The sequence below is a fragment of the Flavobacteriales bacterium genome (genome assembly GCA_016779995.1).
Lineage (GTDB): Bacteria > Bacteroidota > Bacteroidia > Flavobacteriales > UBA7312 > UBA8444.
The window spans coordinates 1-57,671 of the sequence record JADHMO010000009.1 but is presented as its reverse complement, the minus strand read 5'-3'; the positions used below and the strand labels follow the sequence as shown (position 1 = coordinate 57,671).

General features: G+C 33.7%; 48 protein-coding genes and 2 tRNA genes. 18 read left to right on the top strand and 32 right to left on the bottom strand.

The window, feature by feature from the left end:
- Positions 1 to 3: 3 nt before the first annotated feature.
- From ISP71_06710 to ISP71_06675, 8 genes are all read right to left on the bottom strand, one after another.
- Positions 4 to 543, bottom strand: a complete 540-nt coding sequence (locus ISP71_06710; protein MBL6663777.1) for a histidine phosphatase family protein — start codon at positions 541 to 543, stop codon at positions 4 to 6.
- Between the two features lie 152 nt (positions 544 to 695).
- Entirely contained in the window at positions 696 to 2,114 is a 1,419-nt protein-coding gene (locus ISP71_06705) for a hypothetical protein (GenBank protein MBL6663776.1), read from the bottom strand.
- 3 nt (positions 2,115 to 2,117) lie between these two features.
- Positions 2,118 to 2,687 carry a hypothetical protein gene (locus ISP71_06700; GenBank protein ID MBL6663775.1) on the bottom strand — a complete coding sequence of 190 codons (570 nt, stop codon included), beginning with the start codon at positions 2,685 to 2,687 and terminating at the stop codon, positions 2,118 to 2,120.
- Positions 2,687 to 4,192: a hypothetical protein gene (locus ISP71_06695; GenBank protein ID MBL6663774.1), complete on the bottom strand. Its 1,506-nt coding sequence runs from the start codon at positions 4,190 to 4,192 to the stop codon at positions 2,687 to 2,689. The genes ISP71_06700 and ISP71_06695 overlap by 1 nt, the downstream gene beginning before the upstream one ends.
- 151 nt (positions 4,193 to 4,343) lie before the next feature.
- Positions 4,344 to 5,372: a tRNA (adenosine(37)-N6)-threonylcarbamoyltransferase complex transferase subunit TsaD gene (tsaD, locus tag ISP71_06690; GenBank protein MBL6663773.1), complete on the bottom strand. Its 1,029-nt coding sequence runs from the start codon at positions 5,370 to 5,372 to the stop codon at positions 4,344 to 4,346.
- Positions 5,362 to 6,573, bottom strand: a complete 1,212-nt coding sequence (locus tag ISP71_06685) for a bifunctional 3,4-dihydroxy-2-butanone-4-phosphate synthase/GTP cyclohydrolase II (GenBank protein MBL6663772.1) — start codon at positions 6,571 to 6,573, stop codon at positions 5,362 to 5,364. Before ISP71_06685 ends, tsaD begins: the two co-directional genes overlap by 11 nt.
- A 55-nt stretch (positions 6,574 to 6,628) precedes the next feature.
- Positions 6,629 to 7,063 (bottom strand): DUF2147 domain-containing protein, encoded by a 435-nt coding sequence (locus ISP71_06680; GenBank protein MBL6663771.1) that lies wholly within the window; start codon positions 7,061 to 7,063, stop codon positions 6,629 to 6,631.
- A gap of 182 nt (positions 7,064 to 7,245) precedes the next feature.
- Positions 7,246 to 7,749, bottom strand: coding sequence for a YiiD C-terminal domain-containing protein (locus tag ISP71_06675; protein MBL6663770.1), 504 nt, complete (start codon positions 7,747 to 7,749; stop codon positions 7,246 to 7,248).
- A gap of 63 nt (positions 7,750 to 7,812) precedes the next feature.
- Between ISP71_06675 and surE the strand changes: the two genes are divergently transcribed.
- Genes surE through ISP71_06655 form a run of 4 tightly spaced genes read left to right on the top strand, consistent with a single transcriptional unit; the run spans position 7,813 to position 12,047 of the window.
- Positions 7,813 to 8,580 carry a 5'/3'-nucleotidase SurE gene (gene surE, locus ISP71_06670; GenBank protein MBL6663769.1) on the top strand — a complete coding sequence of 256 codons (768 nt, stop codon included), beginning with the start codon at positions 7,813 to 7,815 and terminating at the stop codon, positions 8,578 to 8,580.
- Positions 8,568 to 8,864, top strand: a complete 297-nt coding sequence (locus ISP71_06665; protein MBL6663768.1) for a hypothetical protein — start codon at positions 8,568 to 8,570, stop codon at positions 8,862 to 8,864. The genes surE and ISP71_06665 overlap by 13 nt, the downstream gene beginning before the upstream one ends.
- The gene (gene lpxB / locus ISP71_06660; GenBank protein ID MBL6663767.1) at positions 8,861 to 9,946 is read left to right on the top strand and encodes a lipid-A-disaccharide synthase; all 1,086 of its coding nucleotides are present in this window, start codon (positions 8,861 to 8,863) and stop codon (positions 9,944 to 9,946) included. Before ISP71_06665 ends, lpxB begins: the two co-directional genes overlap by 4 nt.
- A gap of 31 nt (positions 9,947 to 9,977) precedes the next feature.
- Positions 9,978 to 12,047, top strand: coding sequence for a ComEC family competence protein (locus tag ISP71_06655; protein ID MBL6663766.1), 2,070 nt, complete (start codon positions 9,978 to 9,980; stop codon positions 12,045 to 12,047).
- Here the strand turns inward: ISP71_06655 and ftcD are convergent.
- Entirely contained in the window at positions 12,044 to 13,738 is a 1,695-nt protein-coding gene (ftcD, locus tag ISP71_06650; GenBank protein ID MBL6663765.1) for a glutamate formimidoyltransferase, read from the bottom strand. The two genes, ISP71_06655 and ftcD, sit on opposite strands and share 4 nt — an antisense overlap.
- 7 nt (positions 13,739 to 13,745) lie before the next feature.
- Positions 13,746 to 14,993: an imidazolonepropionase gene (locus ISP71_06645; protein MBL6663764.1), complete on the bottom strand. Its 1,248-nt coding sequence runs from the start codon at positions 14,991 to 14,993 to the stop codon at positions 13,746 to 13,748.
- A gap of 78 nt (positions 14,994 to 15,071) precedes the next feature.
- Here ISP71_06645 and aroC point away from each other — a divergent pair, with 78 nt between their 5' ends.
- The 3 genes from aroC to ISP71_06630 are packed head-to-tail and all read left to right on the top strand — an operon-like array spanning position 15,072 to position 19,347.
- Positions 15,072 to 16,130: a chorismate synthase gene (gene aroC, locus ISP71_06640; protein ID MBL6663763.1), complete on the top strand. Its 1,059-nt coding sequence runs from the start codon at positions 15,072 to 15,074 to the stop codon at positions 16,128 to 16,130.
- A 2-nt stretch (positions 16,131 to 16,132) separates the two neighbouring features.
- Complete coding sequence (locus ISP71_06635) at positions 16,133 to 17,425, top strand: dicarboxylate/amino acid:cation symporter (GenBank protein ID MBL6663762.1); 1,293 nt, start codon at positions 16,133 to 16,135, stop codon at positions 17,423 to 17,425.
- Entirely contained in the window at positions 17,425 to 19,347 is a 1,923-nt protein-coding gene (locus ISP71_06630; protein MBL6663761.1) for a PD40 domain-containing protein, read from the top strand. The genes ISP71_06635 and ISP71_06630 overlap by 1 nt, the downstream gene beginning before the upstream one ends.
- A gap of 53 nt (positions 19,348 to 19,400) precedes the next feature.
- Here ISP71_06630 and rplS read toward each other — a convergent pair whose 3' ends face one another.
- Positions 19,401 to 19,748 carry a 50S ribosomal protein L19 gene (gene rplS, locus ISP71_06625; protein ID MBL6663760.1) on the bottom strand — a complete coding sequence of 116 codons (348 nt, stop codon included), beginning with the start codon at positions 19,746 to 19,748 and terminating at the stop codon, positions 19,401 to 19,403.
- A gap of 89 nt (positions 19,749 to 19,837) precedes the next feature.
- Positions 19,838 to 20,515, bottom strand: coding sequence for a tRNA (guanosine(37)-N1)-methyltransferase TrmD (gene trmD / locus ISP71_06620; protein ID MBL6663759.1), 678 nt, complete (start codon positions 20,513 to 20,515; stop codon positions 19,838 to 19,840).
- A 259-nt stretch (positions 20,516 to 20,774) separates the two neighbouring features.
- Here trmD and ISP71_06615 point away from each other — a divergent pair, with 259 nt between their 5' ends.
- A complete protein-coding gene (locus ISP71_06615) occupies positions 20,775 to 21,776 on the top strand; it encodes a T9SS type A sorting domain-containing protein (GenBank protein MBL6663758.1) in 1,002 nt (333 codons plus the stop codon).
- Positions 21,777 to 21,898: 122 nt separating this feature from the next.
- Here the strand turns inward: ISP71_06615 and ISP71_06610 are convergent.
- The 3 genes from ISP71_06610 to ISP71_06600 form a co-directional block, all read right to left on the bottom strand.
- Positions 21,899 to 21,982, bottom strand: a tRNA-Leu gene (locus ISP71_06610).
- Between the two features lie 32 nt (positions 21,983 to 22,014).
- Positions 22,015 to 22,087: transfer RNA gene (locus ISP71_06605), tRNA-Lys, on the bottom strand.
- 77 nt (positions 22,088 to 22,164) lie between these two features.
- Entirely contained in the window at positions 22,165 to 23,328 is a 1,164-nt protein-coding gene (locus ISP71_06600) for a hypothetical protein (GenBank protein ID MBL6663757.1), read from the bottom strand.
- 44 nt (positions 23,329 to 23,372) lie between these two features.
- Here ISP71_06600 and ISP71_06595 point away from each other — a divergent pair, with 44 nt between their 5' ends.
- From ISP71_06595 to hutH, 3 genes are read left to right on the top strand one after another with little or no spacing between them, the layout of a single operon-like run.
- Positions 23,373 to 24,176, top strand: a complete 804-nt coding sequence (locus ISP71_06595; GenBank protein MBL6663756.1) for an SDR family oxidoreductase — start codon at positions 23,373 to 23,375, stop codon at positions 24,174 to 24,176.
- Positions 24,177 to 24,204: 28 nt separating this feature from the next.
- Entirely contained in the window at positions 24,205 to 24,708 is a 504-nt protein-coding gene (locus ISP71_06590) for a shikimate kinase (GenBank protein ID MBL6663755.1), read from the top strand.
- A 15-nt stretch (positions 24,709 to 24,723) separates the two neighbouring features.
- Positions 24,724 to 26,217 carry a histidine ammonia-lyase gene (hutH, locus tag ISP71_06585; protein ID MBL6663754.1) on the top strand — a complete coding sequence of 498 codons (1,494 nt, stop codon included), beginning with the start codon at positions 24,724 to 24,726 and terminating at the stop codon, positions 26,215 to 26,217.
- On the opposite strand, the gene ISP71_06580 is transcribed toward hutH, so the two are convergent.
- The 4 genes from ISP71_06580 to ISP71_06565 are packed head-to-tail and all read right to left on the bottom strand — an operon-like array spanning position 26,214 to position 29,862.
- Complete coding sequence (locus tag ISP71_06580) at positions 26,214 to 27,413, bottom strand: SAM-dependent methyltransferase (GenBank protein MBL6663753.1); 1,200 nt, start codon at positions 27,411 to 27,413, stop codon at positions 26,214 to 26,216. The genes hutH and ISP71_06580 overlap by 4 nt on opposite strands.
- Positions 27,413 to 28,495, bottom strand: coding sequence for an AI-2E family transporter (locus tag ISP71_06575; protein ID MBL6663752.1), 1,083 nt, complete (start codon positions 28,493 to 28,495; stop codon positions 27,413 to 27,415). The genes ISP71_06580 and ISP71_06575 overlap by 1 nt, the downstream gene beginning before the upstream one ends.
- A 12-nt stretch (positions 28,496 to 28,507) precedes the next feature.
- Positions 28,508 to 29,161 carry a DUF4159 domain-containing protein gene (locus tag ISP71_06570; GenBank protein MBL6663751.1) on the bottom strand — a complete coding sequence of 218 codons (654 nt, stop codon included), beginning with the start codon at positions 29,159 to 29,161 and terminating at the stop codon, positions 28,508 to 28,510.
- Positions 29,158 to 29,862, bottom strand: coding sequence for a 16S rRNA (uracil(1498)-N(3))-methyltransferase (locus ISP71_06565; GenBank protein ID MBL6663750.1), 705 nt, complete (start codon positions 29,860 to 29,862; stop codon positions 29,158 to 29,160). The genes ISP71_06570 and ISP71_06565 overlap by 4 nt, the downstream gene beginning before the upstream one ends.
- Positions 29,863 to 29,948: 86 nt before the next feature.
- Here ISP71_06565 and ISP71_06560 point away from each other — a divergent pair, with 86 nt between their 5' ends.
- Positions 29,949 to 30,749, top strand: coding sequence for an aminotransferase class IV family protein (locus tag ISP71_06560; protein MBL6663749.1), 801 nt, complete (start codon positions 29,949 to 29,951; stop codon positions 30,747 to 30,749).
- Here ISP71_06560 and ISP71_06555 read toward each other — a convergent pair.
- Entirely contained in the window at positions 30,741 to 31,298 is a 558-nt protein-coding gene (locus tag ISP71_06555; GenBank protein ID MBL6663748.1) for a YqgE/AlgH family protein, read from the bottom strand. The genes ISP71_06560 and ISP71_06555 overlap by 9 nt on opposite strands.
- Before the next feature lie 49 nt (positions 31,299 to 31,347).
- On the bottom strand, positions 31,348 to 32,187 hold the full coding sequence (locus ISP71_06550; protein ID MBL6663747.1) for an MBL fold metallo-hydrolase: 840 nt from the start codon (positions 32,185 to 32,187) through the stop codon (positions 31,348 to 31,350).
- Positions 32,188 to 32,261: 74 nt separating this feature from the next.
- Between ISP71_06550 and ISP71_06545 the strand changes: the two genes are divergently transcribed.
- Positions 32,262 to 33,614 carry a peptidoglycan synthetase gene (locus tag ISP71_06545; GenBank protein MBL6663746.1) on the top strand — a complete coding sequence of 451 codons (1,353 nt, stop codon included), beginning with the start codon at positions 32,262 to 32,264 and terminating at the stop codon, positions 33,612 to 33,614.
- 34 nt (positions 33,615 to 33,648) lie between these two features.
- On the opposite strand, the gene rho is transcribed toward ISP71_06545, so the two are convergent.
- The gene (rho, locus tag ISP71_06540; GenBank protein ID MBL6663745.1) at positions 33,649 to 35,079 is read right to left on the bottom strand and encodes a transcription termination factor Rho; all 1,431 of its coding nucleotides are present in this window, start codon (positions 35,077 to 35,079) and stop codon (positions 33,649 to 33,651) included.
- 176 nt (positions 35,080 to 35,255) lie between these two features.
- On the opposite strand from rho, the gene ISP71_06535 reads away from it, so the two are divergent.
- Positions 35,256 to 35,645 carry a DUF4293 family protein gene (locus tag ISP71_06535; protein ID MBL6663744.1) on the top strand — a complete coding sequence of 130 codons (390 nt, stop codon included), beginning with the start codon at positions 35,256 to 35,258 and terminating at the stop codon, positions 35,643 to 35,645.
- Here ISP71_06535 and ISP71_06530 read toward each other — a convergent pair.
- From ISP71_06530 to ISP71_06485, 10 genes are read right to left on the bottom strand one after another with little or no spacing between them, the layout of a single operon-like run.
- A complete protein-coding gene (locus ISP71_06530; GenBank protein MBL6663743.1) occupies positions 35,642 to 36,133 on the bottom strand; it encodes a metallophosphoesterase family protein in 492 nt (163 codons plus the stop codon). The genes ISP71_06535 and ISP71_06530 overlap by 4 nt on opposite strands.
- Positions 36,134 to 37,924: a gliding motility-associated C-terminal domain-containing protein gene (locus tag ISP71_06525; GenBank protein ID MBL6663742.1), complete on the bottom strand. Its 1,791-nt coding sequence runs from the start codon at positions 37,922 to 37,924 to the stop codon at positions 36,134 to 36,136.
- A 42-nt stretch (positions 37,925 to 37,966) separates the two neighbouring features.
- Complete coding sequence (locus tag ISP71_06520; GenBank protein MBL6663741.1) at positions 37,967 to 38,698, bottom strand: tetratricopeptide repeat protein; 732 nt, start codon at positions 38,696 to 38,698, stop codon at positions 37,967 to 37,969.
- Positions 38,698 to 40,470 (bottom strand): protein BatD, encoded by a 1,773-nt coding sequence (locus tag ISP71_06515; GenBank protein ID MBL6663740.1) that lies wholly within the window; start codon positions 40,468 to 40,470, stop codon positions 38,698 to 38,700. Before ISP71_06515 ends, ISP71_06520 begins: the two co-directional genes overlap by 1 nt.
- Positions 40,471 to 41,184, bottom strand: a complete 714-nt coding sequence (locus tag ISP71_06510; protein MBL6663739.1) for a tetratricopeptide repeat protein — start codon at positions 41,182 to 41,184, stop codon at positions 40,471 to 40,473.
- Positions 41,174 to 42,217, bottom strand: a complete 1,044-nt coding sequence (locus ISP71_06505) for a VWA domain-containing protein (GenBank protein ID MBL6663738.1) — start codon at positions 42,215 to 42,217, stop codon at positions 41,174 to 41,176. The genes ISP71_06510 and ISP71_06505 overlap by 11 nt, the downstream gene beginning before the upstream one ends.
- Positions 42,217 to 43,209 carry a VWA domain-containing protein gene (locus ISP71_06500; GenBank protein ID MBL6663737.1) on the bottom strand — a complete coding sequence of 331 codons (993 nt, stop codon included), beginning with the start codon at positions 43,207 to 43,209 and terminating at the stop codon, positions 42,217 to 42,219. Before ISP71_06500 ends, ISP71_06505 begins: the two co-directional genes overlap by 1 nt.
- The gene (locus ISP71_06495) at positions 43,199 to 44,068 is read right to left on the bottom strand and encodes a hypothetical protein (protein MBL6663736.1); all 870 of its coding nucleotides are present in this window, start codon (positions 44,066 to 44,068) and stop codon (positions 43,199 to 43,201) included. Before ISP71_06495 ends, ISP71_06500 begins: the two co-directional genes overlap by 11 nt.
- A complete protein-coding gene (locus ISP71_06490) occupies positions 44,065 to 44,934 on the bottom strand; it encodes a DUF58 domain-containing protein (protein ID MBL6663735.1) in 870 nt (289 codons plus the stop codon). Before ISP71_06490 ends, ISP71_06495 begins: the two co-directional genes overlap by 4 nt.
- Positions 44,934 to 45,938: a MoxR family ATPase gene (locus ISP71_06485; GenBank protein ID MBL6663734.1), complete on the bottom strand. Its 1,005-nt coding sequence runs from the start codon at positions 45,936 to 45,938 to the stop codon at positions 44,934 to 44,936. The genes ISP71_06490 and ISP71_06485 overlap by 1 nt, the downstream gene beginning before the upstream one ends.
- 198 nt (positions 45,939 to 46,136) lie before the next feature.
- On the opposite strand from ISP71_06485, the gene truA reads away from it, so the two are divergent.
- The 4 genes from truA to ISP71_06465 all read left to right on the top strand — a co-directional run.
- A complete protein-coding gene (gene truA / locus ISP71_06480; GenBank protein ID MBL6663733.1) occupies positions 46,137 to 46,883 on the top strand; it encodes a tRNA pseudouridine(38-40) synthase TruA in 747 nt (248 codons plus the stop codon).
- Positions 46,874 to 48,628, top strand: coding sequence for an ABC transporter ATP-binding protein (locus tag ISP71_06475; protein ID MBL6663732.1), 1,755 nt, complete (start codon positions 46,874 to 46,876; stop codon positions 48,626 to 48,628). The genes truA and ISP71_06475 overlap by 10 nt, the downstream gene beginning before the upstream one ends.
- A gap of 69 nt (positions 48,629 to 48,697) precedes the next feature.
- Positions 48,698 to 53,620 (top strand): choice-of-anchor L domain-containing protein, encoded by a 4,923-nt coding sequence (locus ISP71_06470; protein MBL6663731.1) that lies wholly within the window; start codon positions 48,698 to 48,700, stop codon positions 53,618 to 53,620.
- A 117-nt stretch (positions 53,621 to 53,737) separates the two neighbouring features.
- Positions 53,738 to 57,671: SprB repeat-containing protein (locus tag ISP71_06465; GenBank protein MBL6663730.1), on the top strand; the 3,934-nt coding region annotated here is incomplete at its 3' end.

Sequence of the window (57,671 nt, the reverse complement as noted above, 5' to 3'; positions counted from 1 at the left end):
GTTTTATTCAATGCATTCAAAAGATGAGTTAAATAAATTAAGTTTCCGTGACTCGCCACAAATTACAACCTGATAAATTCGATTATAAATATCTAAATCAATATCACCAATATTTTGATTGGTGAGTAGTCCTGCTAAAACACCTGTTGAGTAAGTATGTCCTACAACTAGGGCATCTTGTTTATTTGTCAAAAGATGGTTAGAAAATGAATTTAGATTTTGAGTGTCATATAATGTGATATCAATATCTTTTGCAGTAGCAGTTGGCAAAGCTGTATTTCTTGTTCTAGTGTAGTCAGTGCAGTAAACGGCATCTAGGTGAATGTCATTCAAAAAATTACTTAGATCTTGTGATCTTTGTTCACCGCATGCTGAAAGTGGTAAGTCTGATGTATTATTAGAGGTATAATCCTTTTCAGAATGTCTGACTAGATAGATTGTAAAAACATCATCAGTTTGTGCAAACACATTAGACTTGTATGTTTGAAACAAAATACAAACTAAAAAAACACTATTTAATGATATTTTAAATTGTTTGAACATCTTGTGTTTAAGATTCGACAATTTACGGTTAATATTTGATAATTAACAATCTTAAAACAAGTTCTAAAAAACTCAATAGAAATTTACTTATTACTTCAATCAAAATTTATAACATTGATTTATTAAAGGTTGAAAATAGTAGACAAATTCTTTTATATTTTGCTGACCCACTCAGAATAGTCTATGATATCTTCTTCATGACTATTTTCAAAAAAACTAATTAGAGTTTTTTTATCTAAATTCTGGCCTTCTGCAAGTTGTTGAATACAAGCTAAAGCTTTATTGTCCCTAGATAATTTTTTATTTGAAATAAGGGATTCATAATTAGATTTTAAATTCTCAATTTTCTCCAGTATAAGTTCATATTGATCCAATTTTAATCTCATAATTAATTCAACAATTAAGATTTTAAATTGAAAAACCACATCTAATGAAAGAAAGTCTTCTTGTTGGATAAGCCTAGAAATATTTGTTTTTGCAGAATTATATTTTTCTTGGTAATAATAAATTAAGCTAGTGTTTAAGTAAATAAAAGAAGTGTAGCCTGGAAGTTTTTTTATGGTTTCATTATTCTTGGCTAGTTGTAAAGTCTCTAGAGCTTTTTCTTTATCTTCTTTAGCATAATTTAGCACTAGAGCATTGTAGTAATAGAAGATATACTTATCATATAAAAAGCTTTCGTATTCTTTCATCGCATGGTGTAATTGTTCAGCGACTTCCAATGATTTTTTAAATTGATTTGTTTTATGCAAACAGTTTGCTAAATAAGTAAGTAGAGTTAGTTTATCATTATGATTATGTCTGCCAAATAAATCATTTTTGGTGAAGTCATCGTATGATTCCGATAAGTATAACTCTAAGGTGTTGTAATCTTTTTTTTGTAGCAATAAGCGACTATACATTTTAAATAGTCTAAGCTTAAATCTTGGTGAATTTAAAACCTTTTTATTTTCAGCATTCTTTTGGTAATGAGCGTTTAAAAGTTGAGTTAGAGCCGAATCAGATTTAGAAAAATTTTGTTTGGTTTTTATGTCATACATCAACTTAGCTAGATGCGTGTCTATATCTTCTATTTCGGCTCTTGCTTTAGAGTTTTCTTTTTTTAATTTAAAGTATTTATCCAAATCGATGGATATAAGCTCGTGAGATAGTTCAATGATTTCAGAGTAAACAATGGCTAATATTTCAAAGAGTTCTAGCTTAATAGCTTCTTTTTCAGCAATCTTTAAGTAATGATATGCTAAATCTAGTTCGCCTTTATTTTTATAAACTCTTGAAAGTAAAATGAAACTAAAAGATTTGGATTGCTGATCTTTTGAGATGTGTTGCCACACCATAGAATTATTCAGGTCGTTGTAAATTCTATTTTTTAATTGGTAAAAATTATTTGATGTAACATTTAAGCTGTTAATCGCTTTTTTAGAATAATCTTGGTTTAAATTTTTTTTAATTAAATCAAAAAGTTTGAGGTCTTTTCTTTCTTTAGATTGATTTGTTCTTCCAACAAACAGCTTATAAAAGCGTATTTCTTCTTTAGAAAGGGACTGTATAACTGTATCTAGTATTTTCATGAATTACCTTAGACTTTTGATGTGTTTCTTTCCCTTTTTGATATATATAGTTCCTCTAGGAATAGCATGTATAGAGTCATATTCTCTTCCTAATAAGTCCACTGCTTTTGCATTGTTTTCTTTTGAAATAAAGTAATCTTTTATGTTGCTAGTGGTTTCCTTAATAAAAACAGGTGTAATGCTTGTGTCGGTTGTAAGTGGTGCGACTGATGAGGGCCAAATAACGACTAAATTATCACCTGATTGTTGATACATGTCTTGAGGCTCTATTAACTCAATGCTGAAAGATAAACTTTCTCCTACATCTATTCCTTGGTATTGATTAATTCCAAGTATGATATGTTCTTCAATAAAGCTGGTGTCGTTTGGTAAGGCAAAACTTAAATTAATTTTTACAATTTCATTGAATGTAACAGTATCATTGTTAGTAAGTTCAAAGTCGATATAAAAAGGAACATTGGCATCTAGTGTGTCAGAGTGAATTACACTATGAACACTTAGGTTGACCTGTGAATAGACCTTTTGGGCGAATAAAAGTCCTAGTATAATGTAGAGTATAAATTGTCTATTCATTATTTTATAAAATAAGTTTTGTTAACGCTCCCATCTTCATAAATGTAGAAAAGTAAGTTGTTCTTTTCTTCTTTAACTTCTCTTCCAAAAACGTCAGTTATTTTCACTAACTTCTTGTTTTGCAATTCATTATGGTATGAGTCAATAGAAGTTGGTAGTTGGTTCATTTGAATGCTCAAAGGTTGCCACATGTAGTTGTTTGGATTCCAATTTATTAGAAATGGGTATTGACAGAGAATCGTTGAATTTTCACCATTTTCATCATATAAAATTTCTAACATGAAATAATAATCATCTTCACTATTTGGTGCGTAAAATGTAATAATTGATGAGGATTCTGATACTAAATCGTTACCCCATGATTGCCAGTTAAAAGAAATTTCATCTAATAGATTGTTTGAGTTTAAATAGTCTAGAAAAAATAAGTTTGTTGAAAGTATTACCCACTCTTCAGTTGAAACTTCAGATATTACTTCTAAGGTGTCACAAATTGTGTACAAATAATCCGTTACATCATAGATATCATTTGTATCCATAGACCAATTTTCTCCAGACCAATATATGGTTTCACATACATCGCAGTTTTCATCATATTCATCAACAATTGAAATACATACATTTAAGGAGTCATAAAACATGTTTTGGTCTAGAACGATAGATGAGCTAGAGGAAATAATGTTGTTGAAAAAATCATAGACTATCCAGTAATATCCTAATACGCCTTCTGTATCATCTGCATTGGAGTTCATAACAATTTGATAATCATTAGAAGAAGAAATATTGAGTTCTATATCTTCACAATCTAAATCAATTGCTTGATTTTCAGTATTTATGCTTATCCATTCATAAATAGGTCCATTATAAAAAAGTGTATCACATACTTCGCAAACATCACCATTGGCAGCAGTCAATCCAAAGCAAACATCAATTGAATCAGTGAGTGAAATGTTATTGCCTAAGTAGGTGTTCAAATCTTCTTCAGAAGACCATACAATAAAATCACCATCGGTGCTGTATGCTGACCACGAGTAAGTAAATGGCCCCAAACTCTGATCCATGCAAAACTCAGCGTTAGAAGTCATATTAATAGTTGATTCCGATGATGACGTTACCATAATTTCTAGATTTTCACAATTCATTTCAGTATCTGAAATTATTGACCATACATTGCCGTCCCAGTATTGAGTAATGCAACATTCCAATGTGTCCACATTATAGAATGAGTCTGTTAAAGTATAAGATATGCATGTCGTGATTGAATCTTCATTATACTCGTTGTATACAATATGTGTACAAGGGCCACCAAAACAACTGTCTTCCCAAGTGTCTAATAGGGTAGTGGTGTAAGCATATAATGGTGCCATGTTAGGCAATCCATTTCCTGTTGTTGGAATAGCTACTTCAAACACATAATAGTTGCCTGTTGTGTAGGTTTGTTCGCATAATGTTTGAGCTTGTGAGTTTAAGCTGATTAAAGTGACCAATAGAAATAATAATTGCTTCATAATAAACCTGTTTAGTAAAAGTTAACTAATACAAATGTAAAACAGATATGCCTACTACGGAAGCAATCTACTTCAAATATTAGATATTCAACGTCTAATATAACGATTTTTTAATCTAGTATGAAGCTTATTTGTCCAAAATTCAATTTGGCTAGATGCTGAGTCTTGCTTTGGCAGTAATCTCTTGACTACAAAACTCTTTATTGAGGTACTTGTAATAGCCCGTAATAGCTATCATAGCTGCGTTATCTGTGCAGTACGAAAATGGTGGAATGTATGTTTTCCATTGGTGTGATTGCTCCATTTCTGTTAGTCGTATTCTTAAGCCAGAGTTGGCTGATACTCCTCCAGCAATTGCTATATCGTTTATTTGCGTTTCTTTTGCGGCTTTTTCTACTTTCTTCATCAAAATATTGATGATACTGTGCTGAATAGAGGCGCAAATATCTGCTAAGTTTTGTTCAATGAATTGAGGATTCTCTTTGGTCTTCTTTTGAATAAAATAGAGTATGCTTGTTTTCAACCCACTAAAGCTAAAGTTAAGCCTATCGACTTTGGGTATGCCAAAAGTGAAAGCATTAGGGTTGCCTTCTTTAGCGTATTTATCAATTAGTGGTCCGCCAGGGTAGGGCAGTCCTAAAAGTTTTGCAGATTTGTCGAAAGCTTCGCCGGCAGCATCGTCTATGGTTTCTCCTATTAGTTCAAAATTAAGGTAATTCTTAACTCTTACTATTTGAGTATGTCCACCAGATACAGTAAGACATAAAAACGGAAAGTTCGGCGGCTTGCCACTGCCATCTTTTTCTTTAATAAAATGAGCCAAAATATGCCCTTGCATATGGTTAACGTCAATAATCGGAATGCCCAAAGCTAGGGCAAAGGATTTAGCAAAAGATACGCCGACCAAAAGTGAGCCTAGCAACCCAGGTCCTCTAGTAAATGCTACTGCCGATATTTGATTTTTGTGGATTCCTGCTTCTTTGATAGCTTGATGAACGACAGGAATTATGTTTTGCTGATGGGCTCTAGATGCTAATTCTGGTACTACACCACCATATTGCTGGTGAATTTTTTGACTACCTATGATATTAGATAAAATTTTTCCATCTTGAATGATAGCAGCACTGGTATCATCACAAGAAGATTCTATACCGAGTATAATAATGGGTTTACTCATCATCTAATTTGGACAGTCGATGTCCTAATTTATCTCGCTTAGTTTTGAGGTAAAACTCGTTATGTTCATTGGAATCTATTTCAATAGCAATATTTTCTACTATTTCGAGGCCATACCCAATAAGTCCAGACCTTTTCTTAGGATTATTACTCATTAGCTTTATTTTGTGAACATCTAATGAGCGTAGGATTTGAGCACCAACACCATAATCTCTGTAATCGGCTTTAAATCCTAAATCTTCATTGGCTTCTACGGTATCTCTGCCTTGTTCTTGTAGCTTGTAAGCTTTTAGTTTATTTAACAAGCCAATACCTCTTCCTTCTTGATTCATGTATACAATTACTCCTTTGCCTTCTTTTTCCACCATTTGCATAGCTGCCTCTAGCTGAGGGCCACAGTCACAACGGCAGGAACCAAAAATGTCGCCTGTAATACAAGATGAGTGAACCCTGACGAGAATAGGCTCATCTTTTTCCCATTTTCCTTTTACTAAAGCTAAATGAGTTTGGTCATTAGTAATTTGACGAAAGGCATGTAGTTTGAAATTACCTATTTCTGTAGGCAAGTCAACATCTATTTGTTTTTCAATAAGACTTTCATTTTTTATTCTAAAAGCAATTAAATCCTTAATGGTAACTATTTTAAGTTGATGTTTTTTAGCAATGACTTTAAGTTCAGGCATTCTTGCCATTGAACCGTCTTCATTCATTATTTCAACAATAACACCAGCTGGATAGAGTCCAGCTAATCGAGCTAAATCTATTGCAGCTTCGGTATGTCCAGCTCTTCTAAGGACACCACCTTTTCTAGCTTTTAATGGAAAAATATGTCCGGGTTTACCTAATTCACTGGCTCTAGTGTTAGGGTTTACTAAAGCTTTAATAGTCTTTGCTCTGTCACTAGCAGAAATACCTGTGGTACAGCCGTGACCGATAAGGTCTACTGATATGGTGAAAGGGGTTTCGTATTCGGCTGTATTTTTGCCCACCATTAATTCAAGTTCCAATTCTTCACATCGGTCTTCAATTAATGGTGCGCAAATAAGACCACGACCATGCGTAGCCATAAAGTTTATCATTTCAGGAGTAACTTTATCAGCAGCAGCTAAAAAGTCACCTTCATTCTCTCTATCTTCATCATCAACAACAATAACAATTTTACCTGCTTTGATGTCTTCAATAGCTTCTTCTATTGTGTTTAGCATCCAGTTTTATTTTGGTGCAAAGATAAGTTATTAGAGAGTAAGAAACGGACTGAAATTAGTCTGTTTTTCTTGTCCAAGTAGAGGTCTTACCTATAAAAGGTAAACTGATTAGATAACCTTCAAGTTCAAGAGTATTTTCGTCTACTAGTGTGGCAGTTCCTCCGTATGTTTTACCATTAGAAGGTTTATATATTACTCCATCTTCCCAAACATTATCTCCTGTAAACACAAAACCTTGCATTATTTTCAAACCCAATCGTTTTCTACTTCTTAATTTTTCTTCAGGATTTTCTTTATCTAACTTTGGCTTTCCGTTACTATCATTGGGTTCTTTCATCCATGTAGTTTTTCCCGCAAAAGTTTTTCCATCTAAAAATATAGTTACAACGGCTTCTTTGTCAGATGTATACCATTCACCTAGAATAGCATCTGATTGAGCAAAAGTTGTGATACTAAATAATAGTCCAAATAATAAAGTTATTGTTTTCATAGTGTACTTGTTTTTTGAGCAAGGTAATCATTTTTTGAAACCTATAGGCATAAAAAAAAGCTACCCGAGTATTTCTACTCGGGTAGCCCCTTAAAGCCATGAAAAAACTTACTTCCCTCTCCCTAATGGGAACAACAAAGATAAATAAACTTTTTAAGTTTTATGACTTCATTTACTTTTTTTTAAAAAATATTTAAGTTGTGTTTTTTTGTATTTCTAATATGTACTAATACTCTAGCCTCAGTGCATACTTCTTGATTTTCATCAATAGCGTTTACATCGTGCCATACCTCGTATTTGTCTTCGGTCTTCAAGCCAGTAATAGCATTTTTAACATCATTTTCTGTAAGACAAAATGCAATTTCAAGATTTGATGTAGCAGCTTTACGATATCTAATTTCCACTTTTTTTATCCAAACTTCCATTGGTATGCCTTTTGTGCTAAATATTTGCCAGTACATAACGGCATAATAAGGATCAATGGCGCTAAATATAGTGCCACCGAAAATGGCTTTTTGTAGATTTTTATTCAGCCAAGAATAGTTGACCTTAACTTTTAGGTTCATAAAGTCCGAATCATTTTCGACTATTTTAATACGGTTAACTAATAGAGGTGGAAAAAAATTCATCACCTTTCTGAGTAATTTTGAACTGTATTTTCGGTTACCTATCTTTACTTTTGACATAGAGTTGCAAAAGTATAAGTTCTTCACTTTCTTTTGGTAAATTTGTGGTATAAACTTTCAACAATGGATAGACCTTTAATTTTAGTATCAAATGATGATGGTATTTCAGCTCCCGGTATAAGAGCATTGATAGATGTGGTGCGTGAAATTGGAGATGTTGTCGTTGTTGCTCCTGACGGCCCTCAATCAGGTATGGGGCATGCTATTACATTAAATTCTACTTTAAGATGTGATCAGATTCATTTCGATGATGGTCCACAAATTGAATACGAGTGCTCGGGTACTCCTGTTGATTGTGTCAAATTAGCTGTAAGTGCCATTTTAGAACGAAAACCAGATTTGTGTGTTTCAGGAATAAATCATGGCTCCAATTCTTCAATAAACGTCATTTATTCTGGTACGATGTCTGCTGCAGTAGAAGGAGCTTTGGAGGGTATACCTTCAATTGGTTTTTCATTGTTAGATTATTCTCATGATGCCGACTTTAGTGCGTCTAAAAGAGTTGTTAAGACTGTAGTTGAAAAGGTCTTGAAAGAAGGATTACCCAAGGGGAGATGTTTAAATGTCAATATTCCTAAATTACCGTATTCTGATATCAAGGGCTATAAAATATGCAGACAAGCTGACGCCAATTGGGTTGAAGATTTTGATAAAAGAAAAGATCCTACAGGTAGAACTTACTATTGGTTAACTGGAAGTTTTCAAAATTTTGATAAAGGCAATGACACAGACGAGTGGGCGTTAGCCAACGGCTATGTTTCTATAGTGCCGGTACAATACGATATAACTGCTTATGATTGTATTTCTGAACTAAAATCATGGGATTTATGATAAATGATTCTTTATTTATAAAAGGTGCTGTATTAGGTTTAATACTTCCTACTCTTGCTTTTTTAGTTTATTCTAATATAGTTATGGAGGGCGATATGTTAGCCTTATATTATCAGTTAAAAGCTATGGACGTACATACTCATGTATTGAGTTTGTGTGCATTCCTAAACCTCATACCTTTTCTTATTTTTATGAGAGCCGACAGAGAAAAACCGGCTAAAGGGATTCTAATGGTTACTATCCTTTTAGCCTTATTTGTGATGATTAATAAGTTCTTATTTTGAAACGTTACTACTTCATAGTAGGAGAGGCTTCTGGCGATTTACATGCGGCAAATCTTATTAAAGAACTATCTCGATTAGATACAGATGCTACATTTCAAGGGTTTGGTGGCGAACGAATGCAAAAAGAAGGACTTGAATTAACAAAGCATTACCAAGAGATGGCATTTATGGGATTTTGGGAGGTGTTGATGAACTTATCTGCTATTAGAAAGAATTTTAAACAGGCTAAAAAAGAACTCCTTGAATTTAAGCCTGACGTTTTGGTTTTGGTGGATTATCCAGGCTTTAATATGCGAATGGCGACATTTGCAAAGAAGCACAACATTAAGGTAGTCTATTACATTACACCTCAGGTCTGGGCGTGGAAAGAAAATAGAGTTAATAAGTTAAAAAGAGATGTAGATTTACTATTACCTATTTTACCCTTTGAACGTTCATTTTTTGCTAGACATGGTATAGATGTCAATTATGTTGGTCACCCTTTACTTGATGCTTTCAAGGATTTGGATAGCAGAAATATAGAATCAGAAAAGCCCATCATAGCTATTTTGCCGGGTAGTAGAAAACAAGAAATAGCTACTTCACTTCCCATTATGATGGAGGTTGCCAAGTCTTTTGAAAATTATCAATTTATTATTGCTGGAGCACCATCCATTTCTCAAGATTATTACCGTTCTATAACACAGGATTCGTATATGCCAGTTTTGTCTAATCAGACTCACGCCCTGTTGAAAGAATGTAAAGCCGCTATCGTTACATCTGGAACAGCTACTTTAGAGGCTGCAATTCTTAAAGTTCCTCAAGTTGTATGTTATAAGACTTCCTCAATTTCTTACTTCCTTGCTAAGTTAGTTGTCAAGGTAAAATACATTGCATTGGTCAATCTTATTTGTGATAAAGAAGTGGTAAAGGAATTGATACAAGATGATTTCAATGCTGATAACTTAGTCAATGAGTTGAATCGTATTTTGAATAAGAAGAACAAAACTCAAATTTTGTCTGATTATGATAGTATGATACGTCTTCTTGGCGATGTAGGTGCTTCTAAAAGAGCTGCCGAAGCTATTAACTCTTTGCATTAGTTTTATTACTTTAGGCTGACAAATTTAAGCCATGCAATCCTGGAATTCTCTACCTCTGTTTCGTTTAATTTTTCCATTAATTCTAGGAATATTACTTGCCGATTATCTTTATTTTAATCAATTACTAATTGTCAATCTTTCACTACTGGTATTACTGCTTATCATTCAAAGTAAAAGAATGAGCTACAGATTAAGATGGGTATTTGGTGCTTTGGCTTATCTATTTGTTTTTGGAGTTGGTGTATGGTTGAAAACCATCTCTTTAGATAAAAATCAAGATAACTTTTTTGCTAATCATCTTGACGATGACAGTTACCTATTTATTGAATTGTTGGAAGACCCCTCAGAAAAACCTAACTCCTATAAAACAGTTGCTGAAGTTTTATCGGTAAACGAACAGCCCAGTTGTGGAAAGATACTTCTGTACTTGCATAAAGAACTTGATAGCTTAAGCTATGGTAGTCAATTCATTACAATTAAAAAGCCTCAACATATAAAATCACCTTCAAATCCTTATCAGTTTAATTATGCTGAATTTTTAAGTCATAGAAATATATCGCATCAACTTTATCTTACAAAAGAAGATATAGTATTGGTCGATGATGCAGCAGGTCATGTCATTCTGAGGTGGGTTATTTCAATTCGAAAGCAATTACTCTCAAAGTTGAATAATAGCGATTTATCGGAAGATGGAAAAGCCATCTCTTCGGCCTTATTACTAGGTTATAAAAACGATATGAATTCATCTTTAAAGGATTCTTTTAGTCGTTCTGGTGTAATACATATATTAGCTGTTTCAGGATTGCATGTCGGTATCATATATATATTGTTAGCTGCTCTTTTGTCTTTTATGGACAAAACTATTTTTCTAAGATGGCTTAAACTGTTTCTTGTGCTATTGTCTTTGTGGCTCTATGCTTTTATAACCAACCTCAGTCCATCAGTAATGCGTGCTGCAACATTATTTTCTTTTGTGGCTTTTGGTGCTACAATAAATAGAAATTCAAACATTTATAACACTTTAGCGGCTTCTGCTTTTATTTTATTATTTATAAACCCTAACTATATTTATGAGCTTGGTTTTCAGTTATCATATCTAGCAGTATTAGGTATAGTTAGTATTTATCCAAAAATATATTCTGTCCTTTCTTTTAAGTTTTTTCTTTGGGATAAAATATGGCAATTGATAGGAGTTTCTATAGCGGCTCAAATAGCAACATTTCCATTGGTTGTCTATTATTTTCATCAATTTCCCAATTACTTTTTGTTAGGAAATTTACTGGTTCTTCCTTTAGTTCCTTTAATTATTTATTGTGGCTTGTCTTATTTACTTTTTGCTCGATTTGAAATACTTAGTGAGCCCATTTTATATGCTTTAAATTACCTAATTGAATTGTTGGTGTTAATAGTTAGAAAGATAGAGAGTCTTCCTTATTCTTTTACTGACTTTTTATGGCTGAGTACTTTTGAAATGGCTTTGGTTTACCTCTTGATTGGCATAGTGTTATGGAGTATTTACTTTAGAAGTTTTTCGGTTTTTACACTTTCGTTTGTTATAGTCATTGCTTTGCAAATTAGCGATTGGTATGAAGATGAAAAAAGGTTGAACGCCAGTGAATTGGTTTTTTATGCTATTGATAAACAAACTGCCTTTGGAATAGTACACCAAAAAGAAGCCTTTATTTTTATGGATAAGGATTTGCTAAAGAATACGGCCAGTCAAAAATTCAATTTGCATAACCATTGGTCCTATCTTGGTTTGACTACCTTAGAGAAGATGCCCTTAGATACGAATCTAGAAAATGCTCTAGTTTGGAAAAAGGAAAATCACATTCAATTGGGTCATTTACGACTGTTATGGATTAACGATGATTTCAAAATAAAGACTAACCAAACCCCTATAGATGTGGATTACTGCTTAATTTCTGATTATTTTCCTGTTGAGAAACTCTTACAAACGTACCAACCTAAACGGATTGTTTTAGATGCTGCTTTGTCCTACTATGAGGTGCAAAAACTAAATAAAGAATGTCAGCATTTGAATGTGAATAGCTACTCCCTTAAAAAAGATAAAGCCTTGATTGTTAATCTCAAGAATTAAATTTTACTTTCAGTAATAGTCATTATTTCTTTTTCTAAGTCAGTCGCTTTATCCACTAGACTTTGTCCTTTAGTAAGAATATCGTTTACAAAGTCTTTGTCTTGACAATCTCCACAGTTAATTTTTACATTTAGAAATGCACCTCTAACGGCAGTTCTGGCACACAAAGCGCCAACGGCTGCGTCTGTCACTGAGTTGGGGTTTCCAAATTCAGCCATAGCTTTCATCACTTGCATAGAATCGTAGGCTGTTTGCATAACTTTATAAGGAGTAGTTATAGCAAATTTAGTAGCCTGTTGAATAGCATCATTTCTAAGAGCCTTTTCTTCTTCACTATCTTTTGGTAAACGAAAAGCTTCCATTATTTTGTTGAAGGCGTTGGTGTCTTCATCTACTAATCTCAATAGTTCGTTTTGAAAAGCAATTCCTTTTTCTGCCCAATTCGAAAATTCTTCCCATTTATCGTCCCAACCTCTTTTATGAGCGGAAAGGTTGGCAACCATAGTTCCTAGAGCAGCACCCATAGCTCCACAATAAGCAGAAATAGAGCCTCCACCCGGTGCAGGGCTTTCACTAGAAGTTTCGTTAGCAAATTCAATAAGGTTCATATCAATCAAACGCTTAGTATTGTTATCATCGAGCATATATTCTATAACCCTTTCTTGTAGAATAAAGGGCGATAACTCATCAAGTCCAAGGGTTTTGACAGCAATTTTCATGATTTCTTGCTCTGAAATCCCGATAGAACGTTCTTGTTTTTTTAAAAAATGAACTCCAGCGTCAATAAGTACTTTTTTAGGAACTAGCCCAACCAATTCTGAACCAGTAACACGAAGTCCACGAGCTTGAGCACGTTCACATGTTTTATCAAAAACTTCATGAAGTGGAGATACATTAATGTTGGTTAGGTTGTAGGAAATCTGTGCTACGCCGTATTCTTCAATGAACCAACCGATGCCTTTAACGTGCTTAAACAATCCAGGCTCTCGCAAAGGTTCGCCATTTTCATCTTTTAATATTTTTCCTGTAACAGAATCGCCTTCTCTTTTTAATCTTCCAGCTTCTCTAATGTCAAAAGCTACAGCATTTGCACGTCTAGTAGAGGTGGTGTTGAGGTTGATGTTATAAGCGACTAAGAAGTCCCTTGCTGAAATGGCAGTTGCTCCAGATTTAGAAACAGATTTGTTAAACTCGGCAGGTCCATAGTCAGGTTTCCAGTTAGGGTCAACTAATTTTTGCTTTAAGCCTTCGTATTCTCCTGAACGACAATTGGCTAAATTTTTTCTTTTTTCTTCTTTAGCGGCACTTTCATAACAGTAAATTGGTATGTTCAGTTCATTGCCAACTCTTTCAGCGAGTTTATGAGCCCACTGTGCAGTTTCTTGCATAGAAATATCAGCTATTGGGACTAAAGGGCAAACATCAGTAGCACCCATTCTAGGGTGTTCTCCACTATGTTTACTCATGTCAATGAGGTTTTGTGCTTTTTGTATCAATAAAAATGCAGCGTCAATGACCTGTTGAGGTTCTCCTACAAAGGTTATTACGGTTCTGTTGGTGGCTTTTCCAGGGTCTACATTTAGTAGTTTTACACCATCAACAGTTTCTACTACATTAGCGATTTCTTGTATTTTTTTGGCATCTCTACCTTCCGAGATGTTTGGGACGCATTCTATGAGTTGTCTTTTCATTATTTTTTTAAGATTGTATTTTTCCGTTAATGATTATTTTATCAATATACTTATGTCCAAAAGAATAGGGGATAAAAGCATAAGATGATATAGGTTTTGTAATGAATAAATTGGCTTTCTTGCCAACAGCAATACTTCCTAGTTCTTGACTTAGCCCCATTGCGTAAGCTGTATTTATTGTTGTAGCGTTAATGACTTCTTCTGGTGTCATGCCCATTCTAATACAGCCTAGTGAAGCTACAAAATTCATATTTCCACTTGGGCTAGAGCCGGGGTTATAGTCAGTAGCTAGAGCCACAGGCAAATCATTTTCCATTAATTTTTTGGCAGGTCCGTAGGGTATGCCTAGAAAGAATGAACACGATGGTAATAAAGTTGGCATACACTCGCTACCTTTTAAAACTTCTATATCTTCATCGCTCATTATTTCTAAGTGGTCAACAGATAAGGCCTTGTATTTGACACTTGCTTTAACGCCACCTTGAATTGTGAATTGATTGACGTGAGTTTTTGGTATTAAACCAAAGGACTGGGCAGCCTCAAGAAGTCTTTCTGTATCTTCTACAGAAAAGTAACCTTCCTCACAAAAAATATCTATGTATTCTGCTAGTTGTTCTTGTGCAATTTGAGGTAGCATTTCATCAATGATGAGGTCTAAGTAGGCCGATTTATTGGTTTTGTATTCTTGGGGGATAGCGTGTGCCCCTAAGAAAGTGGCTTTGATAGTTAAAGGAGATAACTTTTTTAATCTCTTTATCACTCTAAGCATTTTGAGTTCAGCTTCTGTTGTTAGTCCATAACCACTTTTAATTTCGATAGCACCAGTACCCATTCTCATAACTTCATTAGCACGTTGTAACGCTTTTTCTAGTAGTTCGTCTTCAGAAGTTTCTTGTAGCTTTTTGGCGGAGTTCAAGATACCGCCACCATTTTTAGCAATATCTTCATAACTAGCACCTTTTATTCGCTGCTCCCATTCGTTTTCTCTATTTCCAGCAAAAACTAAATGCGTATGGCTATCACAATAGGAAGGGAATACCATTCCTCCGTTAGCATCAATTATTTCGGTATTGTTCCAGTCGTCAATACCTGTCCATTGGTCCATACTGCCAAAAGCAGTAATAATTCCGTCTTGAATCTCTATGAACCCGTCTTTTATGGTGTCAATTTCACTCATTTCAGAGCCGCTGACCCACTTTCTGATTTGGTATTCAACTTGAACGAGCTCAGAAATGTTTTTTATTACTGTTTTCATTAGAATGATTAAATCTTAGCGAAAATAGAAAAAATAGCCCATAAATTGCTCCTTGATATTTGCTTATATTTGTGGGGTATGAATTCTATAGGAAAGCTATTTCGTTTAACTACATTTGGAGAATCTCATGGTGCTGCCATAGGTGGAATAATTGACGGTTGTCCTGCTGGATTATCATTAGATTTAGAACGTATCCAATCTGAATTGGATAGAAGAAAACCTGGTCAATCTTCCATTACTACTCAGAGAAAAGAAAGTGATATTGTTCAGTTTCACTCTGGAATTTTTGAAGGCAAAACTACAGGAGCACCTATAGGATTTACTATTCCAAATAAAGACTCTAAATCTCAAGACTACAGTCATTTGAAAGACACTTTTAGACCGTCCCATTCCGACTTTAGTTATACCAAGAAATACGGTTTTAGAGATTATAGAGGTGGCGGTCGTTCTTCGGCTAGAGAAACTGCCAATTGGGTGGTTGCTGGTGCAATTGCTAAGCAATTACTGTCAGATGTAAAAATTAATGCTTTTGTTTCATCAGTAGGAGCAATTTCTATTGATAAACCTTATCAAGAATTGGATTTCTCACACATTGAAAGTAATAGTGTGCGTTGCCCTGATTCAGCTACGGCACATAAAATGATGGCCTTGATAGAGGAAGTTAAAAACGATGGTGATACCATTGGAGGTATCATTACTGGAGTAGTTCAAAATGTCCCACAAGGATTGGGCGAACCAATTTTTGATAAGCTACACGCTAGTTTAGGAAAAGCACTTTTATCCATAAACGCTGTCAAAGGAATAGAGTTTGGTAGTGGTTTTTGTTCTACTGAAATGAGAGGTAGTCAGCACAATGATATTTTTAATCCTGATGGAACAACTCAAAGTAACCTTTCTGGAGGAATACAAGGAGGTATAAGTAATGGTATGGACATCTATTTTAGAGTGGCCTTTAAACCAGTTTCTACTTTGATGAAAGAGCAAAAAAGTATTGATGCAAGTGGACAAGAAGTTATGTTAGAGGGAAAAGGTCGTCATGACGCCTGTGTATTGCCAAGAGCAGTTCCTGTTGTTGAGGCTATGACAGCATTGGTTCTTGCCGACATGTATTTACTCAATAAAAATTCAAAACTTTAAAGATGAGAAAGCTCGCTTTGCATTGGAAGATAATTATAGGAATGGTTCTGGGAGTGTTCTACGGACTTGTAGCTAGTAAAATGGGTTGGGTAGATTTCACCAACGACTGGATAAAACCATGGGGTAAAATCTTCATCAATTTATTAAAACTAATAGCTGTTCCATTAGTATTTGCTTCGCTTATAAAAGGGGTTAGTAGCTTGAGTGATATTTCTAAACTTTCTAGAATTGGAGGCAAAACTATTGGTATGTATCTTTTTACAACTGTAGTGGCGGTGACTTTTGGTTTATTATTGGTCAATATTATTCAACCTGGAACATCCTTTTCTGAAGAAAAAAGAATGGAGTTGAAAGAACAATATGCTTCAAATGCTGCTAGCAAAATAGCATCTGCTAAAAATGTTAAAGAAGATGGTCCTCTGCAATTCATTGTTGATATGGTGCCCAGCAATTTTATTCAAGCAACAGGCAACAATAAGAATATGTTACAAGTCATTTTCTTTGCTATTCTTTTTGGTATTGCTATGGTTATGCTTCCTTCAGAAAAGACTTCTGTTGTCAAAGCTTTCTTTGACGGTGTTAATGATATTATTTTACAAATAGTGGATTTAATAATGCTAACCGCTCCCTATGGTGTATTTGCATTACTAGGGGGCTTAGTCGTTGATTTTGGAGGATCTGCCGAGCTTTTCCAAGCTCTAGGTATTTATTCTTTAAGCGTTGTTATTGGACTGCTTCTTATGATAATGGTCGTTTATCCTCTTATTTTAAAAACCTTTACTAAGCTTAATTATTTTGATTTTTTCAAGGGTATTGCTCCTGCACAGATGTTAGCATTTTCTACCAGCTCAAGTGCAGCAACATTACCTGTTACTATGGAAAGATGTGAAGACCATCTCGGTGTTTCCGAAGAAGTTTCATCTTTTGTTTTGCCATTAGGGGCTACTATAAATATGGACGGAACTTCTTTGTATCAGGCCGTAGCGGCTGTATTTATTGCTCAAGCCTTTGGGTATGATTTAGATTTAAGCCAACAACTGACTATTGTTTTAACCTCTACTTTAGCCTCTATTGGTGCAGCAGCAGTTCCTGGTGCAGGAATGGTCATGCTAGTTATAGTGTTAAGCTCTATTGGTATTGATCCTGAAGGAATAGCACTTATTTTTGCTGTAGACAGGTTATTAGATATGCTAAGAACGGTAGTAAATGTTACTGGCGATGCTACTGTAGCAACAGTAGTTGCAGCTACTGAGGATCAATTAAAAGATGTAACAGATAAAGAATTAATGAGCTAATGAGAGTACTACTTTATATATTTCTGTGTTTCAATTTTACACTTTTAGCTCAAGATAATTGTAATCTTGATGTTGATGCGACTGCAAAAAAGCATTTTAACAAGGCCAAACGACTAGCTGATGGTCTTCGTTATTCAGAATCCATTCATAATATTAAAAAAGCTCTTGAGATTCAATCCAATTACCCTAATGCCTATTTTTTAATGGGGAGGATATATGAGCTTAAAAAGGATATGGATAATGCCAAGCTCTACTATGAAAAAACTATTGAGGTATGTCCTATGCATTCACCTTTAGTGTATTGGTTTTTGGCTAGTGCGGCTATGGAAGATAAATCATTCAAACAAGCCAAAAAATATTTAAATAGCTATTTAGAGTTTCTTTCTTTGCCTGAAGAAAATAAGGCTATGGCTAGACAGAAAATTAAAACCGCCGAGTTTTACGACGATATGTATTCGAACCCTGTTCCTTTTGCTCCAAAAGCTGTCAAAGGTGTCAGTACAGCAAATGATGAATACCTCTCAGCACTATCGCCGGACAATGAGTTTGCTTATTACACTCGAAGAAGTACCAAACAAAAAATAGGTATGCTACGACCTGAAACAGTAGAGGAGTTTACAGTCTCAGCAAAGAAAGATGGTAAATTCGATAAAGGAAAAAAGATGCCATACCCCTTCAATATGCGACCAAATGAGGGAGGGCCTAGTTTGTCAATAGATAATAGAGAGTTATTTTTTACTATTTGTACCAATGAAAATGGCTACAAAAATTGTGACATTTATTATACAAAGAAAAAGTACGAAGATTGGTCGGAGTTAAAGCGATTAAAATACCCGATTAATAAAGGCGATAGTTGGGAATCCCAACCTACTATTTCTTCCGATGGAAATACGCTTATTTTTAGCAGTATTAGAGAAGGAGGGCTAGGTGGTTCGGACTTGTATAGTGTTAATAGAGATGAAAATGGTAATTGGGGCAACTTAAAATCCCTTAATGTTAATACAGAAGGTAATGAGAAATCACCATTTTTACACCCAGATAGTGAAACCTTGTATTTTTCTTCTGACACGCATTTAGGATTGGGAGGGTTGGATATATTCTACTGTAAAAAAGATTCTACAGGTAATTGGGCAAATCCAGTAAATATTGGCTATCCCATAAATAGTGAAAATGACGATTTAGCATTTTTTGTAAGTACCGATGGTAAAACAGCTTATTTCTCGTCAAATAAGCTATCTGGAGTCGGTGGTTGGGATTTGTATGAATTTCCATTACACAGAGCCGCAAGACCCGAAAAAGTACTTTTTATAAAAGGAGATGTTAAAGCTGAACAAGGAGAAATATTATTTGATGCTGTTGTTGAGGTTAAGTCAATGAATTCAAAGAAAGTTAGTCGTATTGAAGTTAACCAAGAGAGTGGTCAGTACGTAGGTGTTGTCAATATCCAAGAAGATGAAGATGTAATGGTTACAGTTAAGAGTAAAGACTACGCTTTTAATTCTCAGTATATATCTTCTGACGATAGTTATTTTCATAAGCCAGCAGACTTAGATTTTGAAATGCAGGCTATTGAGGAAGGTAAATCCTTTCGCATAAATAACATCTATTTTAATACAGATGCTTTCGAATTGAATCAACAAGCCAAAAATGTACTTAGCAGTTTTACGGAGTTCATGGACTTGAATCCAAGCGTTAGTGTCGCAATTCATGGCCATACTGATGATGTCGGAGATAACACTTCTAACCTAGAGCTTTCTACAAAAAGAGCTCAAGAAGTTCATGATTATCTCATATCAATAGGTGTTGACGCCAACCGCCTATCTTTTAAAGGCTTTGGAGAGTCAAAACCTTTGGTTGCAAATGATACGCAAGAAGGCAAGGCAACTAATCGAAGAACAGAATTCTTTATTACTAAAAAATAGACATAAAAAAACCTGCACCAATGTGCAGGTTTAATATCTTGAGCGTCGAAAAATTATCTTCTCTTCTCCTTAATTCTAGCTTTTTTACCTGTTAATCCTCTTAGGTAATAAATACGAGCTCTTCTTACAGAACCTTCTTTATTAACTTCAACTTTCTCAACTGCAGGTGATAATACCGGGAATATTCTTTCTACACCAACACCACTTGAAATTTTACGAACCGTAAATGTTTCTGTTGTGCTTTTTCCTTTTCTCTGTATTACTACACCTTTAAAAAGCTGTGTTCTCTCTTTACCACCTTCTTTAATTTTGTAGTGTACAGTTACTGTATCACCAGCACTGAAAGAAGGAAAGTCATTACCTTTTAATAATTCGTTTTCTACGTAGTTAATCTGTTCCATTGTAGTAATGTTATGTTTTAGCCTTGAAAAAGGTTTGCAATATTACGATATAATTTTAAATAAAGCTCAAGAATCAAAAGAAAAAATACTTAAGAATCTAATAAGTCAGGTCTTCTTTTTTTAGTTCTTTCTATGGCTTGTTCGTGTCTCCATTCTTCTATCTTAGGAAAGTTGCCTGATAGTAATATTTCTGGAACTTTCCAATTGTTGTATTCTGCAGGTCGTGTATAGACAGGTGGGGCTAGTAAATTGTCTTGAAAAGAGTCTGTTAGTGCGGATGTTTCGTCAGAAATTACACCAGGAATCAGTCTGATAATGCTGTCGCAAAATAGAGCGGCAGCTAATTCGCCACCAGTTAGTACAAAATCACCTATGGATAATTCGTGTGTTATGTAATGGTCTCTGATACGTTGGTCAACACCCTTGTAATGTCCGCAGAGTATTATGATGTTTTCAAAAGTAGAGTAGTGGTTGGCTATGGATTGGTCTAGTCGCTCACCGTCAGGTGTCATATACACAACCGCATCGTAGTTGCGTTCTGATTTTAGTTGGTCAATGCAATCAGCTATGGGTTGTATGCACATAACCATTCCCGCACCTCCTCCAAATTGATAATCATCTACTTTTTTGTGTTTATCGGTGGAGTAGGAGCGTATGTCATGAAGCCTTATTTCGACTATTTTTTTATCAATAGCTCGTTGCAAAATTGAGTGCTCGAAGGGGCTCTTTAACAGTTCGGGATGTATCGTTAGTATATCAATTCTCATAAATCAAAGTTACAAAATTCTTTATTAGCCAAGTGCTTGAAATGGTCTTATAATTTGATTAAATCTATACTGACAAAATGTCAAAAGTATATTATAAAATATTTAAAATCAATAATATATAATTATTATATAAAGTATAAGTTTTTTCATTAAAACTTTGTTGAATTTATTTAAAGGCGTAATAAGTTAACATTGATTTAAAGGATGTTTAAAAAATAAAAACTAAATTTGTGCCATAATCTTAAGCCTAAAAATCGTCATGAAAAAAATATTCTACCTTATAATTTTTATGTTCCCTTTTATCGCTTTTTCACAATCTCAAGATTATTTGGGAAAGTGGCGAAATAGCGACACCACTGAACTGGTTGAAATAATTTCTGATACTATTTATTATTATGAAATAGTTGATAGTTGTTATAATCTTGATAAAATTCCTTTTACCGATTCTGGAAATAATACATTAACGTTGTCTGTTGCAGGTCAATCTTACCCTGTAAATTATACTCTACAAGATGGCAATTCAGTATTAAATATGACGAGTGCATTTGATAATGCCACCTATTATTCTTATGATTTTACAATAGACGATTATGAACCATGTTCAGATTCTTCAAATACAAATTCTAATTACCAAGGAAAGTGGAAAACAACCTCTCCTGTTTTAATGTATCTTGAGTTTACTACAGATTCTGTCTTTGTTTATCGTTTTGATTCAGTTGGCTGTTACACTCTTAACTATTTAACATGTTCGGACCAAGGAAATAGTCAGTTGTTAATTTCAGGAGTGATTACTACTAATTATACGTTAAGTGATAATGGGGAAGAAATGGCTATTGATATTGTTGGTTTAGGAGATTTAGAATTAGAAAGATATGATTTCAATCCTGATCAATGGGTTGAGTGTACCTATAATTGGAAGTGTAATACTACAACGGGCTGCGAAGAGGTTGGTTTATTAGAAGGAAATTTTAATAATCAACAAGATTGCCAAGCTGCTTGTCAAATAGATACGACTACTATTCAAGAATATATTTTGGATATAGATATTTACCCCAATCCATTTAGTGATTATGCTACCTTGGATTTTAAGGATAAGGTAAATTCTTATCAATTGTATGATGTGTATGGTAGGCTATTATTAAGTAAATCAGTCAGTAATTCTGTTGAATACCTTCACAAAGGTTCTTTGAGTCAGGGGGTTTATTTTTTACAATTTATTGGAGATAAAAAAGCAAGTAGGGTTCGAGTAGTTATGGAGTAATTTTTTGGTTAATATGTAAAATAGCCGAGCAGACGCTCGGCTATTTTTTTGTACGGTTGTCTATCGGTTGTCTAAAACGTAAAAAAACTTCTAATCTACTAGAAAAGAAGTCTTTTTTTTAGTGCCCAGAATGGGACTTGAACCCATACGCTCATAAGAGCACAGCCCCCTCAAGACTGCGTGTCTACCAATTTCACCACCTGGGCGGGACAAAAAAAACCCGAATGAACGGGTTTTGTGACCTGGCTGGGGCTCGAACCCAGGACCCTCTCCTTAAAAGGGAGATGCTCTACCTACTGAGCTACCAGGTCAGGTTTAATTTTGAGTGTGCAAATATAATTGCATTATTTCAATCAGCAAGAAAATAAAATTAAATTTTTAAGACTTTTTAAATTGTCTTACAACGTTCAAAATCAGCGTTCTCGTCGAATAGTTTTCGATAGGTTCTTAGAGTCATATATTTTTCTGTACCCAAATTATGAACAATCTTTATCATTTTGGGGTTAAAATCACCAATCCATGTGATGATGAGCTGTTTGTACTGCTTACTTTCATTCTCAAACTGATTTTTAACAGCCATAATAATAGCGCCTTCTAAACCTTTCTTCTGAAAGTCAGGTGCTACACCAAATGCAATACCAAATACATTGTTACAACTTCCTTTCCATTTATGGTATAAAAATTTCAGTTTGCCTAGCCAGTTTAAGTTACCATTGATGTGCTGAAAAATTTGATTTATCTCAGGTAATGCAATGAAAAAAGCTATTGGCTCATTGTTATAATAGGCAAACCAAATGAGTTTTTCATCCATTATAGGTTTCATCTTACGCATTATAGAACGGGCTTGAGAAGCAGGCATTCCTTTAAAGTTGCTATGTGTTGTCCAAGCTTTATTATAGACGGTTCTAAAATCTTCGGCATAGTCGAACATCTTTTTGGTTTCTAGATGTCTGAAGGTATATCCTTTATCTTGTAAAATTCGAGCAGATCGTTCTTTGTATTTAGTTGAAATATCATCACTGATGTTTCGACAATACATGAATTGTTCGAAGTAAGTTAAAAAGCCGTAATCTTCAAATAACTTTTGATAATAGGGTGGCTGATAAGGGTTGGCATAGATAGGTCTATTTTCAAAGCCTTCAACTAATAGTCCCCAATATCTATCTCTTTCCCCAAAATTTATGGGTCCATCCATGGCTTCCATTTCTCTATCCTCAAGCCACTTTTTGGCGGTATCAAACATTAGAGATGAGGCTTTAGGGTCATCTATACATTCAAAAAAACCTACTCCTCCTGTGGGTTGTTTTTCCGAAAATGCTTTTTTTCTATTGATAAAAGCCGCAATACGACCTATGTAAACATTATCGTCATTCTTCAAAATCCACCTAATGGCCTCACCATGTCTAAAAAATTTGTTTTCCTTTTTAGTGAACACCTTTTCTATATCTTGTTTGATGTGAGGTATCCAGTTGGAATCGTTTTTATAAATCTCAAAAGGAATTTTATGAAAAGCTTTTATATGAGCAGACGTTTTTACTTCTATGATTATCATTTAAATTCCGTTTATTTGTAAAAGCAAATTAAGCTGAAATTTAAATGAAAAACAAAGTTGTTGTCATTACTGGTGCATCTTCAGGAATTGGAAAGGCTTGTGCTTGGCATTTTGCCAAGAATGGTAGTAAGGTCGTTTTAGCTGCTAGAAATAATGACAAACTAAAAGTTGTTGGCGAGGAAATGATGTCAGCTGGTTATGAAGTCCTTACAGTTCAAGCAGATGTAAGTATCGAAGAAGATTGCCAACATCTGATTTCAGAAACCATTAGTAAGTTTAAAGGAATTGATGTTCTTATTAATAATGCTGGGATATCCATGCGAGCAACTCTTGAGGAAATGGATTTATCAGTTATGAAAAAAGTTATGGATATCAACTTTTATGGGACTGTATTTTGCACTAAATATGCCTTACCTCATATTTTAAAATCAAAAGGTTCTGTTGTTGGAGTTTCTTCAATAGCAGGTTACAAAGGTTTGCCCGCTAGAACTGCCTATTCAGCTTCTAAGTTTGCTATGCAAGGGTTCTTAGAATCTTTACGAATAGAAAATTTGAAGAAAGGCTTACATGTCCTTATTGCTTGTCCTGGTTTTACGGCTTCAAATATTCGCAACACAGCTTTGTCTAAAGATGGAGAGATTCAGAAAGAAAGCCCTAGAGATGAAAGTAAAATGATGACCGCTGAAAAAGTTGCAGAATACATTTATAAAGCTGTTGTTAATAGACAAAATTCATTAGTTTTAACGATTAATGGAAAACTTACCGTACTTTTGAACAAACTATTACCAAGTTTAGTTGATAGCTTAGTGTACAATCATTTAAAGAAAGAACCTAATTCACCTTTTTAATCCTTTTTAATCCTAAATTAAATTTACAATGACCATTTTTTTAGTCGGCTATATGGGTTGCGGAAAAAGCACCCTAGGAAAAAAACTTGCCCATAACCTTAAACACGATTTTATTGACCTAGACAATTATATTGAAGAACAGGAGGGTAGAACCATCAAAGAAATTTTTGCTGATGATGGAGAAGACTATTTTAGAAAGCTAGAAAGAGTTTATCTTCACCGAGTAATTGATACTGAAAATGTAGTTATTTCAGTAGGTGGAGGTACGCCTTGCTTCTTTGATAATATGGAACAAATGAATGAGTATGGTCTAACGGTATATATCAATATGCACCCTAAGGCTCTTATTCCTAGATTACAATTGTCAGATTCTTTTAGACCTTTAATTGCTGGTATGGAAGGCGAGGTTTTACTTGACTATGTATATAAAACACTCAGAGAAAGAGAAGGCTTTTACCATAAAGCACATAAAGTAGTTACTGGATATAACCTATCTGCCAAAAAACTCCAAGAATACTGCTTAGAAGAGTAAGAAAGACTGTTTGCTATGCATCAGATTGATAACACATATTTGACCTTAGAAAAATTGCATGAAATTGTTCATGAACAACAGGTTATAAAATTGTCTAAAGATGCTAGTAAGCGAATTTTAGATTGTCGTTCTTTCCTAGATGAACAATCTGATAATAGCACACCAATTTATGGTATCAATACTGGTTTTGGCTCCTTATGTAACGAATCCATTTCTCAAGAAAATTTGGAAGAATTACAAGTGAATTTAGTCATTTCTCATGCTTGTGGTTTTGGTGAAGAAGTTCCTAGTTCTATTGTAAAACTTATGCTTCTTTTAAAAGTTCAGTCTTTATCGTATGGTTATTCGGGCGTTCAGCTACAAACCGTCAATAGACTTATTGATTTCTACAACGAAGACATTTTACCTGTTGTTTATCAGCAAGGTTCTCTAGGTGCTTCTGGTGATTTAGCCCCTTTAGCTCATCTTTCTTTACCATTGCTTGGTTTGGGTCAAGTATATTATAAAGGTCAGAAAGTCAAATCAGAGCAAGTTTTAAAAGAAATGGATTGGAAGCCTATTAGTTTAAAGTCTAAAGAAGGGTTAGCCTTATTGAATGGCACCCAATTTATGAGTGCATACGCACTTCATACACTTTTCAAGGCTTACAAACTATCTTATTTAGCCGATTTAATTGGCTCTGTTTCTTTAGAAGCCTTTGATGGTAGAATAGAACCATTTAATGAATTAGTACACCTTATACGCCCTCATAGTGGGCAGTTAAAGACGGCTAAAAATATTTCAGAATTTTTAGAGGGTAGCGATTTAATCAAACAGGAAAAAGTTAATGTTCAAGACCCATATTCTTTCCGTTGCATACCGCAAGTACATGGAGCAACCAAAGATGCTTTAGATTATGCTAAAAACACTATTATTACTGAAATCAATTCAGTTACTGATAACCCTAATGTCTTTGCTAAAGAGGGTAAAGTAATATCAGCAGGTAATTTTCATGGTCAGCCATTAGCATTAGTTATGGATCATATGGCAATAGCATTATCCGAGTTGGGAAGTATTTCTGAAAGAAGAATTTATCTTTTGGTATCAGGGCAAAGAGGTTTGCCTCCTTACTTGACGCCAAATGTTGGTTTGAATTCTGGTTTTATGATACCACAATATACGGCTGCAAGTATTGCTAGTCAAAACAAACAATTGTGTACTCCAGCATCTGTAGATAGTATTGTATCATCGAATGGTCAAGAAGATCACGTTAGTATGGGAGCAAATGCTGCTACAAAACTTTATAAAGTCGCTGAAAATATCGAAAGAATATTAAGTATTGAGTTGATGACTTCCTCTCAAGCCTTATCTTTCAGAACTAAAAAGTCTTCTGATTTTATAGAAAGTTTTGTGAATAGTTTTAGACAAGAAGTAGCTGTTTTATCTAAAGATGTAGTGCTTCATGATGAAATGATGAAGTCGCAGCAATTTATTCAGAATTTATCTTTAGAGGAAAGTTTAATATACTAACACTTACTACAGATTAAAAGTCTCTTTTCTTCATTCATTAAAGTAGTGGCAAAAATATAATCATTACCACCTTCATTTAGACCTAATTTTTTACGAATCTCATTTACTGAATTAGGGAAGTTTCTCTTAGAAATATTTGCTTTTTTAGACTTTATAGCCGTTTGAATTTCTTTTTTACTCAATCGACATATCGTATTCAGTTCAAAACATCTTCCAGGAAAATCTTTTACATAATTTTCTGAAGTATAAAGATGACTGTTAGAATGAAGTTTACTTAGTTTAAAAGCTAGGGCAATAGACTTAAAAGCACCAGCTTTTAAAATACTTGCATTGGGTTCGTAAATGTACTTTAGTGGCAATGATAAGTTTATTGTAGTATTAAGTTCTTGCTCATTGTCAAATTTAAAAGTGAAGTCTTTTACTAAATCTTTACAAATTATAGATGTTTGCTTTTTACTTGAATTAGCGTCAATGAGAAACAACAATTCTTTACATTCATTATTGACTGCTATGACGTGTATTTCTTTGAGCTGAGGCAATTGCTCCATAGCTAGTTTGATATCAAGCAAAGGCGAGGTTTTAACTAAGATTTGCTTTCCCTTTTCTAAAAGTAGGTTTAAGTGCAGTATGATATTTGGGGTGTATTCCTCTAGTCTTACGACTTTGGTATTGTTTTCATTTCTCCTTGAAGGGTCAATATAAATCAAGTCAAAGCTCTGATTAGTTTGCTTTAAATATTCAATGCCATCAGTAAAATGAGATTCAACTTTTGCTTGCAAACACTTCAAGTTATGTTGTGCAATAAATTGTAGTTCCAAATCCTTTTCGCAATGAATAGTATTTTTAAAAGATTTACTGATAAAAAAACTGTCTATTCCAAAGCCACCAGTTAAGTCAATACAGGATTCGCCTTTACAAATTTTGGATTTATATAAAGCAGTATGCTCAGATGAGCATTGTTCCATGCTAAGTTGTTTAGGAAAGATGAGATTTTTATGATTTTTCCATGAGGGTATTTTCGTTTCAATTATTTGCCTAGCCTTGAGTTGATTGGCTAAAATTCCACTATCTACTTCTAGTTTTTGATTTAATGAAAACAGAAGTTTGTCAATAGGATTCTTATAATTTTTTGCTATAAAATCTTGCCAAAACTCATCGTTCAGAAAGTTGTATTTATTCTTAAAGTCAGTAGACATTAAATGTTTTTAGTCAATTCTTGAACCAGTTTGAATTCAGATAAAAACTCTTTGGCAATAACTCTAAAAAGAGTGTAAAAAGGTATGGCTATAATCATTCCTAAAACACCCCATAAAGTACCTGCCGAAATAACAATTATGAAAATTTCTAAGGGGTGTGCCTTTACTGAATTAGAAAATATGAGTGGTTGTAGAACGAAATTGTCAATTAATTGCATAATGGCAAATACAACACATATTTTTAAACTTAATGGAATAACTTGTGTATAAAAGTCCAAATCTAAATTAGTTGAAATACCAATAATTACACCAATTATAGCTCCAATCATAGGTCCTATGTATGGGATAACATTTATAATCCCAGCTAAAAATCCAATTAGAATAGCATTCTTAATTCCTAGAATAGAAAGTCCAGTGCTAACTATAATAGTAATAATGATTATTTGTAATATTATTCCAATAAAGTATCTACTTAAAAGTCGCTTTGTGTTTTTCAACACGTTCAGAATCTGATTTGTTTTGCTTTCAGGAGTTAGGGCTAACAAAAAATCACTGTACAGCTTTTTTTCTTTTAAAAAGAAGAAAGTGATGAATATAATAGAAAATAAAGCAATTATGCTGTTCCCTAAAATTCCTATGGCCGAATTGAAAATAGATTTTACATCGGTAAGGCTGAATAATTGAACTATCTCATTATCAATAGACGATTTTTCATCCAATAAATGTTTGTCTTTTAGCCAATTTTCTAAATCATTTATGGGTTCCTCCAGTTCTAATGATACTGCTTCAAAATTAATTTTAGATATGATTCTAGCTTCTTCCATCACTAAAGGAGTAAAAAGAGCAAAAAAACCTGTAAAGAATGTCAAAAGAACCAGTAGCGTAATAACACTTTTTAGGGCGTTGGGTAAATTTCTTTTTTTGATTTGGATTCTACTGAGCAATTTCATTATTGGCCTACCGATAAGTGCCAACACTAGTGATACTATTAAGTATACAACAATTGTTTTGAGATAAAAAACTAGCACTATTCCAATAATTGATGCTATGAGTATAATGCTGTTTTTGAGGGTGCGGTTCATTTATCTAATGTATTAGTTTTGGTTTGAAAAAACAAAATCGATAATATTAGCTCCCATTTTTAGGGCTTTTAGCCTAATTTCAGGACTATCGTTGTGTACTTCAGCATCTTCCCAGCCGTCACCTAAATCACTTTCGTAAGAATAAAATACGACCATTCTGCCTTCGTGAAAAAGTCCAAACCCTTGTGACGGTTTAGCGTCGTGTTCGTGTACTTTTGGCAAACCATTATCGAAATCATAAGTCTGATGATATATAGGGTGAGAATAGGGTAATTCTACAAATTCACTTTCAGGAAAAATTTTCTTCATCTCTGGTCTTACAAACTTATCCATACCGTAATTATCGTCTATATGAAGAAATCCACCACCAATCAAATATTTTCTTAGATTTTCGCTTTCTTCTGTTGAAAATATAACATTTCCGTGACCGGTCATGTGTACGAAAGGATAATTGAAAATATCTGTGCTTCCTACATCAACAATATCGTATTTTCTGTCAATATTAGTTCCTAAATTTTCATTGCAAAAAACAATTAGATTGTTTAATGCCGTAGGATTAGAATACCAATCGCCACCACCATAATATTTTAACACAGCAATTTTGTATGATGGAGAAGAAAAACCAAATGCTATTATGACAATACTTAGGAAGATTAGCTTTTTCATTGATTTAATAAATTTATTGTGTGACAACTTACTATTGCAGCAGTTTCTGTTCTAAGTCTATTTTTACCTAGTAAAACTGCAGAAAAACCATGTTTCAGAGCATGGTCTATTTCTTTTTGGCTAAAATCGCCTTCTGGACCAATCAATACTAGGGTGTCAGCACCTTTTTTAATGACTTCCTTAAGTTGTTTTTTTTCGTCATTTTCAACACAATGAGCAATGTATCGTTCTTCTACAGTATTGTTACTAACGAAACTATCAAATGAAACAGCCGCATTAAGTTTTGGAAGGTAGGCTTGTTTTGATTGCTTCATAGCAGCTACTAATATTTTATTCATTCGCTCAAGTTTCAAGACTTTTCTTTCTGAATGTTCACATAGAATTGGTGTAATTTCATTAATCCCTATTTCTGTAGACTTTTCCAAAAACCATTCGAAACGTTCATTCATTTTTGTAGGTGCAATAGCTATATGAATATGTATGGTGCTTTTACCATAATTACGTTCTACTTGATCTATTTTTAATTGACAGGATTTTGGATTGTCACCAATCAATGTTGCTTTGTAAAACCCACCTTTACCATCAACAAGATGAATTATATCACCAATTTCTTTGCGTAATACTTGAATACAATGTCTACTCTCTTCCTTTGAAAGAGTGTATTCATCTGAATTTACGTCTGGCGTGTAAAACAATTGCATATTATTTTCAAAAGTATAAAAAACTAAATTTACTCATCTAATTTTATTTTCTTTGTTCATTATGGTTGACCTTTATCAATTGGTGTATGTTTTATAATCAGAATGGTGAAATTGTAAGTGCTGTTCGGCTAGAGATGAATAACCGTTCTTTCTTGTACGGAGACGGTTTGTTTGAACGTCTTAGACTGTTTAACGGTCAAGTTTTCAATAGAAAAAATCATTACAACAGATTATCTTTTTCATTGAAAGAGTTACAACTTAATATTTCAGTTTCTATAGATGAGCTTTTTGAACAAGTAGAGTATTTAGCTCATCATAATGGGCTAACTTCTTGTAGTGCTAGAATTTCGATATATAGAAACTCAGGAGGCTTATATACTCCAGAGACACTTCAAGCTAGTTATGTAATAGAAACTATGGGCCAGGCATCTGATTGTTTTTCATTAGGTGATGGTCTGCAGATAGGAGTTTATGACAAGCATCTTAAATCCAAAAGTTTACTATCTACAATAAAGTCTTCTAGCGCAAATTTATATGTATTGGCTTCATTAGAAAAGAAAAGCAAAAGCTTAGATGAATTATTATTACTTAATTCTGATAAACGACCTGTTGAGGGTACGAACTCTAATTTATTTATTGTAAGAGATGATAAGATTTTTACACCACCACTTTCTGAAGGGCCTCTGATGGGTTGTATGCGTTCATTAGTGTTAGACCATTTCGCAGTTGAGGAGGTAGCTTTAGATTTAAAAGATATTCAAATAGCTGAAGAGATTTTTTTTACCAACTGCAATGGCGTTCGCTATGTCAAGAAGTTTGGGCAATTTGAGGGCTATACCAATACAATATCAAAGAAAGTCGCCACAAAATTAAATTCACTAATTTAATTCGGGGTCTTCGGGCATATTTGACCAAATAGCGTACTCTTTATCCATTTTTTTAATGAAATCACGCCACATGTGTTTATCGTTATTATCAAGAAGATGTTTTACATCTTCATTGCATACTATCCAAGATTTTTCACTGAGCTCGTGTTCTAGTTGTCCTGGACTCCAACCCGAATAGCCCACAAAAAAGCGTATTTCTTTAGCGTTTACCTCTTTGTTTATTATCAGTTTTTTTAGAGTGTCAAAATTTCCACTCCAATACAAATTATCACTAATTGGTATTGAATTATCAATTTTATCTCCTAGGCTGTGAATGTAGTGAAGCGTATTTTTTTCAACTGGACCTCCAACATGCACATTAGCATCAAAAGAGGGAAAGTCTTCAAACAAGTCGTGAATTTTAATTTTGGTAGGCTGATTAAGTATAAAGGCGATACTTTCATTATCGTTATGTTCTGTAAGAAGTAATACGGAACGCTTGAAATTTGAGTCCAACATACTTGGCTCTGAAATTAATAATCTTCCTTTTTTGGGTTTAATGTTTTTCATACATCTATAACGAACAGTTTAATTGAATTGTTACATACTTTAGATTAAATTACAGTTCATTAAGTTTAAACGTATCTTTTAGCCTAACTCCTTTTTCGGTATGCTGAACAGTACAACATTCGTTGTAATTGTCGTGCTGTAAAAAAATGACATATTCTTTGTCAGCTGCTTCGTTTAAAAATTTTTCTTTTTCGGTCAAAGTGACTAATGGCTTTGTGTCGTAGCCCATAACATAGGGTAGTGGTATATGTCCTGTGCTAGGTAGTAAATCGGCGGCAAACACTAGAGTTTTACCTTTATATTGTATATGAGGTATCATTTGTGCTTCTGTGTGTCCATTTACAAAAAGAGTAGAAAAGTCTTTAAAAAGCTCACCTTCTTGTTCAACAAAATTTAAATGCCCACTTTCTTGAATAGGGATTATATTTTCCTTTAAAAATGAAGCTTTTTCTCTATTGTTGGGTTGTGTTGCCCATTGCCAATGGTCTTTATTGCTCCAATATTTAGCATTCTTAAAAGCCATTTCAAAACCACTTCTATCCTTATTCCATTTGACGCTACCTCCACAATGGTCAAAGTGTAGGTGTGTCAAAAAAACATCTGTAATGTCAGAAGGCGAATAGCCTAAGTTTTCAAGTGAGCTATTTAAGGAAACATCACCATGCAAATAATAATGTTTTAAAAATTTATCGTCTTGTTTGTCGCCAATACCATTGTCTATTAGAATGAGTTTGTTGCCATCTTCTACAAGTAAAGAACGCATGGCCCAAGGACATAAATTATTTTCATCTGCTGGATTAGTTCTGCTCCACAAAACTTTAGGAACAACTCCAAACATAGCCCCACCATCTAGCTTAAAATAACCCGTGTCAATTGTATACACCTTCATGTTGAAAAGTTTAATTTTTTCAAATGTATAAAATGTCAATTATCTATAATTTACAATTTAAATAAATTTTATCAATGAAAGTACATTTAATAGCAATCGGTGGTAGTGCAATGCATAATTTAGCTTTAGCATTACACCATAAAGGCTTCGAAGTATCGGGTTCTGACGATGCTATTTTTGAACCATCTAAAAGTCGCCTTGACGCTTTTGGCTTATTGCCACAAAAGATGGGTTGGTTTCCTGAAAAGATTCATAAAGACCTTGACGCTATAATATTGGGCATGCATGCTAGAATTGATAATCCTGAGTTAATTAAAGCTCAAGAGTTGAAAATTCCAATTTTTTCTTACCCAGAGTATATTTATAATCAAAGTACTGACAAGAAAAGAGTTGTGATAGGGGGGAGTCATGGAAAAACTTCTATTACGGCTATGATATTACACGTTTTACATCATTACAATATGGATTGTGATTATATGGTAGGAGCTAAGTTAGATGGCTTTGATACTATGGTTAGGTTAACTGCTGAAGCTCCAGTAATCGTTTTGGAGGGTGATGAATATCTTTCCTCGCCAATTGATAGACGGCCTAAATTCCATTGGTATAAGCCTCATATAGCTATTCTTAGTGGTATAGCTTGGGACCACATTAATGTGTTTCCAACATTTGAAAATTATGTCAATCAGTTTAGGATTTTTAAAAATGATGTTGAAGATGTACTTTTTTATTGTGATGACGATAAGGTTTTATCTGATTTATGCCAAGAAGATTCTACTTGCCGATTAGAGTCGTATAGCGTTCCAAATCATTGTGTTGAAGATGGTATCACTTACCTAATAGATGGAGAGTCTAAACATAGACTTGAAATATTCGGAGAGCATAATTTACAGAATTTGAATGCTGCTTTATTAGTTTGTCAAGAATTAGGTATTCAAAAGAGTGATTTTTACAAAGCTATTTCCTTATTTAAAGGAGCATCTAAACGATTGGAGTTAGTAAAAAGAGGGGAGAGCTCAGTTGTTTATAAAGACTTTGCTCACTCTCCATCAAAACTAAAGGCAACTTCATCGGCTATGAAAAAGCAATACACCCATAGAGCATTAGTCGCTTGTATGGAATTGCATACTTTTTCTAGTCTGAATAAGGATTTTTTAAAAGAGTATTTGGGTGCTATGGACACACCTGATATAGCTGTAGTGTATTTTAGTAAAGCGGCTATAGCTCACAAAAAGTTAGAAGATATTTCTGTGGAGCAAGTCCATAAAGCTTTTGGTCGACTAGATTTAAAAGTATTTACGGACTCTAAAGATTTGCAACTTTTCTTAAAGTCATTAGAATGGAAGAATCGAAATCTTTTAATGATGAGTTCCGGCAATTTTGATGGTATTGATTTTAACCGCCTAGCAGAAGACCTGTTGGAAAGTTAAATGCAAAAAAAAGCCCTCAGATGAGGGCTTTTTCTTAGCTATTCATAGTCACAATGAATTCTTCATTTGTCTCCGTTCTTAGCAGCCTATCTCTCATAAATTCAATAGACTCTACAGGAGTCATATCTGCAAGATGGTTTCTAAGCACCCAAATCTTCTGAGTTAAATCTTTACCAAGTAGTAGGTCTTCTCTACGAGTACTAGATGATGTAACGTCAATAGCAGGGTATATTCTACGGTTAGATATTTTTCTATCCAATTGAAGTTCCATATTACCTGTACCTTTAAATTCTTCGAAGATAACTTCATCCATTTTACTACCTGTTTCAGTCAATGCAGTAGCTAGAATGGTTAGTGAACCACCATTTTCAATTTTTCTGGCAGCACCAAAGAATCGTTTTGGTTTTTGTAATGCATTGGCATCAACACCACCAGTAAGAATTTTACCAGATGCTGGTTGTACAGTGTTGTAAGCTCTTGCTAAACGTGTAATAGAATCTAAAAGGATAACTACATCATGCCCACATTCGACTAGTCTTTTTGCTTTTTCAAGAACAATATTTGCAATTCTAACGTGTCTGTCAGCAGGTTCATCAAAGGTAGATGCTATAACTTCGGCATTTACGCTTCTTGCCATATCGGTAACTTCTTCTGGTCTTTCATCAATCAGTAAAATCATTAGATAGGCTTCTGGATGATTAGCCGCAATAGCGTTTGCTACTTCTTTAAGAAGAACCGTTTTACCTGTTTTAGGTTGTGCTACAATCAATCCTCTTTGACCTTTTCCAATAGGAGCAAATAAGTCAATCATTCTTGTAGATAGTGAACTTTTACCATTTTCTGTTAGACGAAACTTTTCGTCTGGGAATAATGGTGTAAGGAATTCAAAAGGCACTCTGTCTCTAACAATGTTAGGATCTCTACCATTGATTTTTTCAACCTTAATTAAAGGGAAATACTTTTCTCCTTTTTTTGGCGGACGAACCGTACCACTTACTGTGTCACCTGTTTTTAACCCAAACAATCTAACTTGTGAGTGAGATACATATATATCATCAGGAGAGCTTAAATAGTTATAGTCTGAAGACCTAAGGAAACCAAAACCGTCTGGCATCATTTCTAAAACACCTTCTGCTGTAACAATTCCATCAAACTCATGTTCTTCATGACTTTTTTTATTTGGGTTGTTTCCTTTATGACGATGATTAGGGTTTTTCTCTTTGCCGTTAGGGTTGTTATTGTTGTTGGTGTGTTTAGGCTTGGGATTTTCATTTTGCTTTTTCTCTCTTTGCTTTCTAGCTTCTTCAGATTTTTTCTCTACAGAGAGTTGTTTAGCTTGAACATCTAATATTTCGTATACAAGTTCTTGTTTTTTTAATTTTTGGTAGCGTGGTACGCCTAAGTCTTTTGCTATATCTTTAAGTTCTGGTAATAGCTTTTTGTTTAATGTATGTATATCAATCATTTGATATTTTAAATTTGAGTTATTTTTTTAAATGAATTACTTTAAAGAAAAAGAGTGGGTATTTTTCATAGAGTTCAGTCGAACTCGAGTGCAATTATACTAATAATTTATTTCAAAACAAGTGATGTCTTTGATTTTAATGGTTTAATTTTGTTCCAATTCTATATTTACAGATTATGATTCAGAGAGTTCAATCCGTTTATTTATTGTTTTCAATATTTTTTATGGTAGGAATAACCTATTTTTTGCCAGTTCTGATTAGTGAAGAAGGTGAGGTCTTTTTCACTCATCAATTCATATATGCTCATATATCAATTTTAGTGTCATCTTTTTTATTGCTTTATTCCATTTTCTTATTCAAGAATAGAAAAAAACAATTGTTATTTAATCAAATTAGTAAGTTTTTACTTTCAGTTACTTTCTTTATTTTATTCTTTACTAAGGGAGAACTTTTTCCGGCCAGAGGTATGTTTGTTTTTATTATTCCTTATGTACTTATACTTTTAGCTAATAGATTCATTAAAAAAGACGAGAATTTGGTTCAATCGGCTGATAGAATCCGTTAGTGTCTATTAAACTCTATAACTTCTAGATTTTTTACTTCTCCTTTTTCGATATCGAATCTTAACATCGTAATGACTTTGTGAATACCGTAGTTTCCTGCTGCACCTGGGTTCATGTGTAATATTTCACGATTCTTATCATACATAACTTTTAATATATGAGAATGTCCACAAATGAATAAATCAGGACTATTTTTATCTAATTCTTCTCTGATGTTTTTTGTATAGTTATAAGGGTAGCCACCTATATGTGTTATCCATACTTTAACACCTTCGCATTCAAAATGTAAATCTTTAGGGCAAATAGCTCTAATTTTGTGGTTGTCTATGTTGCCATATACGGCTCTTAATGGTTTGAAAGCAGATAGTTGGTCTATCACTTCTACGGAGCCAATATCTCCTGCATGCCAAATTTCATCACAATTTTTAAAGTGTTCAAATACTTTTGGGTGCAATGTAGAGTGTGTGTCAGAAAGCAGACCGATTTTCATTTAGCGAATTAAAGAAAAATCCCCATAAAAATAATGCGATTTGTATTCAAAGTCTGTAATTTTAACCTTATAGCAATAAACACCGTTTGGACTCATTTTGTTTTTATACTTACCATTCCACCCTACATTTCTATTTTGATATATTTTCTCTCCCCATCTATTAAATATACTCAAGTCATATTCGAGTAATCCATCGCCGTAGATTTCAAAAATATCATTTTTTCCGTCTTCATTAGGGCTAAAACAGGAGGGTATGTAAAGGTTTATATATGGTCGAACCAATATATATTTGCTTACACTATCTACGCAATTTTCAGAGTTTTTAATTTTTAGTTTTACTTCGTACAAGCCAGTAGTGTCGTAAGTTATTGTATGGGTTTGTTCTGTGCCAGTTTTTTCATTTCCGAAATCCCAAAATAGGTTATCTGAATTTAGAGAATTATTTTCAAATTTTACTTCTTCATTAACATAAATTTTATCTCTATCCATTAAGAACTGAGCTTTTATGTTGTAAACGAATATTTTGAAGTTCTCTAAATCTTGACAACCATACTCAGTTTCACATTCTATGATTACATTTAAATCAGATTTTGGATAAAAATTAGTTGTAGACAGTAGTTGGCCATAAATGTTAGAAAAAGAAAGAAATTTAATATTATCGTTGGTATTAAAATTTATCGATGTATTTGAAAAATTATAACTTTGACCTGCACAGATTCTGTTATCTGAAAGAATTTCTATTTTAGGCTTGTCATAAATTTTAAAATTAATAATAGCTAATTTGCATTCTAGATCGCTAGTAATACCATACAGTTTAGTATTTTCTGTAGCTATTATGGTTGAGTCGTTTATAGGATTGGTTAGTGTACTTTCTTGAAACCATTTTATTTCCTCATTACTTTGGAGGGTAGAGTAACTATTTAAGTTGTTTATATTATAAAGACTTGTCTTCATTGAGTTTTCATCTTCACATAAATCGATTTCATGTGAAAATTGCTCTCTTTCTTTAACAAAAACTCTTACAGTGTCTTTCATTTCATAAATATTGAATGAAATATCATCAATTCCGAAGTCATTGCCAGCACCTTGTGAGTTAAGATTTACGATGCATAATTCCGCTGATGTATTAATTCCTGAATGCCATACTTCATAATAATTATCCCATGTATTTATTTCATCTGGAGCAGTAAACGAATCTCCTAATGGTTCATTATTTATACTAAATTCTAAAATTGCTGGGTTATTGGCAAATACAGATGTTACCCATGTAGAAAATTCATATTCTGTATTTTGTTCTGTATTCACAGTTTGACACCATACTTTAGTGTTAATCACTTCTGATCCATTTATTACCATGAACTTGCCATTGGGTGGATTTGTATGATCATTACCATCAAAATTATTGTGTGCTAAAGAAGCATCATTAGTTATAGTAAAGCTTGATTCATTTGATAATACACCAAATTGACCTGAATTGTTCGAATAGGTATAATCTGTATTGAATGATGTATTGCCTAACTCAAAATCGCCATTAATAATCAAGTTTTTTGAATTGGCAGTAATTATAAAATCTGTTGTAGTTGTTAGTCCACTAACAATTGGATTATGAATGTTTGGATTACTTAAATATTCTGCGGGTAACCAAGAAATTTTTGTGAGTTCTGAGTTTGCGTTTAGCTGAGTGGAACTACCTTCACAAATGGTAATATCTTCACCAGCATGTTGACAATGAGCATAGAAATTCGATAATGATACTAAAACAATAATAAGGAATATTGGTTTGAATTTCATGGTTTTTAAGTAGAACAAACGAATTTAGTATTTTTTACTATACTATTCTAGTAATTTAACTATTTTTTTCTCTACCCAACCACTTTGCCCATCTAGAAGTTTAATATGAAACATTTCTTCACTTTCATCTAATATTAATACTTTATTACCTCTATCTACATTTCCATTAGACTGATAGTTGATGTTATCATCAAATAACTTAGCTTCTTTAAGAATTATAGCATAGACTTTGTTTTCTTGAATGTTGGCATTATACATCTGAGCCCCAATTAAAAAAGTAATTATGATACTTAAAAGTAGTCCATTAAACTTCCACTTTTTTCTATTCTTGATAAACAATATTAAAAAAACTGATGAAAGCCATATCCCAGTTATTAATAAAACGCTCCATATCTTCAGTGAAAGTTGATGAGTGATATTGTTCCACCATCTGACATAAAACAATTGAGGTATAGGTTCGATTAAAGTGATTCTATTTTGAGCTAAAGCTAGGTTGTTTATAGCATTTTTATCTTTTTTTATTTGAAGTGCTTTTTCGTAATAATAAATACTTAAAGGAATTTTGCCAAATTGGTAATTTGCATTAGCTAGGTTAAAATAAAGCTCAAAAGAAAAATAGTTGGAGTCTAAAATAGTTTGGTAATTGTCTATTGCCTCAGCGTATTTTTCAGTTTGGTAGTGTGCGTTGGCAGTAATAAATAGGCTATCTAAATGGGTTTTAGAAAATCCTATTAATGACAAGAATGTAAAAAAGATGATTATTCTATACTTCATTATTTTTTTAGGTCTTGTTCTACTTCAATTATCACTGCCGTTGCTTTTTCATAAACCTCTTTCATATCTTCAGTTTCTAATGCTGAAGGTGCAAAACGACAAAACTCACATTTTTCTATAATTGATGTGAAGTTATTTATTACTGTTTCAGTCACTCCATTTTTATTAAAGTAGTCATTGATAGTGTCTTTGGATAAATCAGCCATATTTACATTAAATTTATTGGAGAAATAATTCCAAAGCGACTTTTCTATTTCTTCAAAAAACTGCTCTTTTTCATCATTTTCGAGGTGTTTTTGAGCTTTTTTTAGTCTTTTTTGAGCAAAAACAAGCGATTTTCGATATTTTCTCAAAACAGGATTTCTATTATTCTTTTCCTCAAAATATAAATTAATGAAGTATGCAATAACAGCTAAAATTGGTAATGAAACTAGTAGAATAAATAGCCATTTGTTGAAAGGGCTTTTGTTAAATCGTTCTAGCGTTGTGTCTACTTTTATTGTACTAAATGCTTGAGAATTATTGTTGTTTTGAAGTTCTTCAGAAGATAAGTAGGAGTTTTCGTTGTTTTCTCCCTTTAGAACATTTATTGTTATGTCTTGAGTTTTAAGGCTTTTGTAAGTCTTTGTTTTGGTGTTAAAGTAGCTAAATCCTACTCCTTCTATGGTGTATTCCCCTTTGTATCTTGGTATCAATAGGTGTTCAAATTCGACACTTCCTGCAATTCCACTTTTTGTACTAAATGTCTTGTCTTTTTTTTGTGGGTCATAAGCTTCAAAGTTTGAAGGGAAATCAATAGGGATATTATCTATTAAGTGGATATTGCCATTTCCCGAAAGGGTCAGCTTGTAATTAATAGCTTCATTGGCATCGGCTGTTGTTTTGTCTACAGACGATTTAATTTCAAATTGACCTACTGCACCATTAAAATTTTCAGGCGCACCATCTGGCAAATCTTTTACATTAACCGTAATATTTTTTGATTTTATCTTTTCTTCAATATTTTGATAAGAACCAAACATTCCAAACGGATCTCCAAATGGGTCTCTTCTGTTACGTTGTTTTTTAACTTGCACAGTGACGTTTATTTCCATAGGGTCAATATTTAACTTACCACTTTTTTGAGGTGTTAAGATAAATCGACTTATTTCCCAAACGTTGTGTCTTTCACCATCTATAACTTCTAATTTAGGCGTTGATTTAGTTTCTACATCTTCTTTCCAAAAGCCATTAAGTTCAGGTATAGTTGATATATTAATATCAGCTAAGTTTATTTTTGAGTACAGTTTATAGCTGACCACTATTTGTTCACCTTGATAGATGTTTCTTTTATTGACTGTTGCCTTTATATAAACGTTTTCAGCTATGTTGTAACTAGCACTAGACTTGGTGTTAGGGTTAGCCTTGGTTACATTCATTATTCCTGCTTTGGAACGAATAAGCTTTCCATTGGAAGTAATACTTGCTTCTCCAATCTTGAGTTCGCCTTCCTTTAGTGCAGTTACGTAGTAGGAGTAGGTTGTGCTTTGAGAACGGCTAATTTTGCCATTAATTATTTGCATACTACTGCTTGAAGATTGATTAGGTCCACTGATTTTCCTTAGTCCATTCAAGGTAGGCGGATTAAAGCCTGTACCTTCTCCATCTAGAGTGAAATCTATTCTAAATTCTTCGCCAACAGCTACTGGATTTTTGCTAACACTTAACTCTAAGCTTTGTCCGAATGAGAGGAAAGGTAAAAAAGCAAGTATGTAAATAATCCAATTCTTCATCTACCAATCCTTTAGAATTTTGAGTTTAACTCCCTGTTGTTTCTTCTTTTGTAAGTCCTCCTGAAGTTCTTTTTCTTGTTGTTGTAAAGCATCTAATATTTGTTGTGCTTCTTCTTCAGTCATCTCATTGGGATCTTGAGGTTGTTTAGGTTCTTCTTTTTTCTCTTCTTCTGATTGTTCTCCTTTTTCATTTTGGTTTTCACCTTTATCTTTTTCTTCTTCTTTTTGCTCCTCTTTTTCTTCCTTCTTATCTTCTTCTTTTTGCTCTTCTTTTTCTTGCTCTTGATTTTGATTTTTCATTCGCATAGCGTATGCCAAATTGTGTTTAGTATCTAAGTCTTTTGGGTTGTTTCGTAGTGCATTTTTATAGGCTTCTATGGCTTCGTCTAATTTTTGCTCTTTAAGTAATGAATTCCCCAAGTTATGATAGCTTTCTGACTTTTTTATTTTATCATCAGTTTTTTCTGATAGTGCTTTGAACAATGAATTAGCTTCACTGTAACGTTCTTGTTTATAAATTGCATCAGCCATATTAAAAGAAGCTTCATAGGAGCTTTGGTCTTTCATCAAAGCTTCTCTATATAGTTGTTCAGCATCACTGTATAAACTGTCTTTATAGGCGGTATTACCTTTTCTGATTTTACTGTTGTGGTGTTGTGCAAAAACAACAACTGAATTTAATAGAATAACAAATAATGTGAGTCTAATTTTCATCTTCTTCAAACAAATTAATTTTACTACTCCATTTATTTTTTCTTCCTTTCATTAGTGTTTCTATAATTAGAAGAATTATGGCTAATCCAATAAACCATTGGAATCGGTCTTTATAATCAGTAAATACTTTGGAGCCAATTTCTTTTTTCTCCATTTTGTTTATTTCTTTGAACAAGGCATTTAGACCACTTTGAGTTGAATTGGCTCGAATATAGGAGCCACCACCTGATTGGGCTATTTGTTTTAGCATTTCTTCATTTAAGGCAGTAATAATAGTATTACCTTCTCTGTCTTTTTGATAAGATGATATGGTGCCGTACCTATTTTTAATTGGAATAGGACCACCTTCAACAGAACCCATTCCTATAGTGTGTACAAATATGCCTAATTCTTGTGCTTCTTTAGCCTTTTCAATGGCATCATCTTCGTGATTTTCGCCATCTGTAATGACAATTATGGCTTTGTTTTGGTCATTGTCTAAATCAAAACTTTTTATGGATAATTCAATAGCTTTACCAATAGCTGTTCCCTGAGTAGGTACTATACTTGTATTGATGGTAGATAAAAATAATTTAGCGGCAGAGTAATCAGTTGTAATTGGTAGTTGTACATAAGCATCACCAGCAAAAACAATCAATCCTATTCTGTCGCCATCAAGTCTATCAATCAATTTAGATATGGATTGTTTAGCTCTTATTAAGCGATTAGGCTGCAGGTCTTCAGCCAACATACTATTTGATAAATCAATAGCAATCATTAAATCGACTCCTTCTCGTTTTACCTCTTCCATTTTGGAGCCAATCTGAGGGTTGGCAATACCTATAATGAGTGAACTTATTGCAATAGCGAACAATATAAATTTGATTCGTAGCTTAAACTCTGAGGCCATAGGCATAAGTTTATAAACTAGCTTAAGTTGTCCAAATACTCCAATAGCTTTTTTTCTCCATCTTACAGAAAGGATAAATACAAGGATTATTATTGGTATCAGAACCAATAAAAACAACCATTCGCTATTTTCGTATCTCAACATTAGGTTATACTTCTAAATACAGTGTGTCTGAGTAGAAACTCAATAATTAATAAAGTTAATGCCAAAAGTGCTAAAGGAAAAAATTCTTCTTTTTTCTTATGATATTCTTTGACTTCAATTTTGGATCTTTCCAGTTGATCAATTTCTCTATAAATGGACTCAAGAGCTTTGTTTGAAGTTGCTCTAAAATACTGTCCATTAGTAACAGAGGCTATATTTTGTAGTGTTTCTTCGTCTATTTGTACTTCGACATCTTGATATACTGTCGTGCCAAAAGGTGTTTTAAAAGGGTAAGGGGCATATCCTTGTGTACCAACACCAATGGTATAAACTCTTATGCCGAACTTCTGCGCAATCTTAGCTGCCGTTAAGGGAGCTACCGAGCCTTGATTATTGACTCCATCGGTCAATAGAATAATAACTTTACTTATGGCCTCACTTTCTTTTAGTCTGTTTACAGCAGTAGCTAAGCCCATGCCGATAGCAGTTCCATCTTCAACCATTCCACTTTTAACATTTGCAAATAAATTTTGCAATACTTGATGGTCTGTAGTTAATGGACATTGAGTAAAACTCTCGCCACTGAATATCACTAGTCCAATCCTATCGTTAGGACGTCCAGAAATAAAATTCATAGCCACATTTTTTGAAGCTTCCAGTCTATCGGGTTTTAAATCTTGAGCTAACATACTTCCCGATATATCCATTGAGATGACAATATCAATACCTTCTGTAGTCATATCTTCCCAAGATAAGGTCGATTGTGGTCGGGCAAATGCAATTATTAGAATGGCTAAAGCTGTGGTTCTAAATAGAAATACAAGATGGCGTCCTTTTGCCTTCCAGCTATTTTTAGTAATACCTTTTAAAGAAGAAATTTGCAGTTGTGCGGCTTGTTCCCTTTGTCTAAAGTAATACCATATCCAGAGCAATGGCACTAGAGTCAGGGCGTATAAAAAATCGGGGTTATAGAATGTCCAATTATTCCACATCATCGATTTCTTTTTGAGGTTTTGTTTGGTGAATAAAGTCGTACCCTATTTTTAGACTTTCTTCATTTTCTACTTGTAAAGGCTTAGCCTTAGCAAATTTAGCTAAATCAGATCTAGTCAAAAGTTCTTTTAGCTTAGTGGTATCAATTCCTTTTTGGTGAAGCTGAAAAAGAATTTCCTGTGTAGGTATTTCCATTGCTGGAGTACCAATACCGTTTTCAATGTAAGTTCTAATAATTTCAGAAAGTTCACTATAATATTCCTTTACATTATCTTCTTGCCATAATTTTTTGGCATTTAGTTTTTCCAGTTCGATAAGAGCAATTTCATAGGGTGGAATCACTCTTTCAACGGTTTTGATATCAACTGGAGTTTTCTCTCTGTTTTTGACATACCATCTAATTATGTAAATCAAAAGGGCAAGAATGAGAAGAGCTAGTAGGTAAGGGCTTAATTCTTCAAAAGTTATTGGAGTATGTATAGGTGCTTTAATATCTTTGAGTTCAGCATCTTCTGCCATTTCTATTGTATTAACTAATATGGCAATAGAGTCACTTACAAACGACTTAAACTGAACAGATGGTATATAATAAACCCCGCTATCCCAAACTGTTAAAACATAAGATTGTGTAAGTTGCCATCCTTCTTCAGTTTTAATACTGTCTATCACTGATTTAGAAACAATTTCTAGAGCACCTATAGTATCAGTGAAATGGGGTAGGCTATCGCCTTCGAATATATTTGCTTCTATACTAAAGTTTATTTGATCGCCAATAAGGATATTGGTGCTGTCAACTTTAACGCTAAGTTGAGCAAACATAGCTGTGGGTAGCAGAAGAAGTATTAGTAGCTTTTTCATTTCCCTCTACTTTTAAAAAATTGGATTAATGGCTTGATGTAATCTTTATCAGTACGCAGTTGAATGGTATCAACACCGCTTGTTTTAAACAATTGATTTATAGATTGTTCATTTTCCATATAATTTTTGTGATAAGAATCTCTTATTTCTTTGCTACTTGTGTCAATCCATTTGATTTGTCCTGTTTCGGAGTCTCTCATTTGAACAAGTCCTACGTTAGGTAATTCTTCTTCTCTTATATCGTGAATTCTAATGGCTACTAAATCGTGTTTTTTATTGGCTATTTTTAGTGGAGCGTCAAAGTCATCAGCAATGAAATCTGAGATAACAAAACAAACGCTTCGTTTTTTTATAACATTATTGAAATAACGCAATGCTTCACCAATATTTGTTCCTTTGTTTTCAGGTTCAAATGCTATTAATTCTCTAATAATTCTAAGAATGTGGGATTTCCCTTTTTTGGGCGGAATGAATTTCTCGACTTTATCACTGAAGAAAATAACTCCGATTTTATCGTTATTTTGGATAGCCGAAAAAGCTATAACTGCCGATAATTCAGTGACTAACTCTTGTTTCATTTGATTTTGTGTTCCAAAGTTTTTAGAGCCACTAACGTCAATCATAAGTATGACGGTCATTTCTCTTTCTTCTTCAAACACCTTGATGAAAGGGTTGTTGAAACGAGCAGTAACATTCCAGTCTATAGTTCTGATATCATCGCCAGGTTGGTATTCTCTGACCTCACTAAAAGCCATTCCCTTACCTTTAAATGCAGTATGGTATTCGCCTGCAAATATATGATTAGAAAGACCTTTAGTCTTCAATTCAATTTTTCGAACTTTTTTTAATAAATCGCTGGTCTCCATTATGGAATTTCAACAGTATTTAGAATTTCAGTAATAATATCTTCGCTACTAATGTTTTCAGCTTCAGCTTCGTATGATAATCCTATTCTGTGTCTAAGAACATCGTGGCAAATAGAACGAACATCCTCAGGTATTACATACCCTCTTCTTTGTATAAAGGCAAATGCTTTAGCAGCAGATGCTAAGCTAATACTTGCTCTTGGCGATGCCCCAAAACTTATTAAGTCCTTGAATTTTGTTAAGCCAAATTTTTCTGGAAAACGTGTTGCAAAAACAATATCTACAATATACTGCTCTATTTTCTCGTCCATATATACTTCTTTGACAAGTTCTCTAGCAGCAATTATCTGATTGGGTTTAAGAATTTGATTGGCTTTAGGGAAAGATTTTGCTAAGTTATTTCTGATGATTAGTTTTTCTTCATCTTTAGTTGGGTAGTCGATAACTACTTTTAGCATAAATCTATCAACTTGCGCTTCTGGTAGAGGATAAGTTCCTTCTTGCTCAACTGGGTTTTGTGTGGCTAAAACTAGAAATGGCTCATCTAACTTAAATGTTTCATCGCCTATAGTGATTTGACGCTCTTGCATAGCTTCTAAAAGAGCAGATTGTACTTTTGCTGGAGCACGATTGATTTCATCAGCTAGAATAAAATTAGCAAAAATAGGTCCTTTTTTAACCGAGAATGTTTCGTTTTTAGGACTATATATTTGTGTTCCTAAAACATCGGCAGGTAATAAGTCAGGTGTAAATTGTATCCTACTGAAATTAGCATCAATAGTAGTTGCCAATGTGTTGATAGCTAGTGTTTTAGCTAATCCAGGAACTCCTTCTAACAAAATATGACCATTGGAAAGTAATCCTATAAGAAGTCGTTCAGTCATATGCTTTTGACCAACGATTACTTTGTTCATTTCCATCATCAGCATATCGATAAAAGCGCTCTCTTTATTGATTTTGTCGTTTAATTCTTTAATACTCACAGTTGTTGAAGTTGTATCCATAGTTTAAATTTAAAATAAGTGCAAATTTAATAAAGTGCTTTAATTTTTTCAAGGTTCAAACGTCACAAATCTAATTCTATTGCCCTAAAAAATGAATTTTATTGTCAAACAATTTACGATTACATTATTTACATTTTGAAATTCAGACAAAAGACTAATTTTCTAAATTCAATTGAATATCTTCGCACTGTTCAAAGTATGCAGCGATATTTTATAGAAATAATGTATGATGGTTCTAACTATCATGGGTGGCAGGTTCAACCTAATTCTGTTACAGTACAAGAGCAATTAGAGAAGGCAATAAGTACAGTTTTAAATAAAAAAATAGGAGTTATGGGAGCTGGCCGTACCGATACAGGCGTTCATGCTAAGCAATTTTTTGCGCATTTTGATTACGACTCCAATCTAACAGATGAGAATATCGTTTATCGTCTTAATTGTTTTCTACCAGAAGACATTTGTGTAAAATCTATTAGTGAGGTAAAAGCTGATGCGCATTGTCGATTTGATGCGATTTCAAGAACTTATGAGTACATTATCTATAACTCTAAAAATCCTTTTTGGGTTGACAAGGCTTATTTTTTACATAAGACATTAGATATTGATGAAATGAACAAAGCAGCAAACTGTTTATTTGATTTCATAGATTTTACTTCCTTCTCTAAATTGCATACGCAGACCAAGACTAACAACTGCACCATAAAGAAAGCAGTTTGGGAGCAAAAGAATGATACGCTTATTTTTACTATCCAAGCAGACCGCTTTTTAAGAAATATGGTAAGAGCTATTGTAGGTACTTTAATAAATGTTGGTTTAGGCAAAATAAGTATTGATGATTTTATTAACATCATAAAATCAAAAGATAGGGCACAAGCTGGAACTTCTGTTCCTGCACATGCGTTGTACTTAACTCAAGTATGTTACCCTAAAACAATATGGTCATGAGTAAAGTAAGCGGTAAAACTTTTGACGCCTCATTGTTAAAGAGGGTTTTGAAGTATGTAAAACCTTATATAAAGATTTTTTATGGTACGGCAATATTTGCAATTTTAATCGCTTTTCTATCTCCTACACGACCTTTATTAATTCAGTATGCTTTTGATAACTTCATCCTAACTCCAAATGAAGACAAATTACTTTTAATAACCCTTTTGTTAGTAGGCTTGTTATTTGCTGAAAGCATATTGCAATACTTTTACACCTACTGGTCCAATTTTTTAGGTCAAAGTGTAATTAGAGATTTGAGATTACAGGTTTACCAAAAAATCATCAATTTTAAACAACAATACTTTGATAAGAATCCAATAGGTGCTTTAGTAACTCGTGTTGTTTCAGACATAGAAACTATTTCAGATATATTTTCTCAAGGTTTATTAGTTATCATAGCCGATATTCTGAAGTTAATTATCGTCATTGTTGTAATGTTTGTAACCGACTGGCGATTAGCCTTATTTAGTTTAGCATCAATTCCTTTATTGCTAATAGCTACCTACTGGTTTAAGCGTTCTATTAAATCAGCATTTCAAGATGTTAGAAAGCAAGTATCTGCCTTAAACACTTTTGTTCAGGAACATATCGTTGGTATGTATATTGTTCAATTGTTCAATAGAGAAGATATTGAGTTTGAAAAATTTAAAACAATCAATAATAGCCACAAAAAAGCTCATATTAGATCCATTTGGTATTACTCTGTATTTTTTCCAATTGTTGAAATTTTATCAGCTATTTCTATCGGATTACTTATCTGGTGGGGAGGGATAGAAGCCGTTACGACTTCAGACGTTACACTTGGAGAATTGATAGCTTTTATATTATACATTCACATGTTGTTTAGACCTATTCGCCAGTTAGCTGATCGTTTCAATGTTTTACAAATGGGAATGGTAGCTTCTGAAAGAGTATTCAGAGTTTTAGATACAGACGACTCAATCTCTAATTTAGGAAAAATGTCACTTGATAATTGCAAAGGTGATATTGAGTTCAAGAATGTTTGGTTTGCCTACAACGATGAGGATTGGGTGTTAAGAGATGTGTCATTTAAAGTTTCTGCAGGAGAGACCTTAGCTTTAGTAGGAGCTACTGGTGCTGGTAAGTCCTCGATTATCAATTTATTGACTCGCAATTATGAAATTAACAAAGGTTCTATACTAATCGATGGAATTGATTATTTGGAATACGATTTAAATTCATTGAGAGAAAATATCGCTGTTGTATTGCAGGACGTATTCTTGTTTTCTGATACTATTTACAATAACATTACTCTAGGAAGAGATATAAATTTGGATAAAGTAAAAGCTTATGCCAAAGACATCGAAATTGATGACTTTATTCAGTCTTTACCTAATACTTATCATTACAATGTTAGAGAAAGAGGAGGTATGTTATCTTTGGGTCAGCGACAATTAATTTCTTTTGTTAGAGCTTATGTCAACCAGCCTAAAATATTAGTACTGGATGAGGCTACCTCAAGTATAGATTCAGAAAGTGAGTCTTTAATTCAACGCTCTTCTGAAAAATTAACAAAGGACAGAACTTCAATAGTAATTGCTCACCGTTTGGCCACCGTTCAAAATGCTGATACCATTATTTTACTTGAAGATGGTGAATTGATAGAAGAAGGATCACATCAAGAATTATTATCTACAAATGGTAAATACAAGTTATTGTATGATTTACAATTTCAAAATTAGTTCAAGATAAATTTTAAATTTTTTTGAAATAGTTTTCGTAAATTGCGGTAGTTTAAATCCTTAGTTACTATGAAAGTCTTAAAACCTACTTTTCTTCTTGTATTTACCTTTTTATTTTTTTTAAAGAATACGTTTTCTCAAATTGCTGTTAACAACAACGCACCCTACAACACAGCTACCTACCTAATTGACAGTTTACTTTTGGGTGAAGGAGTTATTGCTTCTAACCATTCTTTTCAAGGAGATCCATTACAAATAGGTTTTTTTAATGGTGTCAATTCCAATATTGGACTAGATAGTGGTATTGTAATGTCAACTGGCGGAATATCTGAAATTGTTCCTGAAAATATAAATCAATTTACAACTAACAATGTAGTTGATCCTGATTTACTCGACTTAGCCAATTCTGTACCCCCATTGATTGATCAAGGTTTTACAGTCACTTCTGTTAATGACATTGCGATTTTAGAATTTGATTTTGTGCCCGTTTCCTCCTATATGTCATTCAAATATGTCTTTGCTTCAAAAGAGTATTTTGCTTTTGAAAACACACAATTTAATGATGTATTTGGTTTTTTTATATCAGGACCAAATATTGCAGGGCCTTATTCTAGTCCTCCAGAATTTCCTAATGGCAGCATAAACATAGCAACATTTCAAAGTATTGAGGCTAATAGTATGGGCGTAGATTTACCCATTACCATATCTTCTATCAATGGAGATTATAACTCTCCTTTTTTTGTTAGTAATCAAAACGGAACTAACACTGTTAATTCAGATGTTGATGGATTTACAGTAGAAATGACGGCACAAGCTCATGTAGTTTGTGGACAAACTTATCATATTCGTTTAGCCATTGCAGACGGAGGTGATGTTGGTTTTTCATCTTTTGTATTGCTTGATGCAGGAAGTTTTTCTTCACCACCGATTGAAGTTGGTAATAGTTTAGGGGTCAATTCAGACCAGATATTTACAGATTGTGGTGCGCCAGTTACTTTATCTGCTCAAGTGCAAGACCCAGAAATTTTTGAATTTTTATGGAATACCGGAGATACAACTCAAAGTATTACAGTTCCTCCAGGCTATTATTGGGTACAAGCGACGGATTCATCAGGTTGTTCAATTCAGTCGGATTCAATGAGAGTTTATTCTCAACCGATTCCAGAAATAGAACTTTCAGAAAAGGATTATTTTTGTGAAAATAGTTCAGTTCTTTTAAGCCCAGTGGTAAGTGGAGGGACATTGCCTTATGAATACAATTGGATAAATTATAGTAATGATTTGCAGTTAGAAGTGAATCAAGGGGGTGTTTACACAATTGTCGCAACTGATGCTAATAGTTGTACAGATACAGCGAGTATAGAAATAGTAGAAAAGCCCTTGCCAGAATTGTCTTATTCTCCACAAGATATTTTGGTATGTGGTGGTACTCCTGTTTTAGTTAGTGTTGATGGTGCTAAAAGTTACAAGTGGAGTCCAAATATTTCTTTGTCCTCCGATACAGGAAAAACTGTAGAGATTAATGTATTATCATCAATTACTTATACGGTAGAGGGAACTGACAGTAATGGTTGTAAAAATTCTTTATATGTGCCAGTATCAGCAACAGAGAACTTTGATTTAGATATTACAACTAACCCAGTAAGTTGTCAAGGTTTTAGTGATGGTTCGATTACAATTTTAGCTAATAATTCAGCTGTTTCACCTCTACATTATTCAATTGACGGGGGGCAAAACTTTCACAATAATTATATATTCAATAATTTAGATTTTGGAACTTATGACGTGCAAGTTATGGATGGCTTGGGTTGTATTGTCTCAGAAACTGCTGTTGTTGGCTCCTCTCAACCAGAAATTGAATTACTCGTTGGTTCCTCAAACCCTAAATGCTATGGTGACCCCTCTGGGGTTGTATGGGTTGAAGAAATTTCTGGTGGAAATGTAGCTTCTTCTTACTCTTACAAATGGTTCAATTCATTGACTAATGAATTAGTTGGTACAGACTCTCTTTTAAATGTTCCTGCAGCTGCTTATTATCTAGTAGTGGAAGATGACAACGGCTGTCGTGTTACTGACGAAGTTGATGTAGAACAGCCAATGGCATTATTGTACGATACGACTAAAACAGATATCTCATGTTATGGTGAAAAAGATGGTGAAATTAGCATTAGTATATACGGAGGAGGCACTCCACCTTATAGTTATGATTGGTTAAACTATGGAAATGCATCTACTTCATTCTTAGAAGATTTAGAAAAAGGGACATATAATTTATTGATTACAGATAGTAATAATTGTATGACATCTTTAAGTTTTCAAATTGAAGAGCCTTTATTGCCCTTGTCTTTTAATTTGGATAGTACTAAAATTGAATGTCATGGAGAGTCAACTGGAACTGCAAGTGTATCAGTAAATGGTGGCAACCCACCATATTTTTATCAATGGAGCAGCGGTCATGTAACACCTTCGGCAGAGCAATTATCATCAGGAATCTATACTATTAAAGTAACAGACTCAAGAGGTTGTATTGCAATTGATTCTATTGAAGTTGTTGAAAATAATGCAATTGTTACGAATAGAAATGTAACTCCAACCAGTTGCTATGGAACTCAAGATGGAACAGCAGTTGTAACGGCATCTGGCGGAGTAGGAAATTTAACGTACAATTGGTCTAATGGAATTTCTGTAAATTCTATAACATCAGGTTTTGGAGAGTATATTCTGTTTGTTGAAGATGAATTGGGTTGTATAAAAACCGACACAATTTTAATCAATCAGCCTAGAAAAATTAGTGTTCGATTATTGACGACAGATGTGAGTTGTAACGGAGGGTTTGATGGTAAATTAGAAAGTTTTGTTAGTGGAGGTACTCTATATAATAATCAGAATTACACCTACAATTGGACAATTGACGGAAACCCTTTGCCCTACAATAATAATATTGCAAATAACTTACCTGCATCAACTTCGCCATATGCTCTTAAGGTTGTTGATTCCAACGGTTGTTCGAAAACGGTTTATTCTTTTATAAGTGAACCGTCAAAATTAGAAATAGATACCAGTGAAGTTGTCGCCTCATATTGTTACAATATTCCATCAGGTAAGGCTTCAGTAATTGCTTCAGGTGGATTTTTAGAGCCTGATGGTGAATATATGTTTAGTTGGAGTACGGGCAATACAGGGTCTGTTTTGCAAAATCAAATTCCGGGAACATATACTGTTACGGTTGAAGATGATAATTCATGCAAGGATTCACTTGTTTTAGAAATTCCATTAGACGACAAATTTCAATTAACTATAACTTCAGACTCTTTGAATTGTTATGACGATGCAAGTGGTAAAGCGACTGTAGTATCAACAGGAGGTTTTTCTCCATATACTTACAATTGGAATACCCCTAATTTAGGTATAGTTTCCAATGTTAGTAATGCTAATAGCAATACCTTAATGAATATTACTCAAGGAATTACAAGTGTATCCGTTACAGATGTAAATGGTTGTACTAAAATAACACAAGTAAATGTTGAGCAACCAGAGGAATTGGTTTTCTCTGTCTTTAAAGAATTTGATGAAAGTTGTTCTGGAGAAGTGTCAGCATGTGACGGAGTACTGCGTGTTCAAGCAGAAGGAGGAATAGGCTCTTACAATTTTAAATGCTTAGATGCTTCAAATGATGTAATTTCTACTAGTCAATCTAATATTGAGGCATTGTTTACTTCATTGTGTGCTGATTTTTATCAGGTAATTGTAGAGGATGAAAATAATTGTGTTGCATCAGCTAGTGGTAACGGACTTGTTTTACCAGTAGAAATAATAGCTGGTACCCCTGTACAATCAGCTATAAATACAAATCCAGGTTCAATAAGTAACTCAATAAATTGTTACGGTGACACGGCTGTTTCTGCAACAGTTTTAAACCCAAACTCAAGTTACACTTACCAATGGTATGTCGATAATGTATTGTTCTCTAGTGGTATAAACGCCATTTTGCCCGCTGGTGAAATTCACATAAGAGCTATCGCAACTCCTAATTGTTACACCAATTCTGAGTCAATTATATTTAACCAACCTTCTCAGCTTATGATAACACAAGAAATAGATCATGTGAGTTGTAATGGAGGCAATAATGGAAATATTAACATTGAAGGAGTTGGTGGAGTTTTACCATACACTTACAGTTGGTCACATCTTAGTGATGGTTTAGGAACTACTGAAGATATTAGTAATTTGGCAGCAGGTGTATATACTTTATTATTAAAAGACGCTAGCAATTGTGAGCGTCAATTTGAAATTGAAGTCTTCGAGCCAAGTAGTTTATCAGCAAGTTCAATTGTACAAGATGTCAGTTGCAATGGAGGTAATGATGGTAGTGCTACTTTGACAGTTGCAGGAGGAACAGCTCCTTATTCAATAAATTGGCAGGGCGAGGACTCGACTTCACTAAATGTGGGAGTCTATGATGTTGTAATATCAGATGTTAATTCTTGCTCAAGTATTGTAGAAATAACAATAAATCAACCTTCAGCTGTTACTGCAAATTTCAATTCAAATCAAATCCCTTTTGAAGCTAGTGCTAGTGGAGGGAATTCGCCTTATACTTTTGATTGGTTATATTTTGGAAATTATCAATCAAGTGGCAATACATTTACCCCATCAGAAAATGGTGAAATTACATTAGTTGCTAAAGACGCAAGTGGGTGTGAAAGTAGAATTATGAAAGTAATAACAAATGTTGAGGTTTCGGAATTTGAAAAATCTAAATTACTGATTTATCCTAATCCTGTTAGTACTCATTTTATTGTTGAGGTTAAATCTAAAAATCAAAACCAAGAATTTGTTTTGAACTTGATAGATTCAAGAGGTAGAATTGTTAAAGAAAAAGTTTTTAAAGAGTCTATTTTGCTTGATAGGGGTGATTTAGCTGAAGGGCTCTATTTTCTACAAATTAGCTCAGAAACAGAAAGCTATAAACAATCGATAGTTTTAGATTAATAACATCTAAGCTTTATTTTGTAAAAAAAAGTGATGAATATGTAAGTCGAATATTGTCAAATACTTCATAAAATGAAATACTTTTAGTAACTTGCGATAGTTTATTTCAAGTTCATTATGAAGACCACTAAACCTCAAAATTTTTTGACACTATTATTGTGTGTATTTTTCTTAAATTCATACGCTCAAATTACGACAGATTCTAATCCTCCTTATGATTCTCCAATATTTCTAGTTGATAGTTTATTGTTGGGTGAGGGTGTTGTTGCTACTAATCACACTTTTCAAGGAGATCCTTTACAAATAGGCTTCTTTAATGGTGAAAACAGTAACATTGGATTGGATAGTGGAATTGTAATGGCTACTGGAGATATTGTTGAGATTGTTCCAGGTGCTTTTGGAGGATTTTTTGCTAATGCTGTTGACGATCCAGATTTATTGGAATTAGCTAGTTCTGTTCCTGACTTAATAGGACAAAATTTCAACGTAACATCTGTCAATGACGTTGCAATTTTAGAATTTGATTTCGTGCCTGTTTCTTCTTACTTGTCATTTAAATATGTTTTCGCCTCGGAAGAATATTTTGCATATGAAAACACTCAATTTAATGATGTTTTCGGTTTCTTTATTTCAGGACCTAATATTGTAGGGCCTTATTCTAGTCCGCCAGAATTTCCTGATGGAAGTATTAATATTGCTACCTTTGAAAGTATGGAGCTAAATAGTTTAGGAGTAGATTTACCTATCACTATTTCTTCTGTAAATTCATCATACAACCCCGCTCTATTTATAACTAATCAAAATAATGGTGCAAATACAGTTAACTCTACTGTTGATGGTTTTACCACAGTAATTACTGCCGAGGCCAATGTTCTTTGTGGTGCTACTTATCATATACGATTGGCAATAGCTGATGGTACCGATACAGGATTATCTTCTTTTGTATTATTAGAAGCTGGTAGTTTTTCTTCACCACCACTAACAGTAGATAATAGTTTAGGCGTTGATTCTTCCGAGATATTCACCAATTGCGGAGCACCCGTAACACTTACTGCTAATGTTGCAGGTGATAATTATGAATTTCTTTGGAATACTGGTGAAACAACTCAAAGTGTTATTGCAACTCCAGGATATTACTGGGTTCAGGCTACTGACTCAACTGGATGTACTGTTCAATCTGATTCTTTGAGAGTATATTCACAGCCAGTTCCAGAAATTGTTTTACCAAATCAAGATAATTATTGCGAGGGGGATACCTACTTAATCGATCCAGTTATAAACAGTGGTACGGCACCTTTTTATTTTGACTGGGGAGACTTTGGAAATGCTAATCAACTTGAAGTTAATGAGCCAGGTATTTACACATTGACTGTTGTAGATTCTAATGGATGTTCGGATATTCATAATATAGAGTTATTCGAGAAGGCTTTGCCTGAAGTGTCATTTTCACCTGAAGAAATATTAGTTTGTGGTGGAATACCCGTCGAAGTTAGTGCTTATGGTGCTCAGACCTATTTTTGGTCGCCAAATTTGTCCTTATCATCTGACACTGGAAGTACAATTGAGATTTCAACTTTATCGTCTATTACATACACGCTTGAAGGTATAGACTCAATAGGATGTTCAAGTACAATACTAGTTCCTACAACTGCAACTGATGACTTTAGTTTGGATGTCAGCGTCCAAGATGTAAGTTGTCAAGGCTATTCCGACGGTTCAATAACGATTTTACCTCAAAGTACGGCCATTTCACCAATTCAATATTCTATTGATGGAGGTCAAAACTATTTTGATTTCTTTACTTTTAATAACTTAAATTTTGGAAGTTACGATATAAAAGTTAAAGATGGAATAGGATGTGTAATCAGCGATAGTATTTTTGTAGAATCTGCACAACCTGATATTGAAGTTTTAACTACATCATTAGACATAAGCTGTCCAAGTGATAGTTCAGGAGTAGTTAGAGTTGAAGAAATTTCTGGTGGAAATGTTAGCTCTGGATATTCTTATACATGGTTTAATTCTGGCACTGATGAAGTAGTTGGAACGGATTCAGTTTTAACGGTTCCTGCTGGAGGGTACTATTTGGTTGTTGAAGATGATAACGGTTGTCAAGCGACTGATGAGGTGTTCGTAACACAGCCCAATCCTTTTTCAACTTCATACACTAAAAATGATGTGACCTGTCATGGTGGTAACGATGGTCAAATTGTGGTTAGTGTAAATGGAGGAGGTACACCACCATACGAATTAGATTGGGTTAATTTTGGTAATGCACATACCCCATATCTTTATAATTTAGAAGATGGCGTGTATGAGTTAGAAATTTCTGATGCTAATGATTGTACAAGTTCTTTAAGTATTGAAATAACAGAATCACCTACACCTTTAACAATTCAAGTGGAAAGCCTTGGAATTAGTTGCTTCGGAGCTTCAACTGGTTCAGCTCATGTCATTGCTAATGGAGGTACGCCGCCATATTTTTATCAATGGAGTAGTGGACATGTTAACGCTGATGCTGGGCAAATTCCATCTGGAATATACTCTGTAGAAGTTACTGACTCAAGAGGCTGCAGCCTAACTGACTCTGTTGAGGTTGGAGAGAATGACGAAATAATTTCACAATTAAGTTCAACACCTACATCTTGTTTTGGTTTATATGATGGAACGGCAACAATTTTTAGTGTTGGAGGAACAGGAAACTTAACATACACCTGGTCTACTGGTGAAAACTCATCTTCAATCACTTCAGGTTTTGGAGAATATTGGGTAATAGTTGAAGATGAAATAGGTTGTATAACTGAAGACACAATTCTTATAAATCAGCCTCAAAAGATAAGAACTGAATTGTCAATTGATGATGTCAGTTGTTTTGGAGGTTCTAATGGAAATATTGAAGCTGATATTAGCGGTGGAACTCCCTTTTTTGATGATACATACACCTGCACTTGGACTTTGAATAATGATACTGTTGGATTTGATTATTACATCTTAAGCTCAGTATCTTCTTCTAATTTGCCCTATGTCTTAAATGTTGTTGATTTTAACGGGTGTAGTCATACTGCTTATGCTTTCATAGATGAACCTCCAGCAATCAATCTAGAAGTTAGTGAAATAATTCCAACTTATTGTTTAAATATCCCTGCTGGTGAGGCTTCAGTTGTTACTTCGGGTGGTTTTTTAAATCCCGATGGAATGTATTCTTACACATGGAATACTGGACAAACTGGTGCTGTCTTGTCAAATCAAACATCAGGAATTTATACTGTTATTGTTGAAGATGATAATGCTTGTAAGGATACTCTTAGCTTAGAGATTCCTTTAGAGGATAATTTTACACTAGCAATAAATTCAACTCCTTTAAATTGTTATGAAGATGCTAGTGGAAGTGCAACAGTTAGTTCTATAGGTGGTTTTGGACCCTATACTTATGATTGGAACACTTCAGAAGGAATTATTTCTCAACAGATGAGTCCAGCTAGTAATAATACTATTTTAAACTTAACACAAGGAGTTACTAGTGTAGTTGTAACTGACGTTAACGGTTGTGCTAAAACAACACAAATTAATGTTGATCAACCAACTGAATTACAGTATTCGGTTTTCAAGGAAAATGATGAAACTTGTTCTGGTGAATTTTCGTCTTGTGATGGTCAAATTAAAGTAGAAGTTGATGGCGGTGTTGGTAGTTACACGATTAATTGTATCAATTCATCAAATGAAATAATTGCTACTAATCAAAGTGATTCATTATCTGAATTTGATTTATTATGTGCTGATTTTTATCAAATTTCGGTAACCGATGAGCACGGATGTTCGGGTGTGCTAAGTGGTAGTGGTTTGCCATTACCTGTTGAAATTATTGCGGGTAGCCCTGTGACATCCTCTATCAATACTACAACGGGTTCTATAACAAACAATATTTTATGTTACGGAGATACTGCAGCATCACTTTCTGTATCTAATCCTAACCCTTCTTATACTTATGATTGGTATGTCAATGGAGAACTGTTTACTAGTGGTTTGAATGTTGTTTTACCTGCTGGAGAAA

Excerpts from the sequence above, each read along its gene's own strand:
- ISP71_06710 (MBL6663777.1), bottom strand. The coding sequence starts at position 543 with ATGTTCAAACAATTTAAAATATCATTAAATAGTGTTTTTTTAGTTTGT.
- ISP71_06705 (MBL6663776.1), bottom strand. The coding sequence starts at position 2,114 with ATGAAAATACTAGATACAGTTATACAGTCCCTTTCTAAAGAAGAAATA.
- ISP71_06700 (MBL6663775.1), bottom strand. The coding sequence starts at position 2,687 with ATGAATAGACAATTTATACTCTACATTATACTAGGACTTTTATTCGCC.
- ISP71_06695 (MBL6663774.1), bottom strand. The coding sequence starts at position 4,192 with ATGAAGCAATTATTATTTCTATTGGTCACTTTAATCAGCTTAAACTCA.
- tsaD (MBL6663773.1), bottom strand. The coding sequence starts at position 5,372 with ATGATGAGTAAACCCATTATTATACTCGGTATAGAATCTTCTTGTGAT.
- ISP71_06685 (MBL6663772.1), bottom strand. The coding sequence starts at position 6,573 with ATGCTAAACACAATAGAAGAAGCTATTGAAGACATCAAAGCAGGTAAA.
- ISP71_06680 (MBL6663771.1), bottom strand. The coding sequence starts at position 7,063 with ATGAAAACAATAACTTTATTATTTGGACTATTATTTAGTATCACAACT.
- ISP71_06675 (MBL6663770.1), bottom strand. The coding sequence starts at position 7,749 with ATGTCAAAAGTAAAGATAGGTAACCGAAAATACAGTTCAAAATTACTC.
- surE (MBL6663769.1), top strand. The coding sequence starts at position 7,813 with ATGGATAGACCTTTAATTTTAGTATCAAATGATGATGGTATTTCAGCT.
- ISP71_06665 (MBL6663768.1), top strand. The coding sequence starts at position 8,568 with ATGGGATTTATGATAAATGATTCTTTATTTATAAAAGGTGCTGTATTA.
- ISP71_06655 (MBL6663766.1), top strand. The coding sequence starts at position 9,978 with ATGCAATCCTGGAATTCTCTACCTCTGTTTCGTTTAATTTTTCCATTA.
- ftcD (MBL6663765.1), bottom strand. The coding sequence starts at position 13,738 with ATGAAAAGACAACTCATAGAATGCGTCCCAAACATCTCGGAAGGTAGA.
- ISP71_06645 (MBL6663764.1), bottom strand. The coding sequence starts at position 14,993 with ATGAAAACAGTAATAAAAAACATTTCTGAGCTCGTTCAAGTTGAATAC.
- aroC (MBL6663763.1), top strand. The coding sequence starts at position 15,072 with ATGAATTCTATAGGAAAGCTATTTCGTTTAACTACATTTGGAGAATCT.
- ISP71_06635 (MBL6663762.1), top strand. The coding sequence starts at position 16,133 with ATGAGAAAGCTCGCTTTGCATTGGAAGATAATTATAGGAATGGTTCTG.
- ISP71_06630 (MBL6663761.1), top strand. The coding sequence starts at position 17,425 with ATGAGAGTACTACTTTATATATTTCTGTGTTTCAATTTTACACTTTTA.
- rplS (MBL6663760.1), bottom strand. The coding sequence starts at position 19,748 with ATGGAACAGATTAACTACGTAGAAAACGAATTATTAAAAGGTAATGAC.
- trmD (MBL6663759.1), bottom strand. The coding sequence starts at position 20,515 with ATGAGAATTGATATACTAACGATACATCCCGAACTGTTAAAGAGCCCC.
- ISP71_06615 (MBL6663758.1), top strand. The coding sequence starts at position 20,775 with ATGAAAAAAATATTCTACCTTATAATTTTTATGTTCCCTTTTATCGCT.
- ISP71_06600 (MBL6663757.1), bottom strand. The coding sequence starts at position 23,328 with ATGATAATCATAGAAGTAAAAACGTCTGCTCATATAAAAGCTTTTCAT.
- ISP71_06595 (MBL6663756.1), top strand. The coding sequence starts at position 23,373 with ATGAAAAACAAAGTTGTTGTCATTACTGGTGCATCTTCAGGAATTGGA.
- ISP71_06590 (MBL6663755.1), top strand. The coding sequence starts at position 24,205 with ATGACCATTTTTTTAGTCGGCTATATGGGTTGCGGAAAAAGCACCCTA.
- hutH (MBL6663754.1), top strand. The coding sequence starts at position 24,724 with ATGCATCAGATTGATAACACATATTTGACCTTAGAAAAATTGCATGAA.
- ISP71_06580 (MBL6663753.1), bottom strand. The coding sequence starts at position 27,413 with ATGTCTACTGACTTTAAGAATAAATACAACTTTCTGAACGATGAGTTT.
- ISP71_06575 (MBL6663752.1), bottom strand. The coding sequence starts at position 28,495 with ATGAACCGCACCCTCAAAAACAGCATTATACTCATAGCATCAATTATT.
- ISP71_06570 (MBL6663751.1), bottom strand. The coding sequence starts at position 29,161 with ATGAAAAAGCTAATCTTCCTAAGTATTGTCATAATAGCATTTGGTTTT.
- ISP71_06565 (MBL6663750.1), bottom strand. The coding sequence starts at position 29,862 with ATGCAATTGTTTTACACGCCAGACGTAAATTCAGATGAATACACTCTT.
- ISP71_06560 (MBL6663749.1), top strand. The coding sequence starts at position 29,949 with ATGTTTTATAATCAGAATGGTGAAATTGTAAGTGCTGTTCGGCTAGAG.
- ISP71_06555 (MBL6663748.1), bottom strand. The coding sequence starts at position 31,298 with ATGAAAAACATTAAACCCAAAAAAGGAAGATTATTAATTTCAGAGCCA.
- ISP71_06550 (MBL6663747.1), bottom strand. The coding sequence starts at position 32,187 with ATGAAGGTGTATACAATTGACACGGGTTATTTTAAGCTAGATGGTGGG.
- ISP71_06545 (MBL6663746.1), top strand. The coding sequence starts at position 32,262 with ATGAAAGTACATTTAATAGCAATCGGTGGTAGTGCAATGCATAATTTA.
- rho (MBL6663745.1), bottom strand. The coding sequence starts at position 35,079 with ATGATTGATATACATACATTAAACAAAAAGCTATTACCAGAACTTAAA.
- ISP71_06535 (MBL6663744.1), top strand. The coding sequence starts at position 35,256 with ATGATTCAGAGAGTTCAATCCGTTTATTTATTGTTTTCAATATTTTTT.
- ISP71_06530 (MBL6663743.1), bottom strand. The coding sequence starts at position 36,133 with ATGAAAATCGGTCTGCTTTCTGACACACACTCTACATTGCACCCAAAA.
- ISP71_06525 (MBL6663742.1), bottom strand. The coding sequence starts at position 37,924 with ATGAAATTCAAACCAATATTCCTTATTATTGTTTTAGTATCATTATCG.
- ISP71_06520 (MBL6663741.1), bottom strand. The coding sequence starts at position 38,698 with ATGAAGTATAGAATAATCATCTTTTTTACATTCTTGTCATTAATAGGA.
- ISP71_06515 (MBL6663740.1), bottom strand. The coding sequence starts at position 40,470 with ATGAAGAATTGGATTATTTACATACTTGCTTTTTTACCTTTCCTCTCA.
- ISP71_06510 (MBL6663739.1), bottom strand. The coding sequence starts at position 41,184 with ATGAAAATTAGACTCACATTATTTGTTATTCTATTAAATTCAGTTGTT.
- ISP71_06505 (MBL6663738.1), bottom strand. The coding sequence starts at position 42,217 with ATGTTGAGATACGAAAATAGCGAATGGTTGTTTTTATTGGTTCTGATA.
- ISP71_06500 (MBL6663737.1), bottom strand. The coding sequence starts at position 43,209 with ATGTGGAATAATTGGACATTCTATAACCCCGATTTTTTATACGCCCTG.
- ISP71_06495 (MBL6663736.1), bottom strand. The coding sequence starts at position 44,068 with ATGAAAAAGCTACTAATACTTCTTCTGCTACCCACAGCTATGTTTGCT.
- ISP71_06490 (MBL6663735.1), bottom strand. The coding sequence starts at position 44,934 with ATGGAGACCAGCGATTTATTAAAAAAAGTTCGAAAAATTGAATTGAAG.
- ISP71_06485 (MBL6663734.1), bottom strand. The coding sequence starts at position 45,938 with ATGGATACAACTTCAACAACTGTGAGTATTAAAGAATTAAACGACAAA.
- truA (MBL6663733.1), top strand. The coding sequence starts at position 46,137 with ATGCAGCGATATTTTATAGAAATAATGTATGATGGTTCTAACTATCAT.
- ISP71_06475 (MBL6663732.1), top strand. The coding sequence starts at position 46,874 with ATGGTCATGAGTAAAGTAAGCGGTAAAACTTTTGACGCCTCATTGTTA.
- ISP71_06470 (MBL6663731.1), top strand. The coding sequence starts at position 48,698 with ATGAAAGTCTTAAAACCTACTTTTCTTCTTGTATTTACCTTTTTATTT.